Origin of the sequence: Bradyrhizobium sp. SRL28 (assembly GCF_018596315.1) — a bacterium.
In the GTDB taxonomy this organism is placed as follows: Bacteria; Pseudomonadota; Alphaproteobacteria; order Rhizobiales; family Xanthobacteraceae; genus Bradyrhizobium.
The window spans coordinates 509,145-566,815 of sequence record NZ_JAHEAG010000002.1 but is presented as its reverse complement, the minus strand read 5'-3'; the positions used below and the strand labels follow the sequence as shown (position 1 = coordinate 566,815).

The following is a 57,671-nucleotide window of genomic DNA, read 5'->3' as shown; positions in this document are numbered from 1 at the left end:
CCACGAGGTGAGCAAATCGGCGGGCCACTGAAAACGGTAGTTCCTGACACGGAATGGTGCGAGCGCCGAAGGCCGCGCCGGGTCGCTCAAGTTGCGTTGTCGCGATTCATCGCGGTCTACCCTGCCCTGTTTCTTGTTTTTTCCTTCTTCGTCGATAGCAAGCTGCGCCGAGCGTTTCAAGCAGCTGACATCGCTCTGCCGCTATGCGTCAGCAACAGTCGCCTCACATCTGCGGCCGGTATCGCGGGGCTGAACAGATAGCCCTGCATCTCGGTGCAGCCGAGGATGTACAGCAGGTTCCTTTGCTGCTCGGTTTCGACACCCTCCGCCGTCGTCGTCATGTCGCTCGCGGCCGCGATGTTCACCACGGCCTGAACGATCGACGAGGACGCGCCGGGACCGGCGATATCCCTGATGAAGGAGCGATCGATCTTGATCTTGTCGAACGGGAAACGCTGCAGATAGCTGAGCGAGGAATAGCCGGTGCCGAAATCGTCCAGCGCGATCCGGACGCCGAGCTTGCGCAACTGGTGCAGCGCGTCCAACGCCGCGTCGTCGCGAATGAGCACGGCCTCCGTGATCTCGAGTTCGAGCCTGCAGGCAGACAGGCCGGAGGCTGCCAGCGCCGCCGCCACGTTCAACGCCAGCGATTGGCTCCTGAACTGGACCGGCGAAACGTTGACCGCGACACGGACATGATCCGGCCAGTTGACGGCCTCTGCGCAGGCCGCGTTGAGTACCCATTGACCGAGTTCATTGATGAGACCGGAATCTTCCGCGATCGGAATGAATTCCACCGGCGAGATCATACCGCGTTCGGAATGCCGCCACCGCAGCAGCGCCTCGCAGGAACTGATCTTGCCGTCCTCGATATTCACCACCGGCTGATAATAGGTCTCGAGGCTGCCGTCGCTGATCGCCTGACGCAGCTCGAGCTCCAGGCTCCGCCGCGCCTTGGCGCGCTGATCCATGCCAGCCTCGAAGAAGCGATATGTCCGCCGTCCGTCGCCCTTGGCGCCGTAGAGGGCGAGGTCCGCATTCCTCAACAACTGGTCGAGGTCCACCCCGTCGCCGGGGGCAAGCGCGATGCCGATGCTGGCATCGGTGGTGATCAGGTGCCCCATGCATTCGAAGGGCTGCCTGATCGCCGAATGGATTTCATCAACGAGCCGAGTAGTTTCCGACCTGTCCTTGATAGCGGTCTGAATGACGGCGAACTCGTCCCCGCCGAGGCGAGCCGCCACGTCGGCGTCTCCGATGCAACCGCGCAGGCGGTCGGCGACGCCCTTGAGCAGCTCATCGCCGATCGGATGGCCGAGCGCATCATTGATGCTCTTGAACTCGTCGATATCGATATAGAGCACCGCCAGTTGCTCGCCCGGCCGGAGCGCTTCGAGCGCCTGTTCCAGCCGCGCGCGGAACAGGATCCGGTTCGGCAGGTCCGTCAATCCGTCGAAATGCGCCAGATGCGCGATCTTCTCGTCGGCGCGCGTGCGCTCGGTGATGTCTTCGATCGTGGCCACCCAGCCGCCGCCCTTCAACGGCCGGTTGATGATCTCGATCGCCCGGCCACCCGGCGCTTCCGTGAGCTGCCGCGTCGCCTTGCCGAGCGACACCGTTTGGATGATCGCGTTGCAGAACGCGTCGACGTCGCCATCGAACGATCCGGTTTCCTTCCGGTGGGCGATCAGCCGCTGCATCGTGCAGCCGGGCTTGGCCACGTCAGGCGACAATCCGAACATGTCGAGATAGGGCTGGTTGCAAATGATGATCCGCGCGGATCCATCATAGAGAACAAGACCTTGCGGGATATTATTCACGGCAATCGAAAGCTGGCGCCGCTCGGCCGCCAGCCGCTGATCAGTCAACTGGTGACGCCGCAGCAGCAGTCCGGCGGCCACGGCCAGAACGGCGACGAGCGCCAGCAGAAGGCGTTCGCGAAGGCTCCATCCCGAGGTCGCGATGTCGCCGACAACCGCCGCCGCGAGCAGCACGCAGCATGCCGCAAACAGTTTGACCGTTCCGCCCCCATGCGCAGAACCGACCGAACCGCCCGATATTTGATGACCGCCCTCGTTGCTCACCCGACATGCCCTGGAATGCGACAAGCGTCCGTACGAATGGAACTCAGACAGCTGATCGCGCGCCCCGCGGTAGTGTTACGCAGCACTGATGGAAGGCGCGTTACAACTTGCGGTTAGCGATCGGTTACCTTGCACACGTGCTGGCTCCAATCCGCGATCCGGCATCGGAGGTTACCGAGACGCGCCCGGCGGCCGGCTGCTCTCGTGCGAGGTGGTAAACGAATGATTAATCCGAAGCTGGCATGGCGCGCGGCCCGAAATGCGAGAAAGCCCTTATTTTCCAGCGTAACTGATGCCCGACGGTGCTGACGGGGCTCCGCCGCAAAAACGAATCCTGACCGAGATGCCGTGGATTTAGCTGATACGAACCTGCACCTGTTTAACCGTTTCGCTAGCCGGGGCTGCTCATAATGGGGATCAGACCCCAATTCATGAGAGCCAGGTTCAACACCGTGACATCCTTTGGACGTGTGATTTCCGTGCGCGGCTCCCTCGCTCGGGTTGGACTTATGGCCGCGAGCCCGATGCCCGTCTCCGAAGCGCGCGCCACCGTCGGCCGCTTCATCAGTATTCGCTGTGGAACGGCCACCACCATCATTGCGATGATCACTGAGGTGTCGTGCGAGAACCAGACGAGCTCCGATGAATACATGGCGACCGCGTCGGTCGACCTGCTTGGCGAGATTTCCGGCGGCGAACGCCCCAAGTTTCAGCGCGGCGTGACCAACTATCCGACCATCGGCGATGCCGTCGACCTCGTCACCGCCCAGGACCTCCGCACCGTCTATGCGCCGAGCGGGTCGGACCAGATCAATGTCGGCACCCTGCAGCAGGACCGCTCCGTCATCGCCTATGTCGATGTCGAGGAGATGCTTTCGAAGCACTTCGCGGTCCTCGGCTCCACCGGCGTCGGCAAATCGACCAGCGTTTCGCTGCTGCTCAACGAGATTCTCAAGGCGCGGCCGAACCTGCGGGTATTCCTGCTCGACGTCCACAACGAGTATGGCCGCTGCTTCGGCGACCGTGCGCTGGTGCTCAACCCGCGTAACCTGAAACTGCCGTTCTGGCTGTTCAATTTCGAAGAGATTGTGGACGTCCTGTTCGGCGGCCGTCCCGGCGTGCCGGAAGAACTCGACGTTCTCGCCGAAGTCATTCCGATGGCGAAGGGCCTCTACACCCAGTACCAGAACTCCGATCGGCTCGGGCTCAAGCGCATGGACCCCAAGACGGGCGGCTATACCGTCGATACGCCTGTGCCCTACCGGCTGACCGATCTGATCTCGCTGATCGACGAACGGATGGGCAAGCTGGAGAACCGCTCCTCGCGCATCATCTATCACAAGCTGATTTCGCGCATCGAGACCGTGCGCAACGATCCGCGCTACACCTTCATGTTCGACAACGCCAATGTCGGCGGCGACACCATGGCAGAAGTGATCAGCCATCTGTTCCGCCTGCCCGCCAATGGCCGGCCGATGACCATCATGCAGCTCGCCGGCTTCCCCGCTGAAGTCGTCGACTCCGTCGTGTCGGTGCTGTGCCGCATGGCGTTCGATTTCGGCCTGTGGAGCGACGGCGTGTCGCCGCTGCTGTTCGTTTGCGAAGAGGCGCACCGCTACGCCTCGGCCGACCGCAACATCGGGTTCGGCCCGACCCGGAAAGCCGTTTCGCGCATCGCCAAGGAGGGCCGCAAATACGGCGTCTTTCTCGGCCTCGTCACCCAGCGTCCGGCAGAACTCGACGCTACCATTATCTCCCAGTGCAACACGCTGTTTGCGATGCGGCTTGCCAACGACCGCGACCAGGCGCTGTTGCGCTCGGCGGTCTCGGACGCCGCCGCGAACCTCCTGTCGTTCGTGCCCTCGCTCGGCACCCGCGAAGTGCTGGCCTTCGGCGAAGGCGTCGCGCTGCCGACGCGCCTGCGCTTCAAGGAGGTTCCGGTCCACCAACTGCCGCGCAGCGAAGCCACCATCGCGTCCGTGCCGTCGGTCACCGCCGGCCATGACATGCATTTCGTCTCGGCCGTGCTGGACCGCTGGCGCGGCGCCACCTCGAACCGCGACGCGCCGAACGACCCCGGCATCGGCGACCGGCCCGCCGCCCGCGTCATGACGCCGGTGGAAGCGCCGATGCTGCAGCCCTCGATGGGGCTGGACCCCGACCGGTTCTCGCTCCTGAAGAAGCCGTTGCGCTGAGGCGGCAAGCGTTCGCGCGAATTCTTCGCGCGGGCCGGTATCCACTTCGCCGCAATACGATATATGGTCCCGGCAACGCCGCCTCGCGGCCCCAGCCGGAACCCTTTCATGAGCAAGCCAGCCAGTCAACGATTTCAGCCGCCCTCTCTCGACAAGTTGCCGGAGGACATCCGCACCCGGATCCTCGCGGTGCAGGAAAAGTCGGGCTTCGTCCCGAACGTCTTCTTGACGCTGGCTTATCGTCCTGACGAGTTTCGCGCCTTCTTTGCCTATCACGACGCGCTGATGGAGAAAGACAGCGGGCTGACCAAGGCCGAGCGCGAGATGATCGTGGTGGCGACGTCCGCCGCCAACCAGTGCCATTACTGCGTGATTGCCCATGGCGCGATCCTGCGCATCCGGGCGAAGAACCCTGTCATCGCCGACCAGATCGCCGTCAACTACCGCAAGGCCGACATCACGCCGCGGCAGCGCGCCATGCTCGACTTCGCCATGAAAGTGAGCCAGGAGGCCAACACGGTTTCGGAGGCGGATTTTGCGGAAGTTGCCGGCCACGGCTTTAGCGATGACGACATCTGGGATATCGCAGCGATCGCGGCCTTCTTTGCGCTGTCGAACCGGCTGGCCAATGTTACCGCGATGCGCCCGAACGACGAGTTCTACATGATGGGGCGGCTGCCGAAATAGCCGGAAGCCCGGAGGTTTGCCGCGTTGCTGGACTGGACCGAAATCATACTGCGTCTCGGCGTCGCCACGTTCGCGGGCGGGCTGATCGGTCTCAATCGCGATCTGCAGGGCAAGCCGATCGGGTTGAAGACGCTGTCGCTGGTCAGCCTTGCGACGGCCATGCTGCTGGTGCTGGTCCATTCCGATGAGGTCAGGATCGTTTCGGATGCCGGCAGCCGGGTGGTTCAGGGAATCCTGACCGGGATCGGCTTTCTCGGCGCCGGTGTCATTGTCCACGCGGGGCGGGATTTCAGGGTTCGCGGGCTCACCAGCGCCGCCTGCACCTGGCTGGCGGCCTGCATCGGAATTGTCTGCGGCCTCGGACAATGGCGACTGGTATTCATCGCACTGGTGATCACCTTCGCGGTCTTGACCGTTGGCGGCCGAATTGAACGCTGGCTGCACAAGAGGCTTGGCGGGAAGGACGAGGCCGGGCAAGATCCGCCGCCCGACTCTTTTTCGGACAAATAACCAACATAGCCGTTGTTTAATCGATGGGTCCGCACCAGCCTGGCAGATAGACCGCGTCCTTGCTCTTGGCACAGCCGAGCGCCTTCTCCATCGCCTTGTCGAAATTCTCCTCCACGCTTTTGCGCGAGATTTTCCGGCGCAGGAAATCCGCCCACAGAAATTCGCTGAACGGGGTGATGTCCTTTGCAAAGCCGCCGACGCGGCGCAATTCCCCTGCGAGGCTGCGGAACGGATCGTCTGCAAGGCCAGTGACCGACTTCGGCAGGTCCTTGAATCGCCGGCGTTCTCCCTTGGCGTCGTAGGGATAGGCCCATCGCTTGTGGTCCATCACGGTCCAGAACGCCTCGCGTTCGACCATGGTGAGATCGCCGATGACCGTGACCAGGACATGCTCGACGCCCTCATCATGCAGTGCACGCGCCAGATGATGATGGTCGACGACGTAATGGTGCTCGTCCGGCCCGAGCACGACCGGGATCATGTGCTCGCCAAGCAGTTCGGCGCGTTTCTTTTCCGACTTGTGCTCCCGCCAGCGCTTGCGCTTCTCCTTTACCTCTCGCAGGCCGACCGTCATCTGGGTCGGACGCAGTGACAGGATCGGAATCGGCTTGAGGATCGGGTCGCGCGTATTGGCCATGGTTTGCCCCTATTGCTCCTGAAGCGGGGTTACTATGCCTTGATGGGTGCGAGCCCTCAAATGACCGCGACCCGAGGTTGGCGGCAGGCATACCAGGATTGTCGGAAGCCGAAAGGCCACAGGCTTCCCATCGACGGCAGCAGGTTCCATCAGACTTTGCGCGGATGGATGGCTGCCCCGCGTCCGGCAAGATTTCATGTTGGAAGTGCTGCCACCGTGCTAAGAATGGTGCAGGATTTTTCGCGGATCTGCGGCAGTGAAAACCCAGCGGCCCATTATTACCGACGATGAGCACGTCGTGCTCAAGTTCCGGCCGCGCACCTCCGCTCACCCGCCGGGCGGACGGGAAGAAACCAGCCAGCCCAACGCATCGCCCGCGGCGAACGACCTGTCCCGCTACGAGCGGCCGCGCGACGAGGGCGACGATTTCCGTCATCGCATGCTCGCCAATGTCGCAGCGCTCGCGTTCACCGTGGCGCTGACCGCCATCGGCATCTGGCTGGCCGTCAGCATCGCCGATCTGCGCAAGACCCAGGACTGCGTGCTGATGGGCCGCCGCGACTGCGCCAGGATTTCGGTGACGCCGCAGGGGTAGCCGGCGCACGCCACTCAATTCAATTGTCAAACAGCCCGGCCACGTAGCCCGGATTTCGCTGCGCTCCATCCGGGCTACGAAGTTCCGCGCTCCACCGTGATTGAGATACACGTTCGCGATCTCGCGGCGCGTTGCGCCCGAGCTTTGCAAGATCCTTTCCCTCAAAAACAGAGGGAGCAGGGAATGCCGGGTGCTTGCTGCACCCGCGGTCTCGTGTGCAATGTGCACGAGGAAGTGCGCACACGAGCATACAGGTACAGCCGGAGCACTCCGGCATTCCCTGCGCAATGGTTTGACGGCTTATGCCGTGCTCTCCCTGGAGACGAATTCGTCTTGCCTCCATCGCCGCCGGCTTGATGGCGCTTCGATCCGGTTGGATCGAATTCGCCACCGGCAGCTTGGCACCAGCAACGGGTGTCAGGACCACACGGTTTTGCCGTACGCATCAGCGCCGTACGTCTTGCGCGTTGTGCTCGCTCACGGATAACCGCCCTGCAAACAACTTTTCGCGCCTGACGCTGCCGCGTCCACCGCATCCCGTCTCGCGTTCGTGACGATCGCGATCCGCCCCTCTTGTCGAGACGGGACGGCGCAGAAAGAGCCACTGATTTGGGTCAGATGAAAAGCGAAATATTTTTGCGCGAGGGACTGGACAGGTTTTTGGTGATTTGCCCGTCAGGTTGATATGTCGCAGGTTGCTGCCTGAGATTGTGCTTGCGCGACAAGCAAATCAGTTCGCAAAGAACGAAATCCTAAATCGTGGGGTGGGCCAAAGCGACTTGTCCGCCGTAGCTCGAAGAGCGAAGGCGGAAGCGTGCCCACCATCTGGAAGCGCGGCCGGTGATAGATGGTGGGCACGGCGCAAGAGCGCCTTTGCCCACCCTACGAACTGAGTGCGCTCGGATGCCATGGCGGCCACAAATTGCTATCGGAAATCGGCTAAGAACGGCTAATCAAGAATTCGCAAGGCCTTCAATCCACTCCAACGTCCGAAGGACGTCGGGATAGCCACTGAAATCACCCTCGCCCGAAGCAATACCGAAAATATGACGGCTGCCTTCATCTCTGATCGCGCGCCTGACGCGTTTTGCGAAAAGAGCAAGTTGCTCGTCTGAAGGCTGTTGGCTTGCCCTGCTGGCCCGCCGATCAATTTGCGATCGGCGGTCGCCCGTCGCTCGCTTTTCCTGTTCTGATCGAGTGTCCACTCCGGACCGTCTGTCAACTCTAACTCTTCTCTCTGCATCAGGTTTCATTTCAATATCGGCCATGACAAATCCCGTCAGCGCTTGAATATAAATCGGATCGAAATCAGGCTACGTCGTACATTCTGCGAGCAGTTTCCGGGCCAGCGCAAAGCAAGCGCCTGCGAATAGCGTCCTCAACCAGCGCCAAGGTCTGTTTTGCCTCGCGCGCTTCTGTCTCAGCTACCTGCGCACGAATTTCCGCGGCTGCCGCCTCGTCTATCGCCGCTGTGATGCGCAGTTCAACCTGCGTCAAGGCTCTGGAGGCGTCAGCGAGCTTGCGATCGGCATCAGCGATAACTTCTCGCAACGAATTCTCGGCAGATTCGGTTCGCTGCTCAGCCAGCTTCAAACGTTCCGCTGCGCTCTTGCACATTGCGTGAGCGCGAGCTTCGATTTCTCGCGCATTATTCTCGATGTCGTTGAAAATTTCGGCGGCCTGATAAACCAGGTCGAGAGCGTCAGCGCCGGGGGTTGGTACCGGGGGACGCACAAAGCTCAACACGTTTTCGCTTCTGCGAACCGCAGGCCTTCCTTCTCGGTGGGCCATGAAAAGAACCTTTGCTGGTATATGCGACATCATGAATACTTATGGTAAAAAGAAGATTAATCACTGGGAAAAACTGGCAAAGCCCGAATAGCCGCGGCCGCCGACCAGTGCGTCTCATCCCCCTGCTTCAACGTTATTGCCGCGTCGGACCAAGCGAGAACGTAGGATGGGCAAAGCGAAGCGTGCCCACCATTTGGAAGCGCGGCCGGTGATAGATGGTGGGCACGGCGCTGACGCGCCTTTGCCCACCCTACGAAACTGCTTCAATCTTATTGCCGCATCGGACCATGCGAGAATTAGCTGCCTCCTCGCTGTGATTTCCGTTACGCTGGATTACGACAAAAACGAAGAGCACGAGGGAGGCTACGTTGAAACTTTCAATCACCGCCGCAGGCTTTTTTCTCGCAACTCTCTTTTCGATTCCCGCGCTGGCACAGACGAGGGCTCTGGTGACTGAAGAGATGATGGTCAAGACGGCCGATCCCGGCATCGAAATCTACGTCCGCAACAAACGGCCGGCGGACATGACCTCGTTCCGGCCGGAGCAGACCGTGCTGTACGTCCACGGCGCGACCTACCCGTCCGAGACGGCGTTTGACCTCAAGCTCGACGGCATGTCCTGGATGGAATACATCGCCGCGCGCGGTTACGATGTGTGGCTTCTGGATCTGCGCGGCTATGGCAAATCCACGCGGCCCAGCGAGATGGCCGACAAGCCCGACGCCAATCCGCCGATCGTGACCGGCCAGACCGCGGTCAAGGACATCGGCACCGCCGTCGATTTCATCCTGCAGCGCCGCAACATTCCTCGTCTCAACCTTCTGGGCTGGTCGTGGGGCACGACGCTGATGGCCACCTACACCACGCAAAACGCCTCGAAGGTCGAACGTCTCGTCCTCTACGCTCCTTCCTGGATCCGGCAAACGGCCTCACTGGTTCAGGCAGGTCCGGGCAAGCTTGGCGCTTACAGAGTGGTCAATCGCGATCAGGCGAAGGAGCGCTGGTACACCGGCGTGCCGGAGGACAAGAAAGCCAATCTCATTCCCGCCGGCTGGTTCGACGCCTGGGCGGATGCGACATTCGCAACCGATCCGGTCGGGGCCCAGATGAATCCCCCGGCGGTCCGTGCTCCCAACGGCGTCGTGCAGGACAGCGCCGAATTCTTTGGCGCCGGCAAATCCTATTACGATCCCGCCAAGATCACGGTGCCAACATTATTGGTCGGCGCCGAATGGGACCGCGACACGCCGCCTTACATGGCACAGACCCTATTTCCGCTGCTGGTGAACTCGCCGGGCAAACGCTACGTCGCGCTGGCCGAGGGAACGCACACCATCATCATGGAAAGGAATCGGCTGAAGCTGTTCGAGGCGGTCCAAGCGTTTCTGGATGAGGCGAAGCGGTCGTGAGAGGCAGTAGTTCGTAGGATGGGTGGAGCGTAGCGATGTCAATCAATTGGCAGCTCGAGACGGCGATGGGTTTCGCTGCGCCCTGCCCATCCTACGTATCAGAGACGAACATGGACAAGATCGATTTCAAAAAGAAGCTTGCAACGCTCTACAGCGCGCCTAACGGCAGTTTTGCTGCCGTCGACGTTCCCGTCATGAAATTCGTCAAGATCGACGGCAAAGGCGACCCCAATCGTGATCCAGCCTACAAGCGTGCCGTCGAGTGGCTGTATTCCGTGAGCTACGCGATGAAATTTGCCAGCAAGACCAAATCGGCAAAAGACTACGTCGTTCCGCCGCTCGAAGGCCTTTGGTGGGCTGACGATCCCGACGATTTTGCCGGGCGCCGGAAGCATCTGTGGCAATGGACGATGATGATCATGGTGCCCGACTTCGTTGGGCGATCCCTGTACGAGGCTGCCCTGGCAAGATCGCGGGACAAGCTCGGGGAGCCTCCGGTCTCGCTGCGCCTTGAGCCATTGGACGAAGGGCGGTGCCTGCAGACGCTGCATATCGGCAGCTATGACGACGAAGGCCCGACGCTCGCCAGGCTTCACAACGAGATTATGCCTGCGCAGGGGGTGACGTTTGCAGGGCCGCATCACGAGATCTATCTGAGCGATCCACGCAAGACGCCACCGGAAAAGCTCAAGACGATCCTGCGGCAACCGGTCAGGAGCGCTGGCTGAAGGCCATGCTCTTTGAACTATGGTAACGCGGCTTGCGACCATCGCTCGCGAATGAATCGGGTTAAGCGCCCAGAGTGGAATAGCGATAGCGTCGCTCGGAGGATGGGTGGAGCGCAGCGATACCCATCAATTGATCTCGGGACCAGAAACCGCCATTTTTGCTCCCAAATCCGTCCCCGCCCGAACGCCCCGCCTCCATTGAACTCAGCGCCCCGCTCCGATATACGGGCTGTCGACTCCGGCCGAGGAAATTGGGCCCTCCGCGGCGCTGCGCCCCGCCTCCTCAAGCCGTTCCGGATTATCTCCAATATATCAAAGGCTTAATGATGTCTTCCACATTCGATCAGATCGCCAACATTATCGCGGAAACCTGCGACATTCCGCGCGACACGATCAAGCCAGAGAGCCACGCCATCGACGATCTGGGAATCGACAGCCTGGACTTCCTCGACATCGCCTTTGCCATCGACAAGGCGTTCGGGATCAAGATGCCGCTCGAAAAATGGACCCAGGAGGTCAACGACGGCAAGGCCACGACCGAGCAGTATTTCGTGCTGCAAAATCTCGCCGATCGCATCGACGAACTGGTCGCCGCCAAGAATGCAGTGCCGGGCGCCTAGTCGCCCGCCATGAACCTTGATTACTTCCAGCTGATCGACCGCATCATCGACCTGAATCTCGACGAGAAGAAAATTACGGTCGAGGCCCAGGTTCCGACCACGCATACGATCTTCGAGGGGCATTTCCCGGGTTTCCCGATCATGCCCGGCGTACTGCTGACCGAAGCGATGGCGCAGAGTTCCGGCTGGCTGATACTCGGCGTCCTGAAGTTCGAGCGCATGCCGTTCCTGGCCATCGTGAAGGAAGCCAAGATGCGGGGTTTCGTCAGTCCCGGTCAGTTGCTGACGATCGAGGCGAAGCTTGAGCACGAAGGTTCCGGTTTTGCCGTCACCAAGGTCAAGGGACGCGTCGGCAAGGACTTGAAGTGCAGCGCTGAACTCACCTTCGGCCTTGCCCCCTTCCCCGACCCGGCCCTGCGCGTGCACATGGACGCGAAGGCCAACGAGATCGGCTTCCCACTGCAGGCGATAACGCATGACTGAGTCTAAATCTCCGGCTGCGAAGGAAGTCTGGATCACTGGCATCGGCATCGTCTCCTCGCTCGGCGAGGGGCTGGATGCGCATTGGGATGCGCTGAACGAGAAGAAGATCAACGTCGACGACAAGCGGTTTGCGCCCTACATCGTGCATCCCCTCGCCCCTGTTACCTTCGACGCGCAAATCCCGAAGAAGGGCGACCAGCGCCAGATGGAAGCGTGGCAGCGCATCGGCACCTATGCCGCGGGGCTGGCGCTGGATTCGGCGGGCGTGAAGGGCGACAAGGAAATTCTCGGCCGGATGGACATGATCGTCGCCGCCGGCGGCGGCGAGCGCGACCTCGCTGTCGACCTCGCCATCATGACCGCCGACGCCAAGGGCAATTCGAGCCCCGCCTTTCTCAACGAACGGCTGATGAACGATCTGCGGCCGACGCTGTTTTTGGCCCAGCTCTCCAACCTTCTCGCCGGCAACATCGCCATCGTCCATGGCGTGTGCGGCACCTCGCGCACCTTCATGGGCGAAGAAGCAGCCTCGATCGACGCGGCGCGGGTTGCGCTGGCGCGGATCGAGGCCGGACAGAGCGACATCGCGCTGGTCGGCGCCGCCCACAATGGCGAACGCTCCGACCTGCTCGTCCTCTATGAATTCGGCGACTTCAACCTCACCGAAAAGTTCGTCCCCGTCTGGCAGCGCGAAGACAAGAGCGGTTTTGCGCTCGGCTCCGCCGGCTGCTTCCTGGTGCTGGAGTCGCGCGAGCATGCCGAAGCCCGCGGCGCCAAGCCATATGCAAAACTGACCAAGGTGGTCGCCGACCTCGCGCAGCGCAAGCAGCCGGGCGCGGTGACCAAATCGCTGGAAGCGCTGTGGCCGAAGCTCGGCGTCGCCGGCGACAGCGGCCATCTGATCACGGGCGCGACCGGCGTCGAGCCGGTGACCTCGGAAGAAAAGGTGTTCTTGCGCCAGCACCCTGGATTCGCGGTGCGCGCCACCGGGACGATGTTCGGCCACACGCTGGAAACCCAGTTTCCGCTGGGCTTGGCGCTGGCCGCGCTCTCGCTCTCCCGCGGCGCGCTGTTTCCGCCCAACGATCCGACCGGGCTCGAGGTTGAAAAGGCTGATGCCCCGGACCAGATTGTGGTGGTGGGGGCTGGTCACTGGCAGGGCGAAGGCATGGCCCTGGTCGAGGCCGTCAAGTAATCGGCGCGGGAGCGTTTTCAGTTACGGCGCAACATCGGGGGAACCATGTCAGCACCATCAGATAAATTTGGCAGGCCGGTCGTCGTCGTCACCGGCATGGGCGTGGTGACGTCGCTTGGCGCCGGCAAGCAGGACAATTGGCGCAAGCTGACCGCGGGCGAGTCCGGCATCCGCACCGTGACGCGCTTCCCGATCGACGGGCTGAAATCGACCATGGCGGGCACGGTGGATTTCGTCACCGTCGATCCCGTTACCTCGACGGGATTGACCGAGCGGCTAGCCGAAATGGCCACCGAAGAAGCGCTCGAACAGGCCGCGATCGGCGCCAAGGCCGATTTTCCCGGTCCGCTGTTCCTGGCGGTCGCGCCGGTCGAGGTCGAATGGCCGCAGCGGCTCGAGCTCGGACGCGCGATCGGAAAGACCGAATTCGGCTATGACGACATGCTGCGCGTCAGCGGCGGCGGCCGGTTCACAGCCTACCATCACCGTTTCATGTTCGGCTCGGTGGCGAGCTATCTGGCTGAAAGCTTCGGCACTAAGGGCTCGCCGATTTCGCTTTCCACGGCCTGCGCCTCCGGCGCGACCGCGATCCAGCTCGGCGTCGAGGCGATCCGACGCGGCGACGCGAACGCTGCGTTGTGCGTGGCGACCGACGGCTCGGTCAATCCGGAAGCGCTGGTGCGGTTCTCGCTGCTGTCGGCGCTGTCGACGCAGAACAATCCGCCGCAGGCTGCCTCAAAACCGTTCTCGAAGAACCGCGACGGTTTCGTCATGGCGGAAGGCGCCGGCGCAATGGTGCTGGAAAGCTATGAGTCGGCAACCGCCCGCGGCGCAAAAATTCTCGGCGTGGTGGCCGGCTGTGGCGAGCTGACCGACTCGTTCCACCGCACCCGCTCCAGCCCGGACGGCAAGCCGATCATCGGCTGCATGCGCAAGACGCTGGCCGATGCCGGTCTCGAACCCGAACAGATCGACCACATCAATGCGCACGGCACCGCGACGCCGGAAAACGACAAGATGGAATACAACACGACAGCGGTCGTGTTCGGCGAGCATCTGCCGAAGATTCCGGTGTCGTCGAACAAATCGATGGTCGGGCATACGATCTCGGCGGCCGGCGCGGTGGAAGCCGTGTTCTCGCTGCTGACGCTGGAGCATCAGCGGATTCCGCCGACCATCAATTACGAGATCCCGGATCCGGCGATCCTGTTCGACGTGGTCGGCAACACCGCGCGCGACGCCAAGGTGACCGCCGTGATGTCGAACTCGTTCGGTTTCGGCGGCCAAAACGCCTCGCTGATCCTGACGCGCGAACCGGTCTAGCCGATAGCTGCTTGTAGACGATGAACCGCCTGCTCCTACGCACCAAGGCGCGCCTGCGCGATGCCGCCAAGCCTGTGGCAGAAGCCGCCGTGGGCGCGCTGACGATCGCGCTGTTGCGCACCACGCGCTATTTCGATCCGGACAAGACCGCCAATTTCTTCGGCCGCGTCACCCACTTCATCGGACGCCGGCTGCGCGAGGACCGTATCGGGCGAGAGAATCTTAAGGCCGCTTTCCCTGAGAAATCGCCGGAGGAGATCGAAACCATTCTGGCCGGCGTCTGGGACAATCTCGGCCGCATCGGCGCCGAGTTCGCCCATCTCGATCACATCTGGGACTACGACGTCGATCATCCGGACAAGCCAAGCCGCGTCGAGTTCGGGGCGCGGACCAAGCAGATTTTCGATTCCCTGCGGGACGACGGCAAGCCGGCGATCATCTTCGCGAGCCATCTCGGCAATTGGGAAATTCCGGCGCTTGGCGCGGTGGCGCATGGGCTGGATTGCGCGATCCTGTTCCGCCGGCCGAACATCGAGTCCGCCGACCGCGCCATCGAACGGATCCGCGCCGTCAAGATGGGCACGCTGGTGCCGGCCGGCCGCGAGGCGCCGCTCAAGCTTGCGGAAGCGCTGCAGAGGGGCCAACACGTCGCGATGCTGGTCGATCAGTACATGGGCAACGGCGTCGAGGTGACGTTCTTCGGCCGCAAGACCAAGGCCAACCCGACGCTGGCGCGGCTCTTGCGCCAGGTCGAATGCCCCGTGCATGGCGTGCGCATCATCCGTTTGCCCAACCACCGCTTCCGCGCCGAGCTGTCCGAAGAGGTCAAGCCGGTGCGCGACGCCTCGGGGCAGATCGATATTCAAGGCACGATGCAGGCGGTCACGGATGTGATCGAGGGCTGGGTGCGGGAGTATCCGGACCAGTGGCTGTGGCTGCATAGAAGGTGGCGGTAGGTCTGCCCCCGTCCCTCCTCGTCATTGCGAGCGAAGCGAAGCAATCCACCTCCCCGCTCGCAGAGGCATGGATTGCTTCGCTTCGCTCGCAATGACGGAAGTGGGCGCAGGCTTTCCCCTACCCGCCGAACAGCAGGCCGAGGCTCCACGCCTTCATCGTGACGGCCGATCCCAGGACGAAGACAATCTGCAGCAGCGTGCGCGTTGAAAAGAACGTGAGGATATTGGTCATGTGATGCTCCCGGAGGGAGCTATAGGTTCTCGCTTCGGTTCCGGCAACAGGAGTTTGTAGGGTGGGCAAAGCGAAGCGTGCCCACCATTCCTGACGGTGATCCCCGAAAGATGGTGGGCACGGCGCTGGCGCGCCTTTGCCCACCCTACGATCTCACCACGTCATTGCGAGCGGAGCGAAGCAATCCATCTCACCGCTTGCTGAGGCATGGATTGCTTCGCTTCGCTCGCAATGACGGCGGAGACACGCTGGTGCGCTGCCATCACTTCCCCGTCTTCACCTTCGTCCACAGCCGGTTGATGATGCGCTGGGTCGCGGGGTCGCGGGCCTGGATGACGAACAGCTTTTTCTGCATCGTCTCGTCCGGATAGATATTCCTGTCGTTGAGGATCTTCGGGTCCACCAGCTTCTGGCTCGCCAGATTGCCATTGGCGTAGGACAGGAAGTCGGAATTCTTTGCCGCGACGTCCGGGCGGTAGAGATAGTTGATCAGCTCATAGGCCTCCGCGACATTCTTGGCATCCGCAGGAATCGCGAGATTGTCGAAGAACATCTGCGCGCCCTCTTTCGGGATGGTGTAGCCGATCTCGATGCCATTCTTTGCTTCCGCCGCGCGGCTGCGCGCCTGCATGACGTCGCCGGACCATCCCACCACGAAGCAGATTTCGCCTGATGCCAGTGCGCCCAGATATTCCGAGGAATGAAACTTCCGGACATTGGGCCTGATCTTGCTGACGAGCTCGGCGGCCTTTTCCAGATCGGCCTGCTTGGTCGAGTTCGGATCGATGCCGAGATAGCTGAGCGCCGCAGGCAAGATGTCGTCGGCGGAATCCAGCATGTGGATGCCGCAGTCTTTGAATTTTGCGAGGTTCTCCGGCTTGAAGACGATGTCCCAACTGTCGATCTTCGCGTCGGGGCCGAGGATTCTTTGCGCGGTCTTGATATTGTAGCCGATGCCCGTGGTGCCCCACATGTAGTTGGCGGCGTAATTGTTGCCGGGATCATAGCTGGCGAGTTGGCCGGTCACGACTGGCCAGGCGTTGGCGAGATTCGGCAGCTTCGACTTGTCGAGCTTGAGGAAGACTTTTGCCGTGATCTGGCGCTGCAGGAAATAGCCTGTCGGCACCACGACGTCGTAGCCCGACTTTCCTGCCAGGAGGCGCGTCTCCAGCGTCTCGTTGGCGTCGAACGTGTCGTAGACCACCTTGATGCCGGTTTCCTTCGTAAAGGCCTCCAGCACCCCCGGGGCCATATAGTTCGACCAGTTGTAGAAGTTCACGGTGCGCTCCTGCGCCTGCGCGGGCGAGAGCGACAGCGCGAGCGTCATCACACCGATCAGGCGAAGCGGGCCTCGGAAGGAATCGCGCATCTGCTACCTCTTGCGGCGGCCGTGCACCGCGTCCGACAGGCGCTCCAGCGCGGTATCCAGCGTTTCGTCCTTCTTGGAAAAACAGAACCGCACCACCGACGTCACCGCGTCCTGCTCGTAGAACGCCGATACCGGGATCGCGGCGACTTTGTAGTCGGTCACGATGCGTTTGCAGAACTCGACGTCGGTCTCATTGAGCCCGAGCGGCGACAGGTCAACCGTGAGAAAATACGTGCCCTGCGATTTCAGCACGGGAAAGCCGATGCTCTCCAGCCCCTTCGTCAAACGGTCCCTGCTCCGCGCCAATTCCTTGCGCATGTCGTAGAAATATTCATCTGGCTTGCCGAGGCCGTAGGCGACCGCGGCCTGCAGGTTCGGCGCGGTGGTGAAGGTTAGAAACTGATGCACTTTTGCCGCCACCCGCAACAGCGGCGGGGCGGCACAGACGAAACCGACCTTCCATCCCGTCAGCGAAAAGATCTTGCCGGCGCTGCCGACCTTGATGGTGCGGTCGCGCATGCCCGGGATCGTGATCAGCGGGATATGCTCGCGGCCGTCGAAGATCACGTGCTCCCAGACCTCGTCGCAGATCGCGATGGTGTCGAACTGCTGGCAGAACCGCGCCAGCAATTCGAGGTCCTCGCGAGGATAAACTACAGCGGCCGGATTGAGCGGATTGTTGAACAACACCGCCTTGGTCTTGTGGTTGAAGACGCTCGCCAGCATCTCTTCCGTCAGCCGCCAACCCGGCGGCTCGAGCCGCAAGAGGCGCGGTATGCCGCCGGCCTGGCGGATGATCGGCAGATAGCTGTCATAGACCGGCTGGAAGCAGACGACCTCGTCGCCGGGCTCGACGACGGCCAGAATGGACGATGTCAGCGCTTCAGTGCCGCCCGAGGTCACCATCACTTCGGTCATCGGATCGAGCGAGAGCTTATGCCAGCGGCCGTAATGGGCCGCGATCGCCTGCCGCAGTTCGGGAATGCCCATCATCGACGGGTATTGGTTGTAGCCGTTCACCGTCGCGTCGGCCGCGGCGCGGCGGATGTCCTCCGGACCGGGATCGTCGGGAAAGCCCTGGCCGAGATTGATGGCGTTGTTGTCGCGGGCGGCCTGCGACATCGCCTCGAAGACGGTGACGGGAAGGTCAGCAAAGACCTTATTCATGGATGTCATGGTAGGGATCAGCCGCCGGTTTTGGTCGGCAAACCCGCTGCCTTCCAGCCGATGATGCCACCGGCAAGATGCTTGTCATAGGGAAGGCCCGCCGCCTGGGCGGCCAGCGAGGCTGTCACCGAGCGCTTGCCCGAACGGCAGGCGAAAACCACCTGCTTTCCCTGCGGGTCCGGAATGGCCGCCGGATCGAAGGTCTGGAGAGGAACGACCACAGCATCCGGATAGGCTTCCACCGCGACCTCGTTGGGTTCGCGAACGTCGACCAGAAGATAGCGCCCTTCCGCCATCCCCCTGGAAACGTCTTCCGGGGTCAAATCGTGCACCTGATGGTCCGCCACGCAATATCCTCCTGACAACCCGCCGCGAGGGCTCAGATCAGCCCGGCCAAGCGGGCGCCAAAGTCGCCCCTCGCGAGGCGAAAATCAAGCGCCGCGAACGGTTTAAACAGCCGCCAAAACCAGGCCGCCGCCCAACGCACTTATTCTCCCCCCGCCGCGGTTTTCAGCCCGGAAGTTCTTTCGCAATGGGCCAGGCGCCTTCCGGCGTTTGAGGACCGGTCACCCGGTAGCCGCGACGAAGGTAGAAACCTCGGGCGTTCAGGCTTGCCTCTGCCTGCACTGACGGGAACCCGCGTTCGCGCATCAGTCCTTCGAGCATACCGAGCAATCCGGCGCCTACGCCCTGCCCGGCAAATTCGGCTGCCACATACAAGCCCTCCAGCGTGTCGCCGCGAATGGCCCCCCATCCGGCGACGACGCCATCGACCTCGGCAACCCACACTTCCAGCTCATGCAGCTTTCGCTCCATCCCGGAGCGCGTAAGCTTCGACGCCCACGCCTGCGCCTCGGCGGCCGGCATCGTTGGAGGCGCGAGTTCAAGGATCGATCGACGTCGAATGACGTAGAGGCGGCTTGCGTCCTCGCGCGTCGCCAGACGGTAAACGGCACGCATCGTCACCTGCCCCGAGTCAAACGGACCTGCCGAGCCAAAGTGGCAATGTCCGCGATTGAGAGATGAGCGGCCGTAGCCAGCGGCCGAGCGGTTGTGCCACCGATCTGATATCCTGCGCCGCGAGTGCTGGCCCATACTCTGACTGAGATACGCGCTAAAGCATATTGATGTGTTGCATGCGCAGCAATTGAATCAAACGATTATCGTTCGTTTTCGCGGGAGGGAACATGAATAAGCGTCTTCTGGCGACGATTCTTGTGGCTCTCGCCGGTACGGTGGCGGCCGCGCAGGCTACCACCAGAGACGCGCTCATCGCCCGCGCGAAATCATTCGAACTCGATACGCCCTACGTACCGCCGCCAGGCGACCCCTTGACGCATCATGCCGCAGGATTTGCGAAGGTCATGTGCTCAGCTGTATTCATGACTGGCCTTGCGCCCGATTTCGCGGCCGAAAATGTTGGGTTTTTCACGGCACCCTACGGACAGCGCGCGAAACTCGGTAAGCCGGTCATCGATCGCGCCAACAAGGCGGTCCACGTCACGCTCCCTAATGGCGTGACCCGGACGGCCAGATATCTCGGGAGTCAGGGTTGCGTCACGTTCCCGGTCGGCCAGAGCGCCATGAATTTCAAGCCGGTCGCCGTCAAGAGCCGATTGCCCGATCCTGCGGCCCAACTGTGGCCCATGGGCGACCTGCTGCCGCAGGAGCCGTTGCCGACAGAGATCGATGCCGGGAAACTCAAAGCTGCCGTGAATGCCGCGTTCCAGCCGGCCGAAGGATTGACCGCGGCGTTCGTTGTGACGTGGAAAGGCCGCCTCATTGCCGAGCGCTACGCGGAAGGTGTTACGGCGCAGACGCCGCTCGAAAGCTGGTCCATGGGCAAGAGCATTACGGCAGCGCTCTTTGGCATTCTGGTCAAAGACGGCGTTTATGATTTGGGCCAGCCGGCACCGATCCCTGAATGGCAAACGCCCGGCGACCCGCGCGCCAAAATACGCATTGCGGATCTCCTTCACATGTCGAGCGGACTTCGGATCAGGGCGCCCCAAGACCCGGATTACGACCCAACGGGGCCTTACCCGGATCACGTCTATCTTTATACCGGCGGCATCAATTCCTTTCACTACGCGGCGACACGGCCATTGCAATGGCCTCCCAACACGGTCGGACGCTATCGCAACACCGATCCGGTCCTGATCAATTATCTGATCCGGCTCGGTGTCGAAAAACGCGGCGACGAATATCTCTCATTTCCGCAGCGGGTGCTGTTCGACAAGCTCGGCATCCGTACCATGGTGATCGAAACTGATCCGTTCGGAAATTTTCTAGGGCAAGGTTATGAGGTGGGCTCCGGGCGCGATTGGGCGCGGCTTGGCAATCTCTTTCTTCAGGGGGGCGTTTGGAACGGTGAGCGCATTCTGCCAGAGGGCTACACCACATTCGTCAGCACGCTTGCGCCTGCCTGGGCCGCGGACAATCGGCCGATCTATGGAGCTTTTTTCTGGCTCAACGGCGATGGGCAATATCCAGTCCCGCGCGATGCCTATTACATGGCGGGCGCTGGCGGGCAGACCACGCTGATCATTCCCTCGCACGATCTCGTCGTCGTGCGTCTCGGGCACTATCGGGGCGAATTGTACGCCGGTTCAGGCTTCAGCAAGGCGCTCGCGCTGTTGATCGAGGCGGTGCCGAAAGCACAAAAATGAGAGGATCTCGCCCGCTTGACCCATTGCCGAAGTCAGCATGGTCTCGCTGGCGATCAAGTGCGGCGCTACCCCTCATGCGCAAAGCGGATCAGAGGTTGTAAAATCCGCCCAGGGTCCACACCCGAGGAGTAACAGCATGACCCCACACATCCCCGAGGAATTTTCAACCGGGTTGATCAACTGGAGTCCCTTCGTGATCATGGGCAACACGATGCCGCCCCGAGATCCTGATGAGGACGAAGAGGATGAGGACGAAGAGGAAGAGAACGATGCCGACGAACCGCCGGTCGTGCGCGAACCGGACGAAGACTAGGGATGGGCTGAGTTTCGGAAGTAGTTGCCCGCGCGCAAAGAGAATCGGGCTCTTTCACGTGACCTGTTGAAAAATGCATTGGTGAAGTTGTGTATCCACGTTGGATCAGCCGGATCGGCGCTCCGCTCATTGCTTTTGTTTTGACCGTTGCGCCGTCGGTTTCGACGGTGCACGCCGTTGAGGATGCTCGCAAGGTGAGCGTCGTGTCCTTCGGCCTTTTCGGCGATCAAGGCGTGTTTAGAAGCGAGGCGACCGGCGCAGCACGGGTCGTAGCGGGCCGTTTCGGAGGCGACCCGATCAACGTGCAATACAATTCGAAAAAAGGCGGACGTGCAACGATCGAAGGCCTGGCCATGTCCTTGCAAGCGGCGGCCAACGGGATGGACGCCAACAACGACATTCTGTTTTTGATTCTCACTTCGCACGGCTCCCGCGCCGGCCTTGCAGTCAAAGCGGGGCGGCTTACGCAAACGCTCACGCCGTCTAATCTCGCCTACATGCTGGCGCGGACCGGCATGCGATACAAGGTGGTGGTCATTTCGGCCTGCTATGCCGGGGTCTTTATTCCTCGGCTCGCGAACCCCGATACGCTGGTAATCACCGCGGCCGACGCCGACCATCCATCGTTCGGCTGCCGGGACAAAGCCAAATGGACCTATTTCGGCAACGCCTTTTTTAATGTAGCACTCCGGCAAGCTGGAAGCCTAAAGGACGCCTTTGTTGTTGCGCGCTCGCTCGTCAAAAAGCGAGAAGTGCGCGAGCGCTTCGAGCCATCGAATCCCCTCATGGAAGGCGGCGAAAACGTGCAGCCGTTGCTCATTTCGCGCCCTTGACCGACCGGGCCGCCTTCGGCGACGCCATCGCCGGCGAAATAAAGCGAAACTGGCTCCAGTTATTGCTCCACCGTTGGTCCTTCTCGGAATCCGCTTTGCGGTTCTTTGCGGACCTCACGATGGGCGACCTGAGTCGGGAAGCGCACCAACGTGGACGTTGGCAGACTACTCTTAGGCGTTTACGCACTGAGTCCAGTCTGTGCCGTTTTGCATTCGGGACAGCTTCGTTGTCGGATCTGTGCAATCCAGACTTCTCGTTTAGTCGTTGAACCTTCGCGAGGTTCCGGTGACCCACGCTAAGGGGCTTTCGGGACCACAGGAGGTTCTGATGACGAGGCATCGAACGATTACCGGGTTCGTGGCTGTCGCTCTGCTCGCTGTTGCCGCAACTGCCGCTACCATGAGGTCGCACTCGCCCGAGGGTATTGTCGTCGCCGCCGGCCCGACTATGTCGAAAAGCCTTCCGGTTGACGCGAACGAGCTCCCGACTGCGAGTTTTGACGAGCGCTGGTCCGCGATATCAGCTTCGCCAACGCACACGCCTGAGCAATAGGCTCGACGCTCGCTAGGTGCCGCCGCAATCGGCTGCTTGGCGAAATTTATAATGGACCCTTAGCAGTTGGGCGACGCTTTCGCGTAACGGGCGCGGATGCGGCTGCGCGCACGACAAGATGAATAGTGAGGTACATTCACACCGCATTGGCAGTCGTCCGAAAATTCAACTTTTCGAAGGAGGCAACGATGAACATGCTGAAATCTGCAATCGTCGGCCTGGCCCTCATTTCAGCCAATACGCCAGTCCATGCGGACGTCATCGGCGACTGGAACAACACCGCAATGGACGTGATGAAGGCGGTCAACGTGGGCGGCAATCCGTGGACGCGCAGCATGGCGCTGGTAAATGTGTCCATGTCTGACGCGATCAACTCGGTGCAGAACCGATATTCGCGTTACATACCGGAGCTTCCGACTGACCCGAACGCCTCAGCCGAGGCCGCTGCAGCGGCGGCTGCCCGCGAAATTCTCATGCGCCAGTATCCCGGCCAGAAGGAACGGATTGACGCAGCCTTCGCGGAGACGACGAAAACCATTCCGGACAACCCCGCACGGGCTGCGGGTATTGATTTAGGCAAGAAAGTTGCGGACGCCGTTTTCACGGAACGGCAGAGCGACGCAACAAACACGCCTGATACATACCGCCCGCTCACCACGCCCGGCGTATGGGTGCCGACCACGCCGCCGCTCTTCCCTCAATATGCGACGGCCAAGCCGTGGGGCTTGGACAGTGCAAGCCAATTCCGCCCGGCTCCGCCCCCGGCCCTCAACAGTGCTCTTTACGCGCGCGATTACAACGAAACCAAGGAAATGGGCGGAGTGAAAAGCACGAAGCGGACCGACGCGCAGTCCGACGCCGTGCGCTTCTGGACACAGGCCAACCTTGGGCCCGCATGGTTCCAGGCGGCCAGGCAGGCTTCCGCTCGTCATAACCAGCCTGTGGCAGAAAGCGCGCGCGTGTTCGCACTGATGTCCATGGCTCTCGCCAATTGCTTCATTGTCGATTGGGACGCCAAATTCCAATACAATTTCTGGCGGCCGATCACCGCGATCCGCAACGGCGACCAGGACGGCAACGATGCGACTGAACGCGACGCGGGCTGGCAGCCTCTGAACGCCACGCCGATGCATCCCGAATACCCGTCTCAGGCGGGGATCAACGCGGGTGCGGCGCGAGCCGTTCTGGAAGCTGTTTTCGGCAGCGGGACGGAAGACTTCGTCGCGACCGATACTTCCGACGCGCGCCTTTCACGCAAATTCACCAGCTTTGCGCAGATGGCCCAGGAGCACAAAGAGGTGCGCATTTGGGGCGGCATTCATTACCGCAATTCGCTGGAAGTCGGAGATGCGATGGGTCGCAAGGTCGCCAACCATCTCCTGGCAAATTACATGAAGCCGGCGCCGTAGGCCGATGTTCGGTGCCATCTCAAGGCGCCTGGTAACCGGCGGTGCGCTGCTGCTTACCGCCTTCCTTGCCGCTGATGCCGCTGACATCGACGACGATCTGCCCGACCTTACCGATCAGATCGCGCGGATGGCCTCCGAGGTCGCACTCGAGTTGCAGCAGGTCTGTCCGCCTGCTTCACCCTCGGACCAGGCAGCCTTCGACCGATGCCGGCGCAGCCTGTTCGGTGACTCCGCGCTGCGGCGCAGCCTTGCGCCGACGCTCCTGTGGGGCCGCCGGAATCAGGACGCCCGGGCAGCGCTCGAGGACACCAATCTCACGCAGTTTGCGCCCGATGTGATTACCGGCCTCTACCTCTCGCTGTTCATGTACAGCGGCGAATACAGCACCGAGTACGTCGAGCGCGAGCGATTGTACCTGATCCGTCTGCAGGCAGGATTCCGCAACCTGTTGCCGCCCGGGCAGTTCCCCTATCCGTTCTGGCACCTGGAGGCGAAGTGGGGTGTTTATCAGGCCGCCAATTCGGTTCTGCTCTGGGTCAATCCAAAGACCGCGAAGATCGTCATCGGGCAATTTACCGAGCGAGGCAGCAACAGCCCTGTTGTCTCCACGCAACCGATATGGCCTAAGTTCGATGGCAAATGGATGTGGATGGACAAGGAGGGACGCATCCAGCCGCGCGTGACGCTCTTCGACGGCCTGTTCCGGAAAGACAATCCCTATCTGGCAGACCTCGACTCGACCTACAGGACGATGGCGCTGCGGATGCGCGACGCGCACTGCGATAACTGTCACGTGCCGAACAACCCCATGCCGATGCGCCGGTTGGTGCTGCTGCACACACCGGCCCACGCGGCAGGCGAGATTGCCCGCTTGATGACGGCAGTGCGTGCGGACAGGATGCCGCTCGACGATGCAGGCAACGAAGCGCCGCTCGAGCCCGCGCTTAAACGTGCGCTGCTCGAAAGCGGCGCAGCTTTCGAACGGTTGGTGAAGGCCGCAAAGGATTGGGAAGCGGCACGCCGGGATTGAATGGCACGCGACTGATCCGGTCGCTGAGCGATACTCTCGTCCGCCTTTGGACTTTCAGACGTAAACAAGCGGCCTGAGGAAGTCCGGTATCGAGGGCAGCACGGAACCCAAAGTTGTGACCAGGATCACATGGAACACTCGACTTCTGGCGCATTGTAGCGGCCTTACCGACATCCGTTGAGGTTCGATGCACTGCACGAATTGCGCAGCCGAAGTGCCGGAGCAAAGGAAATTCTGTGGGCTGTGCGGAGCGGCGGTAGTGCGGCGCTGTGTGGCCTGTGGCGCGGTGAACCCAGCCCTGAACAAGTTTTGCGGCGACTGCGGGACCAAATTGCGCGTGGATTCTCTCGCGGCAGCACCGACAGCACCGGACTCGCGCCCGATCGAGCGCCGCCAGCTTACGGTACTGTTTTGTGACCTGGTCGGATCGACTGCGCTTTCCGCGGGGCTCGATCCCGAAGACTTCGGTGCAATCATCGCCGGCTACCGCCGCTGCATTACTGAGACCGTTGCCTGCTTCGATGGCTTTGTCGCGCGACATCATGGCGACGGCGCGGTGGTATACTTTGGCTATCCTCACGCGCACGAAGACGACCCGGAACGCGCCGTTCAAGCCAGCCTCGCAATAGTGGAGGCAGTCGCCGCCTTGCCCGCGAAAGAGAAATTGAGCGCGCGCATCGGTGTTGCAACTGGCGTAGCGCTTGTCGGCGACATGTCGGACAGCGCGATTTCCGAGGAGCATGGCATCCTCGGCGACACCCCGAATCTTGCCGCCCGACTGCAGTCGCTCGCACAACCCGGCGCCGTTGTTATCTCGGGTCGCACCAAGACGATCGCGGGGCCGCAATTCGAGTATCTCGATCTCGGTAAAGTCGAGATCAAGGGACTCGCAAAGCCGGTCGCCGCCTGGCAAGTCGCTGGCAAGACAGCGGTGACCAGCCGATCGCACGCTCTCCAAAGTAGCGATTTGCTGCCGCTGATCGGTCGTGATGAAGAAATGGAGCTAATTCTGAGCCGATGGAAGCGGGCCAGGAGTGGCGAAGGTCAGGTGGTGCTGCTTTCGGGTGAAGCGGGGATCGGCAAATCACGGCTCGCCGTCGCACTGCTGGAACAGCTTGCGCGTGAGCCGCACATACGCCTGCGTTGCTTCTGCTCGCCGCAGCATACCGACAGCACGCTCTATCCGGTGATCGGCGAGACGCTGCGCGCCGCTCGCTTTGCTCACGATGACAGCCAGCAAGTGAAAATGGACAAGCTTGACGCGCTGCTGGCGCAAAGCTCGACGCCACCCCAGGATGCGGCGCTGTTTGCCGAAATGCTGTCGCTGCCCAACGATGGACGCTACCCGCCGGTTGAAGTAGAGCCGCAGCTCCGTCGTCAGAAAACGCTGAAAGCGCTTGGTTCGCAACTCGAGGCGCTGGCGCGGATCAATCCCGTGCTGGTGATTTTCGAAGATGCGCATTGGGCCGATCCAACCAGCCTCGAATTGTTCGCCCGGGCGGTGGATTTGGCCGTGAGCCACCGGCTCTTGATACTGGTTACTTTCAGGCCGGAATTCAGCCCGTCCTTGACCGGACGGCCGCATGTGACCGAGCTGACCCTTCATCGGCTGGCGCCGTGCGACATCGATTTCCTGATCGAGAGAGTCGTCGGCAACCGATCGTTGCCGGCGGGCGTCCGCCGGGACATCATTGAGCGCACCGACGGCATTCCGCTGTTCGCCGAGGAGATGACGAAGGCGGTGCTGGATGCGGAGGGTGAGAGTGATGCGCAGCGCGCCTTCGCAGCGGGACCAACGCCTGTTGTGGCGGTTCCGGCAAGCCTGCAGGCTTCGCTGATGTCGCGGCTCGATCGGCTCGGGCCGGCAAAGAACGTGGCGCAGGTTGGCGCAGCGATAGGCCGGGCATTTCCCCACATGTTGCTGGCCGCGCTCGTGCGAAAGAAGGAAGAACTCGACTCCGACCTCGACCGGCTCATTGCGGCGGGTCTGTTGTTTCGACACGGCACCCCGCCGCACGCGAGCTACCTGTTCAAGCATGCGCTGGTGCAGGACGTAGCCTACAGTACACTGCTGCGGGAGCCCAGGCGCGCGCTGCATGCGCGCATCGCCGAAATCCTCGAAAGTCAGTTCCCGGAAATCGCCGAGAGCCAGCCCGAGCTGCTGGCGCGCCACTGTACAAAGGCCGACCTCATCGAGAAGTCAGCGCGCCTGTGGGGCAAGGCGGGACAACGGTCACAGGAGCGTTCGGCGCTGGTCGAAGCCGCGGAACAACTCGGCCAGGCTCTGGAGCAAATCGAAACCTTGCCCAGCACGTCCGACCTGCGACGCGAGCAGATCATCTTACAAGTCGCGCTCTTGAACACGCTCATGCATGTCAAGGGATATGGCGCGCCCGAAACGAAGGCTGCCGTAGCTCAGGTGAGAGCATTGATCGAGCAAGCGGAACGGCTCGGAGAACCTCCCGATGATCCTTCGTTGCTGCTCTCAGCCCTCTTTGGCCAGTGGATCGTCAATTTCATAAACTTCAATGGTGACGTTGCGCGAGAGCTCGCAGCGCGGTTTCTTGTGCTTGGTGAGAAGGAGGGAGCGGCGGTACCGCTCATGATCGGACACCGCACCATGGCGAGTACGCTCGCGCTTGTAGGGGACATCGTTGAGGCCCGAGCACACTACAATGAAGCCCTCGCCCTTTACCGCCCCGCCGAGCACCGGCGATTGATGACGCGATTTGGCCAGGACCTCCGGGTAACGTGCTTGGCCTTTCGTTCAATGGCCTCGTGGCTGCTCGGTTACCCTGAGGCTGCGCTCGACGATGCAGACTGCGCGCTGGCGGAAGCGCGCCAGATCGACCATGCTGCCACGTTGATGTTTACGCTGAATTTCCCCATTCTTGTTAATACCTACTGCGGGAATTACGACGCGGCAAACGAGCACCTCGAGGAACTTGTCGTCTTGGCCGAGCAGAAAGGTGCCCCGTTTCGAAAGGCGGAAGGGGTGTTACGGCGGGGCTATATCCTGACCCTCACGGGGGAAGCCACGAAGGCGGTCGAGATCGTCACGTCGGGTATTGATTTATGGCGATCGGCCGGATCGACGATATTTACGCCGGAGCAGGAGTTCATGTTGGCAATCGCCCATGCAGATTCGGGCCAGTTCGATGATGCCTGGCGCTGCATCGACGAGGCAATGACGGCGATGCACGCAACCAAGGAAAGATGGTGCGAGGCTGAGGCTCATCGCGTTGCCGGTGAAATCGCGCTCAAGTCGCCGCAGCGGGACGTGGCAAAGGCGCAAGCCTGTTTCGAACGCTCCCTGATCCTTGCGCGAGCACAGCAGGCAAAGTCGTGGGAATTGCGCGCGGCCATGAGCCTGGCGCGACTCCTAAGCGATCAGGGCAAACGGCAGACGGCACGTGACCTCCTCGCCCCCATCTACGATTGGTTTACCGAAGGTTTTGACACAAGCGACCTTCGAAAGGCCAAGGCGTTGCTTAGCGATCTTCATTGATAAGGCCATCCGGCGACGAAGTTCCGGTTCTGGCTGTTCCTGACGCTATTTCCTTTGCTGCCACTGCATGAACTTTTCAAGCAGGGGTTTTTCGGGTGCTTCTTTAGCCGTTCCAGCCAAGGCGGGGTCGGAAACAGCCGGGTCTTCGCTTCCTTGCGTTCTTTGAAACTGCTTGAATCCTTGAAGCAGTGCTTGGCCGTCTTCGGACGCCACTGGCGCCGGCGTAGCCAATGCCGGAGTCGAAATCGAAACGGCGAGTTCCGACGGATCACTTTTTGATCTTGGAAACGCGTTGAACAAAACGAGCGCCAGGATCACGGTGGCGCCGATCGCTACGGCAATTGCGCCCGCAGTGGCGAGCAGTCCGCGCCGCGGACGGCGTTCGTAAACGAACTGGGACTCCAACGGACGGGTGAATTTGGCGAAGGCTTCCTCGCGCATTTCATCAAAACGAGACAAAGCGGGAATGGGAGGCTCTGATCTCGTCTGCGGTGGCGCGTTAGATCGTGCGTTCGCCCTGCTGCGCTCCGAGCGCGGTGCGTAGTACAGCGGATCGTCCGGGCTATCGGGGTTGGGATGGTCGTTTGCGCCGATGAAACTCATTTGCGCTACTCCTCACAATGTCAGATCATCGCATCGGAATGTTTGCCACTCAAGGCTTCAGCCCAGGCTTCCGAGCACAGTCCCACAGTCCTAACATGAAATGCCGCGGGCATTCGCGCCCCGCGGCCAGCCGGGTAACTTCGATCCGCCGACCCCCGGCTTCAAGAGACTGATCCAAACCGGGATGCGTGTGGAGTCAAGATGTTCTGTTCCACCCAAGAAATAATGAAGCTGTTGCCGTCCTGCGACAAGCGAGGCGGAACTTGTGGGTTTACGCCCCTACCACGCAAAGTAGCCTGTTTCGGCCGGCACCGGTCGTCGGATACCCGTCCCTTTCGACCCCAGATTGTCCTAAGCTGCGGGCAGCTTCCCTCCGTTTGGACGAGTTCAAGTTTCTTAGGTTGGCAACCGAACATAAAGGGAGTCTACTGGTTCCATCACCGCCCCGTCTTCGGCTTCCATCGGTGACTGAGAGTGTTGTGCTCCCGCCCGTTCGGAGAGCCACCATGTCTCGCATCCAGCCCAAAGCACCGTTGCAAGACCGTCTAATGCCGGAGGCCATGCGCCTCAAGGAGGAGGCTAATGAACTCCCGCCGGGTCCGTTGCGCGACGCCAGGATCAGAAAAGCTCGCCAAGCTGTAACCGCTTCCCATGTGAATGAGTGGCTTTCGTCTCCCGGCCTGCAAGCGCCGCAGTAAGGCCCCCTCGGGTGACGGCCTCTTTCGGAGTTCTCTGGTGGCAGACGGGTGTGATCTACCAGATCTACCCGCGCTCCTTTCAAGATACGAACGCCGACGGCATGGGTGACCTCAAGGGGATCGAGCGGCGGCTGGACTATCTAGCCAGCCTTGGCGTCGACGCTATCTGGATCTCACCCATCTACCCCTCGCCGATGGCTGATTTCGGCTATGACGTCGCCGATTATTGCGACGTCGATTCGCGCTTCGGCGGGCTCGCCGATTTTGACAGTCTGCTTGCACAAGCTCATGCGCGCGGGCTCAAGATTTTGCTCGACTTCGTGCCCAACCACACATCCGACCGGCATCCCTGGTTCGTCGAGAGCCGCGCCTCGCGCGACAATCCGAAACGGGACTGGTACATCTGGCGCGATCCCGCGCCGGATGGCGGGCCGCCCAACAACTGGATCAGCGATTTCGGCGGCTCGGCATGGGAGTGGGACAAGACCACCAGCCAATATTACTACCACGCCTTCTTGAAGGAGCAGGCGGACCTCAACTGGCGTAATCCGGCCGTGCAGGCTGCGATGTACGACGTAATGCGTTTCTGGTTCGACCGAGGCGTGGACGGCTTCCGCATCGACGTGCTGTGGCACCTGGTCAAGGCGGCAGACTTCCCCGACAATCCGCCCAACCCTGCCCATCAGCCGGCGTTGGGCGATATGCACCGCGTGCTCCAGCTCCATTCGACCGACCAGCCCGAGGTGCACGAGATCTCCGCCGACATGCGCGCCATCGCCGATAGTTATGGCGCCAGTGGACGGGGCGAACGCGTGCTGATCGGCGAGATCTATCTGCCGGTCGATCGGCTGCTGCGCTACTACGGCCGGGAACGGGCAGAGGTGCACCTGCCCTTCAACTTCCAGCTCATCGATGCATCGTGGGAGGCGCGCTCCCTCGCGACGCTGATCGCCAACTATGAGGCGGCGCTTCCGCCAGGCGCTTGGCCGAATTGGGTGCTCGGCAACCATGACCGGCCGCGCGTCGCGGCTAGGCGTGGGCAGGCGCAGGCCCGCGTCGCAGCGATGCTGCTGCTGACGCTCCGCGGCACCCCTACTCTCTACTACGGAGACGAGTTGGGCTTGAGCGATGTCGCGATCCCGCCGGCCCAGGTTCAGGATCCGCGCGAGCTGCGCGAGCCCGGGCTTGCCTTGGGCCGCGATCCGGTCCGCACGCCGATGCCGTGGGACGGCAGCGAGAATGCCGGCTTCACCACGGCGAAGCCGTGGCTGCCGCTCAATGACGACTGGCCTATTCGCAACGTTGCGCGGATGGCGCTGGAGCCTCATTCGATCCTGGCGCTTTATCGCCGATTGCTGGCGGTCAGGCGCGCACATCCGGCGTTGGCGATCGGCGACTTGACGCTGCTGGACGCGGAGGGCGATGTACTGGCCTATGAGCGTCGGCACGGCGCCGAGCGATTGATCGTAGCACTCAATCTCGGGACACATTCGCATCGCCTGAAGCTGCCGGACTGGGCGAGCGATTGCCGGACGCTCCTGTCCACTGTCGCCGACGCAGCGCTGGCCGGAGGCGGTGCCGTGCTGCTAGGGGCGGACGAAGGCCTGATCCTGCTGGCCGATTAACGAAAGCAACAAAGGACAATCGCGTGCGTATTGCCATGCTAGCTCCGATCTCCTGGCGCACGCCGCCGCGCCATTATGGTCCATGGGAGTTGGTGACGAGCCTGTTGACCGAGGCGCTGGTGGCGCGCGGCATCGACGTCACCTTGTTCGCCACGAAGGATAGCCGGACGGCGGGCAAACTGGCCGGTGTCTGCCCGGCGCCCTATTCCGAGGACCCCACTATCGACGCCAAGGTATGGGAGATGCTCCACGTCGCCCATGTATTCGAGCGCGCCGGTGAGTTCGACCTCATTCACAACCATGCCGATTTCGTGCCGCTCGCATTCTCGCGGCTGGTGGAGACACCGGTGGTGACGACGATCCACGGCTTCTCCTCGGAACGCATCATCCCCGCCTTCAAGGCATACGAGGATCGCGTCCATTATGTCGCGATCAGCGATGCCGATCGCCATCCGGCGCTGCGCTATGCAGCAACAATCCACCACGGTATCCGGCTGGAGGACTTTCCCTTCGACCCGCACGGCAGCGAAGACCTGCTGTTCTTCGGCCGCATCCACCCGGACAAGGGGGCGGCCGAGGCGATTGCGGCGGCAGGGCGAGCGGGTCGGCGGCTGGTCATGGCCGGTATCGTCCAGGATCAGGAGTATCATAACGAACAGGTCGTGCCCGCGCTAAACGAGCGTTCCGTGGTCTATCACGGCCCGGTGGGCGGAGCGGCCCGCACGAACGCCCTGGGCTCCGCGCGCGCGCTGCTCCATCTTATCAATTTCGACGAGCCGTTCGGATTATCGGTCGTGGAGGCGCTCGCCTGCGGCACGCCGGTGATCGCCTGCAACCGCGGATCGATGCCCGAGTTGATCGACGATGGCGTGACTGGCTTCCTGGTCAACAACGTCGATGAAGCCGCAAATGCGATCAGCCGTATCGACGAAATTGATCGCGCCGCATGCCGAGCTGTGGTGTCCGAGCGTTTTACGGTAGACCGGATGGCCGATCGATATCTGGACTTGTACCGATCGCTCCTTGGCTGAGGACCTGCTCGGCTTTCATTGGCCTACGACGATCGGAATTACGGGCTTGCGCAAGCGCTCTCACCGGCGCTCCCGCGCGCCGTGGCCGGAGTGACCGGGTCTTCAGCTAAAGGTTGCCTCTGCCGACTGGCGCTCCACAAAAAAACAACAATCCGGTCAACTAATGGGCGCGCATCGAGGAACGTGTCATGGTGCATTGCACTGACATCACCGGGCGCAGGATGAGGCGGGCGAGTCCTCGCCATGACGGCATATGCCGCCCTGCCCTGAATGGCGCCTTTCTCGAAAACGACTTCCCATTCAGGCGATACGAAGGACTGCCGTCTCCTCGCGACGGCAGTGCCGCCGCTTCATGCCATCGATCTCGAACTCCCGACCCTATGAGGTTCTGACGCCAAAGTATCCTGCAAGGGTCGCGACAAAAATTCGGCCCAACCAACAAACGAAGGGGAGGATACAGATGACTTTCCAGGAACGATATCTCGTCGGCTGCGCCGCGCTGGCGGTGGCTGCCCTAGTCACCGTCTCGCCGACGCGCGCGCAGGACGCGGCGGCCCTGAATGCCGAGGCGGCCCAGAACGACTGGCCGACCTATCACGGCACCTACAAGTCCTACCATTACAGCGGCCTCGACCAGATCAATGCCGGCAACGTCAAGAATCTTGAAATTGCCTGGATGCATTTTCCAGAGCGCGCCACCCGCGGCATTCAGTCGACGCCACTCGCCATCGGCGGCGTGCTGTACTATTCGGGCTCCTACAGCCGTGTCTGGGCACTGGACGGCGCGACCGGCAAGACAATCTGGTCCTACGCGCCGGAACTCGACGAGGAACTGGTCGCCAAGCAAACGCACTCGCCGTACAACCGCGGCATCGCAATCGGACACGGCAATCTCTACGTCGGCACGGTCGATGGGCGCCTGATCGCGCTCGACGTGAAGACCGGGAAGCAGCAGTGGGATACGAAGCTGCTGGATTCCAAGAAGATGACAGTTGGCTTCACCGGCGCGCCGCTGGTGGTGAAGGACATGGTCATCATCGGCGCCCAGGGCGGTGAATGGCCCCATCGCGGACCGATCTTCGGCGTGGACGGCAAGACCGGACAGAAGAAATGGGAGTTCTTCACGGTCGCCGGTACCGAAGAGGCCAAGGCGACCTGGGGCGGTGACTCCTGGCGGACCGGCGGCGGCGGCGGCTGGATGCCGGGAACCTATGACCCGGAAACCAATTCGGTGTGGTGGGGCACCGGAAACCCGGCGCCGCTCTACGACTGGGCGGGCGCGGACTGGAAGAAGAGCGGACCGCGGCCGGGCGACAATCTCTACACGACGTCGGTCATCGCGCTCGATCCCGATACCGGCAAGCTCAAATTCTACCATCAGGAGCTGCCGCACGATGCCTGGGACTTCGACTCTTCCGTGGGCGAGTTCGTCATGATCGACCGTGGCGGCAAGAAGCTCGTCGTGCACGCCAACAAGGGTGGACACATCTTTGTCTATGATCGTTCCAACGCCAAGATCGAGAACGTCTGGCCGCTGGTAAAGAACATCAACTTCGTCAAGAGCATCGATCCGAAGACCGGCGAACTGATCGGTCGCCGAGACCTCCCGGAGGGCAAGGTGGAGCCGCCGTTGTGCCCGGCGATCATGGGCGGCATCAGCTGGAACTCTGGCGCCTACAACCCCAAGAACGGGCTCTTCTACCGGATCGGGCAGGAGTGGTGCATGGAGCTGACCGTCGAGAAGACCACGCCGATCCTGGAGCCGATGGCCCAGCTCAACATCGGCGCCACGTTCAAGCCTGTGGCGCCTCCGGACGGACCGGCCCGTGGTCATCTTAGCGCCCGCGACCCGGTCACCGGCGCCAAGAAGTGGGAGGTGCAATACAAGTACCCGCCGCTCGCCAGCGTTCTGGCCACCGCGGGCAATCTGGTGTTCGTGCCCGATTCCGAAGGCGTTGTGCACGCTTACAATGCGGACACCGGCGAAGAGCTCTGGTCGCGCAACAACGGCATGGGACATAACGCCGGCATCATCAGCTACATGGCCGGCGGCAAGCAGTACATCGCCGTACCGGCGGGCTGGGGCAGCCTGGTGAGCGACGAATTTGTCGCGCTCTTTGGCGAGCCCTTCAAGAGCATGACGAAGAATACCGGTGCGCTGGTTGTCTTCACGCTCAGGCAATGACGATGACGCGGGCGGCAGGGATCGATCTCTCCCTGCCGCTCTTGCGGTCAACACGTCGCGGTGAATGCGGATGCCGGAATGCGAATACCGTTTGTAATTGTTGCTTCCCTGGCCATCATCTGGCCTTGGCTGTCGGCCGCCTCGTTTGCCCAACAGTCCACCTCGGCGGGAGCAGCAAATCCGCTGCCGCAGGCCGAAGCCTCGCCGAACGACATCGAAGGCGGGCAAATGTTCGCAACCACCTGCGGCTTTTGTCACCAGGATGGCGGCCGCCATGCGGGCAAAGGTCCGAAGCTGTCGAAGTCCGAGCGTAGCGACGAATACCTCATCGAGCGCATCAAGAAGGGCAAGGTAGGCGCCATGCCCGCTTACGGTTCGGTATTCACTGACGGCCAGATCATCGCGATCCTGGCTTACATTCGAGGGCTCGATGATTAGAGCGTTTTCCGCGTCTTGGAAACCGCGAGGTCGCCTCGCCCGATACGCGGCGAGCCTCTCGCTGCTGATGCTCTGGAGCACGTCATCGGATGCCCGCTCGTTGGAAACCGTCATCGAGCGCGGCGCCTTGACGCTCTGCGCCAGCCCCAACGCACTCCCGTTTGCAAGCAAGACCGGACCGGTCCCGGGATTTCAGATCGAGCTCGGCGAGAAGATTGCCGAGCAGATCGGGGTCAAGCTGACGCGGGAATGGGTGGTCAGTGCGATCCAGTACCGTCGCGCCGATTGCGACCTCGTGCTCGACGTCATCGCCCGCAAGGATACTCCGCCTGCGGGCGGTGTGCGCGTTTCGCGTCCCTATCATCGCAGCGGCGTCGTGCTCGCGGTGCGGAGCGATTCGCCGGCGTCGTCGCTGGCAAGTCTCGGTTCCGATCAGCGGGTCGGGGTACCGGTCGGCTCGGTGGTCTCCATGACGCTCGGCAAGGGCGGCGCCGCCACCTCGCCGTTCGTATACGAGGACGACATTGTTGCAGCGCTGGCCAATCGCGAGATCGAGGCCGCCGCCGTCACACCGATGACGGTCGGCTGGTTCAACCTGCAGCATGCCGACAAGCCGTTGCGCCTGATTCCGGCGTTCGACAACGATCAGGATTTGAACTGGAATATTGCGGCCGGGCTGCTTCGACCCGACGACAAGCTGCAACAGCGTGTCGATGCGGCGATCGAGGCCCTGCTGGCCGATGGCACCATCGCGCGGATCTACGCCCGCTACGGCATAGAGCTGCGACCTCCGCAGTGACGCTATATTCATCAGGGTAGCGTGCCTCCGCGCGATGATTTCGGCAGCCAGCGTCCACGGCGTATTGGCACGCGCGTAACGTGGGTAGTGCGATGCCGCGGACATCTGAGGGAGAGGCCGATGCCCTTTGATCTTCTCCAGAGGAAGCGAACTCATTTCGTGCTCTGGCGCCCGGGACGCCTGAACCCGCCACCCACCCTTGTCATCGGCACGTTCCTGGAAGGAAATCCTCCGAGCTTTCAGCCGCTGAACAGGTTTGATTTGGCTGCTTCACCGGTCTCGGCCGATCTATGGGAAGTCGCGGGTGCAGCCTGCGGGATGGCGAACAACCGCGTCTATCACTATTGGTTCGAAGTTACCAACGTGAACCCGAAGACCCCGGTGCCGGCGCGCATCCTGTGCACGGACCCGACCGCCTGGACGGTGGACTGGCGGCTGCGCGCACCGGCGCTGCCGCTGCCCTTCACCGACGACGACCGCGGTCCGGCGGCCGTCGTGAAGTGGCGGGAAAACGAGCTGGTGCCCTGCGATCCGGCTGGCGACGAACCGGACTGGCAAAACGACCCTCGGCTCGAAGGGCTTCCCGGCAACAACCATCTCGTCATCTACGAGCTGCCGACGCGGTGGAGCCGGATTGAAACAGAGGGCACCGTCAGCATCGCCGGCGGGACTTTCCGTGACGTCCTTGCGCTGATAGAGCGGACCGCGGCACCGACCAATTTCGCGGGCGTCGCTGCGCTCGCGCCCGGCGAGGCACATCTCGAAGACCTCGGCGTCAACGCGCTTGAGCTCTTGCCGCCGGCTGACAGCTTCGTCAACCGCGAGTGGGGCTACGCGACCAGCAACTATTTCGCTGCCGATTTTGATCTGGGGTTTCCGAGGGGCCATGCCTCGCCGACGGCATCCGCCGATCTTGCGGCGCTTGTGATCGCGTGCCATCGGCATCGCCTCCGGTTCTTTGCCGACGTCGTGATGGCCTTCGCAACACGGTATGCTTATCGGTACATCAATTTTCTGGACTTCCACGTTCACCGTGGGACCGGCGATCCGGAGGAAGACGCCCGGGACGATTTTGGCGGAGACCTCTTCAAGTACAACTTCTTGACCGACGCCTACGACCCGATCGCCGGGGAAACCGGGCGCCTCGTGCCGGCGCGTCGCCTCATGCTGACCTGCCTTGCGCGCTGGATGCTCGACTTTCGGATCGATGGCATCAGGATAGACAGCGTGCCCAACATCATGAACTGGGACTTCGTGCAAGAGTACAAGGATCTTGCCCGTGCCATATGGCGCTCGCGGTGGCTGGCGCAGGGCTTGCTGGAACAGGTTGCCGACGAACGCTTCCTCGTCGTCGGCGAGGATCTGGCGGTACCGATTGAGCTTCTGCATCAGAACCGCCTCGACGGCCTGTGGAACGAAGAGTTCAAGCGGATGGTTCGCTACGCCATCATGGGACAAAATGACCAGAAGGAGCCGAGCTTCGAGTGGACGGTGCGCAAACTGATCGACTGCCGTCTGCTTGGCTTCGCCGATGGGTCTCAAGCGATCAACTACGTGACCTCGCACGATGTCGAGGGCTTCAGGAACGAGCGGCTGTACAATTTTCTCAACAACAATGGTGTTTGGAACACGGAGCGGCGGATCAAGCTCGCCTTCGTCTGCCTGATGACTGCCGTCGGCATCCCCATGATTTTCGCAGGTGAAGAGTTCGCAGACCAGCATGACCTCGCGGTCGTCCATCCGCAAAAGCAGGTCGATCCGGTGAACTTCGATCGCCTGCAGGACCCTTGGCGCCGGCGCGTATTCGAGTATTGCGCCCGCCTCGTCCGTTTTCGCACGAGGTCTGATGCACTTTCGGTCAACGACACGGAGTTCATCCACGTCGATTTCGACGAAGGTAAACGCGTGCTCGCCTGGCGGCGGGGCCGGCCGGGCATCGACCACCCCGTGGTCGTCGTCGCCAATTTTTCGGATTTTGAAACCGCGCTGCCGTTCGCGCCCGCTTCCGAATACCGCGTGCCGAACTGGCCACCTACCCCAAACGGCATGCACTGGCGCGAGATCACGCAGGAACGCGACGTGCCGTCCGAATGGGTCGGCCGGGAGCCGATCTTTCCGTGGGAGGCCAAGGTCTATGCCTTGACCTGAGTGTATCCGCTAGCTGTTCTGTGGACAGCAAGTGAACGGATCATTCTATCATGAGCAGACCGCGTTTCTCAGCGTTTGGCTGAGAGATGAGCCTTGATGACCGAGACCATCCGATCCGAGGGGGTGCCCGGCGGGAAGAACCCGAGATACTTGCCGTCGCGATCCATCAGATAGATGAAACCTGAATGATCGACAGTGTATTCTGCGGCACCTTCGATTGCGACCTTGGCGTAAAAGACCCGATACAAGCGCGCAGCGTGGCGGATCTGCGCAGCATCGCCTGTTAGGCCGAGCAGGCGCGAGTGAAAGAACGGCACGTAGTCGGCGAGATGCGCAGGCGTATCGCGGTCGGGATCGACAGTGACGAACAACGGCTGCACCGCGTCGCCGCCGGGGCCAAGTTTGTCGACGGCCTGCCCGATCGCCATCAGATCGGTCGGGCAGACGTCCGGACAGAAGCTGAACCCGAAATAGACCAGCATCAGCTTGCCACGGAAATCGGCGTCCGTACGAGGCTTTCCGGTGTGATCGACGAGAATGAAGGAGCCGCCGATCGGCTCCTTGCCCCACATCACTGCGTCCATCAGCTCGCCGGCGCTGCGTTCGCTCTGCGCGTGCGCCACGGGCACGGCACTGAGCAGCCCTGCGGCCAGGACGGAGCAGACAAGCGCCCGACTAGTCCTCATGCGCCCATCGTCATACGGACGCCGGTTGTCGAAACCAGAAGCTTGTCCGGCAGCTGCGCGCGCACCGCGCGAGCGAAGTTGTCGCCGCTACAATGCATCGGGATAATCACGTCCGGTTCGAGCTTCTTGATCTCGGCGACGACTTGATTGAGATAGTCCTCGGGTGCCGGCCCGAGATGGAAGCCACCGACGATAGCATGGATCTTCTGCACGCCGGAGACTTCCTGTGCCTGCCGGACCGAATTGACGATGCCGACGTGACCGCAGGAGCTGATCACCACGAGCCCGCGGTCTTTTACATTGAAACAGGTCGCGTGCTCGTGGATGTGCTCGTCCGGAACGATCTTGCCCAGCATCTCCGCCGGCAGGTAGTGGCTCGCGTTGCAGCCGAGACCGTCCTTCACAGCAAATCCGACGTGCGTGTTCGGCAACACTCTTTCGATCCCCGACCTCTTGATCTTACCCGTCGTGAAAGCGTGGTCGGCGACAACCGTCGGGTTTTCCGCCAGAACGACTGAGACCTTGTTCGCAACCAGCTCGCGGCGATCGAGCGCGCCAAATTCGGCAAGTGCACCGGGTGCGCCGCTATAGCGCTGGCAGAAGTTGTCCTCCCCGCCGGCATAGAGTTTCACATCGGCGGGCAACGCGCTGCGGTATTTCTGCAGGAAGCCGACGAGGCCGCCGTAGTGATCGAAGTGGCCATGGCTCACGACCAATGCATTGATCTTGCTGGGATCAGCGCCGGTCAGTTCGATATTGTTGAGCAGAGCTTCCGGCGTATAGCCGAAGTCGAGCATGATAGTGCGCTGCTCATCGCCGCGCTGCGACTGCAGGTACAGAGACAAACCCCATTGATTGTGTAGTGGGCGACGATAGTCCTGCTGCCGTGGCGCCGGCTCGATCGAGACGTTCCCCACCTTACCCGGGCGCTCGAAGATATTCTGGCTTCCATCGATCAGCACCCGGATCGAGAGCTTGTCCACCACGGGAATGTCGATCGCAGCTGCTTTGGCGATCTCGATGCAGGTGAAGCTGCCGGCGGCGACGGCTCCTCCAATGGCCGCACAACCCCTCAGAAAATCGCGGCGTTTGAATTGCTCGACCATCGATCCCTCCCTGCAATGGAGCCAAGCGTTAGCCTTGGCTGGATGACTCCAAAAACTGGCGAAGTATGGCGGGCGCGAAGTCGCGCGCTCAAATCCAATATCAATGAATGCGTAATGCTCGGCCGCCGAAGGCGCTTGCGCTGCGCTTAACTACAGAGCTCCGGCAGGTCCCATTGGCAACTCGTTGAAGAATACACGACTTTCGGCGCAGCCAAAAGAGCAGGTTCGCTTCCGTTTATGGCACTTTTCATGGCGCTATATCCGGCTTGAGTCTGTAATGCGCTTCAAGGCGGACGTCGGCCGACGATCGGAATTTATGGGTCACGCCCCTAGATCGTGACCTGCGTTCCCACTTCCACCACCCGCCCGGTCGGGATCTGGAAATAATCGGTGGCGTCGTTGGCGGAGCGGCTGAGGCGGATGAACAGCAGGTCCTGCCAGCGCGGCATGCCCGAATGTGCGGCGGGCTTGAGCGCGCGGCGGGACAGGAAGAACGACGTCGACATGATGTCGAACTGCCAGCCGAGCTTGCGGGCGATCGCCAGTGTCTTCGGTACGTTGGGCGATTCCATGAAGCCGAACCGCAACGTCACCCGGGAGAAGGTCTCGCTGAGCTGCTCCATACGCACCCGCTCGGCGTCGTCGATCCGCGGCGTCGGCGCGATTTCGATAGTGAGAATGACGTTCTTCTCGTGCAGCACCTTGTAATGCTTCAGGCTGTGCATCAGCGCCGTCGGCGCGCATTCGGGATCCGAGGTCAGGAACACGGCGGTACCCGGCACCCGCTGCGGCGGACGCTTCTCCAGCATCGCCACCAGATCGGCAAGCGGGAATTCCAGCTTGCGCGACTTCTCGAACAGAAGCTTGCTGCCGCGACGCCAAGTGTACATCAACAGCATCACGATGCCGCCGAGCGCCAGTGGCACCCAGCCGCCCTCGAACACCTTCAAGAGGTTCGCGGAGAGAAAAGCGAGATCGAGAAACAGGAATGGTGCGATCAGCGCCGCGGCCGCGACAGCCGACCAATTCCAGACTTTCCAGATGACGACAAAACCCATCATCGCCGTCACCACCATGGTTCCGGTTACCGCGATGCCGTAGGCCGACGCCAAGGCGCTCGATGAACGGAACATCAGAACCAGCAGCATCACGCTGATCAGCAGCAGCATGTTGATGCGCGGGATATAGATCTGGCCGGAATGCGATTCCGAGGTATGGCGGATTTCAAATCGCGGCAATAGCCCGAGCTGTATGGCCTGGCGCGTCAACGAATAGGCGCCGGTGATCACGGCCTGACTGGCAATGACCGTCGCCGCGGCGGCGAGACCAACCATCGGTATCAAGGCCCAATCCGGAAACATCAGAAAGAACGGGTTCTCGATCGCCTTGGGATCGGCGATCAGCAGCGCGCCCTGCCCCAGATAGTTCACGGCCAGCGACGGCAGCACGATGAAGAGCCAGGCCATCTGGATCGGCCGCTTGCCGAAATGCCCGAGGTCGGCATAGAGCGCTTCCGCGCCAGTGACGGCGAGAAACACCGCGCCAAGCGTGATGAAACCGATGATGCCGTGATGGAGCATGAATGAAACCGCGTAGAGCGGGTTGAACGCCGACAGCACTTCGGGATGGCGCACGATCTGCGGCACGGCCGCGATCGCAATGACGGCGAACCAGACGCACATGATCGGGCCGAAGAACGCGGCCACGCTTGCGGTGCCGCGCGACTGAACCGCGAACAGCGCCAGCAGAATGATCACCGTCAGCGGAACGACATAATGTTCGAACGTCACGGTGACGAGCTTGAGGCCTTCGATCGCCGACAGCACCGACAAAGCCGGAGTAAGCACCGCATCGCCGTAAAACAGCGCGCCGCTGATAATGCCGAGCAGCACGATCACGGCGGAGCGCTGGCCGACCGCGCGTTGCGCCAGCGCCATCAGCGCCAGTGTTCCGCCCTCGCCGTTGTTATCGGCGCGCAGCAGGATCAGCACATATTTCAGCGTCACCACCACGATCAGCGCCCACAGGATCAGCGACAGCACGCCCAGCACCGCCTGCGGACTGGCGGTACCTGTGTGCCCGCTGGCCGCGACGATGGCTTCGCGTAGCGCGTAGAGCGGGCTGGTGCCGATGTCGCCGTAGACGACACCGATGCTGCCCAGCATCAGGGCTTTAAAGCCGGCGGTGGAATGCGCTTCGCCATGTCCGTTGGCCGCGGGCGTTTCCGCCGCGGTGACCGCACTTCCAGATGACATTGGGGATTGCCTCGGCTGACTACCGCACTGCACAAATGCAGGATTGCAGGCCTATACTCCCAGCGCGAGCGCAGGGGATCGGCTGAATTCAGGCCTCCGGTATGCACTTCGCGCATGGACCGCAGTCACCGAAAGACAAAATATTGTTTAATTATCAGATAGTTACCTGAGTTCCAACCTCGACGACCCGCCCCGTCGGGATCTGGAAGTAGTCGGTGGCGTCGTTCGCCGACCGGCTCATGGCGATGAACAGATGATCCTGCCATAGCGGCATGCCCGACTGCGCCGACGGCTTGAGCGACCGCCGCGACACGAAAAACGACGTCGCCATGATGTCGAACTGCCAGCCGAGCTTGCGCGCGATCACCAGCGCCTTGGGCACGTTCGGCGATTCCATGAAGCCGAACCGCAGCCGCACCGTGGAAAACTTCTCGCTGATAGTTTCCATCTTGACGCGCTCGGACGGATCGACGCGCGGTGTCTGGGCGGTTTCGATGGTGAGGATCACATTGTGCTCGTGCAGCACCTTGTTGTGCTTGAGATTGTGCATCATCGCGGTCGGCACGAAGCTTGGATCGGAGGTCAGGAACACCGCCGTGCCCTTGACGATATGCGGCGGACGCTTTTCCAGGCTCTTGATCAGGTCCGCGAGCGGAACCTCGATGCGCCGTGTCTTCGCGGTCAGGATCGCTGCTCCCCGGCGCCAGGTCCAGATCATCACCGCCACGGCAACGCCGAACAGCAGCGGCACCCAGGCGCCGTCCAACAGTTTCAGGAGGTTCGCAGCAAAGAAGCTCATGTCGACGACGACGAGGGGCAGGATCACGGCCGCCGCAGTGGCCGCGCGCCAGTTCCACAGCTTCCAGATCACGACAAAGCCCATGATGCCGTCGACCACCATGGTGGTGGAGACGGCTATGCCATAGGCCGACGCAAGGCCGCTCGAGGTGCGGAACAACAGCACCAGCAGCACGACCCCGATCAGCAGCAGCCGGTTGACGCGCGGCAGGTAGATCTGGCCGGCATGTGTCTCCGAGGTGTAGCGCACCTCGAACCGCGGGAGCAGGCCGAGCTGCACCGCCTGGCGAATCAGCGAAAAGGCGCCCGTGATCACCGCCTGGCTCGCGATGACCGTCGCCGCGGTCGCGAGCACCACCATCGGCAACAGCAGCATTTCAGGAACCAACCGGTAGAACGGATTTTGGATCGCTGCCGGATCGGCCAAGACCAGCGCGCCCTGCCCGAAGTAATTGATCAAGAGCGCCGGCATCACGAAATAGAACCAGCCGATCTGGATCGGCTTGCGTCCGAAATGGCCGAGGTCGGCATAAAGCGCCTCGCCGCCGGTCACGGCCAGAAACACCAAACCCATCGTCACCAGCCCGATGGTGCCGTGCGAAAGCATGAACTGGATCGCGTACCAGGGGTTGATCGCGTAGAGCACCGTGGGATCGTCGCTGATGTGGATCAGGCCCAAAGTCGTCAGCGTCGCGAACCAGACCACCATAACTGGCCCGAAAAGCGAGGCGACACGGGCGGTGCCGCTGCTTTGCACCGAGAACAGAACGACCAGAATGAAGATCGTCAGCGGCACCACGTAGTGCTCGAACGCCGGCGTGACGAGCTTGAGGCCTTCGACCGCCGACAGCACCGAAATCGCCGGCGTGATCATGGAATCGCCGATGAACATCGAGGCGCCGACGACGCCAAGCGCGAGCAACACCCAGCTTCGGCGGCCTAGCGCCCGCTGACCCAGCGCCATCAGGGAAAGCGTGCCGCCCTCGCCGTTGTTGTCGGCGCGCAACAGCAGCAGCACATATTTGGCCGTCACGACGATGAACAGCGACCACAGGATCAGCGAGAGCACACCGAGCACGATGATGCGTGATACCGGCTGGCCCTCCGCCGCGTGCGTGACGGCCTCGCGAAACGCATACAGCGGCGAGGTGCCGATATCGCCGAACACGACGCCGATGCTACCCAGTGTCAGGGCCCAAAAGCCAGAGGTGGCCTGCCCCTCATGGGCTTCGGTAGATGTGACGCTGACAGTCATGATGGAGAGGAACGTTCTCGTCGTTGAATTGATCCGGGCGGCTATCGACGCTTCCGCGCTGCCTGTCAAATCATTCGGACAAGCAAGCATAGCACCACATGCGATGCGGAGCTTACGCAAAGCGGATCGAAATTGCGGAGTGGTATTATGGTAGTTCCGTCGTCTTACGGCTTCAGGTTGGGCGGAAGCGGCGGATTTTCGCGCATCAATGTGATGGTGACGCGACGGTTTGCCGGCAACGTCGGATCATCGGGAAACAATGGCTGGCTGTCAGCCCTGCCGCCGACGGCGTAGATGTGGGATGACGGCAGCCCCTCGCGTTCGAGGATCTGGCGCACGACGTTGGCGCGGTCCGCCGACAGATCGAATGCGCCATATTCGCCGCGCGCCGGCACGAAGCCTGCCGACGTGTGGCCGACAATTCTGACCCGCAGCGGCGTCGCCTTCAACGGCACGGCCAGTTTCTGGATCAGCCGGCGGGTGCGGTCGTAGGGCACCTTGGAGCCGTCAGCGAACATCGAGCGGCCATCCTGGTCGACGATTTCGAGATTGAGACCCTCTTTGGTTTCCTCGAACATGATGTGCTTGGACATTTCGGTCAGTTCCGGCATGTCCTGCAGCGCCTGGCGCAATGAGGCCGAGGCGAGCGCGAACTCGCGATCGACCTTAAGTTTGGCACCCCATTCGCGCTGACGGTCCTTGTCGTCGGGCGTCGGGGTATTGGAGGAATCTTCGGGCGAAATATGCTCGACATTCTTCAGTTTCGGCCGCGTCGGCAGGCCGTCGGCTTCGACGATTCCCGAATATCTGGACTCGGTCTGCACGCCGAACGCTTCGCGCATCGAACCGGCGACGATCTTGAGCTTGGCGGAATCCTGGGTGGAGAACGCCACCAGCATCACAAAGAATGACAGCAACAGCGCCATCAGGTCTGCAAACGTCACGAACCAGCCGTGACCGCCATGCGCCTCTTCGCGTTTTTTCTTGGCCATGTTCTATGTCCGCACCTGGATGCCGCCGTCGATCAGGCCGGAGCCAGTTCGCCTTCCTCGTGGCGATGTTTTTCGGGCAGATAGGCCAACAGCATTTCACGCACCAGCGCCGGGCTCTTGGAATCGCGGATCATCAGGATGCCGTCGATGATCAGCGTGCGGTTGGTCTCCTCGTCGATCAGCTTGCCATGCAGCTTGTCGGCGATCGGCAGACAGATCAGGTTGGCCACCAGCGCGCCGTACAGCGTCGCCAGCAGAGCCACGGCCATGAACGGGCCGAGCTTCGACGGGTCCGACATGTTCGAGAACATCTGCACCATGCCGAGCAGCGTGCCGATCATGCCGAACGCCGGCGCACAATCGCCGATGGCGCGATAGATCTTCGAACCCTCGTTCAGGTGCATCAGAAAATTGTCGCGATCGCGCTCCATGTTGTCGCGGATGAATTCGAGATCGTAGCCGTCGGCGACGTAGCGGATTCCCTTGGCGAGAAAGGGCTCGTCGGTCTCGACCTTTTCCAGGCCGACCGGACCCTGCTTGCGGGCGATTTCCGCGATGCGGGCCAGTTCGTCGACCAGATCGCGCGCCGAAAGACGGCTCATCGTGAAGGCGAATTTTGCACCCAGCGGCATGCCGTGCAGGATCGCGCTGAGCGGGAAGCGGATCAGGGTCGCCGCGGTCGAGCCGCCGAAGATGATGATGACGGCATGGATGTCATAGAACATCCGGAAGTCACCGCCCATCAGGATCAGCGTCGACAGGACGATGATGCCGGCGATCAGGCCAACGAGCGTGGTGATATCCATTCTGAACTCCGACGCATACGCGAACCACCGGCCATCCTGACCGGTCGCGCCGCACCATTCGGAGCCGCGCAAGAGGCACCCTACGACCGCGCCATTAAAGACGCGTAAAGGTTAAACCTAAATCGCGGTCGTAGAATTGCGGGGCAACGCGCGCACGATCTCAAGGATTCGCTAACCATAGCGGTTGGCGCTCACTGCGCCTGCACGCCGATCCCGGCGGCCTTGATGATCGGCCACCATTTTTCGATCTCGGCCTTCTGGAAGGCGGCCAGTCCTTCCGGGGTTTGCTGGGCGCGAGGCGCAACATCGAGCCCCAATTCGGTAAACCGCTTCTGGATCGCGGGGTCGGCCAGCGCCTCCACCGTCGCGGCATTGAGTTTTGCGATGACATCCCTCGGCGTGCCCTTTGGCGCCCAGAAGCCGAACCAGCCGGACATATAGAGGCCGGGCACACCGGTCTCGTCCGCGGTCGGAATATCCGGCATCGAGGCCGAGCGCGTGGCCGAGAGATTGGCGAGCGCCTTGATCTTGCCGGCGCGGATTTGCGGCAGCGCCACTGCGCCCTGCACGACCAGCAGATCCACCGTGCCCGAGACGAGATCGGTCATCGCCGGCCCCGCCCCGCGATAGGGAATGAACTGCACCTTCTGCTTGGTCAGGTTCTCGAACAGCACGCCGGTGACATTCGCCGCCGCGTTCTGGTTGACGAAATTGATCTTGCCGGGATTTTCCTTCATCCAGGCAACCAGCTCGGCAGGCGTGTTCGCCGGCAGGTCAATCTTTGCGACCATGAGTTGGGGATTGTTTGAAATAAGCGCGATCGGCTCGAAGTCTTTCTCGAGGTCGTAGTCGAGCTTGTAGATGATGCTGCCGACGTGGGTGTCCCACTGGCCGATGTCGAAGGTGTAACCATCGGGCGCGGCGCGGGCGACGCGCCCGACACCAATGCTGCCGCCGGCGCCGCCGACATTTTCGATGACGACGGATTGCCCAAGCGGAGCACGCATCCGCTCAGCCATGATCCGGGCGGCAGCATCGGTCGATCCGCCCGGCGGGAACGGCACGACCAGCGTGATCGGGCGGGAGGGATAGGTTTGCGCCTGTACGCCTGCGATACCAATCAGGATCGATAGTGAAAGCGCCGCCAGAAGCCTCTTCATGACTTTCCCCCTCTATGTCGAAGGCTCGGCACCCGCATCCGTCGCGGGCTATTTCAAATCAACCTTCGGAATGTTCGCTTGCATCAGCCGCTCCATGCGAGGAAGGCTGTACAATTCGGAGATGGTTTGCTGGTTCTTCTGATACAGCACTAGAACCTTATCATCTGCAATTTGCTGAACGGAGTAGAGCTGCTCAATGCCCTCAATCAATTTCCTGTAGTTGGCGCCGTCAACTGCGCTCGTTGCCAGCGAGACGGCATCCTTTTCAGTCAATCGATTGTCGCCATTCGAATCTCGCTCAACAACGACATGAAAAACTCCCACGCCTGTCTGTGGCTCATCCGGCGAGCTCTTCAGCTTGCTGAACAACACGCGGCTATCAACAATTAACTGGCCCGCGCGTTCAAATAGCCACCTGCTTTCGTTCGTGGATATGTTCAAGAACAGGTAGTTGACGGCGTTTTGCTCGCTGCGCTTTGAATAGTACGATGCGCTATAGGACTGCCCGCGGTAAAGAGGAATCCGGACGTAGGGTGTACCCGCGATGGTGGTGGGGCTCCCTAGCGCAAATTCCTCTGATACGTTGTCCTTCTCGCCAACATTGACCACGTTGGTGACTCGGCGCGATCGCGTTTCCTCCTTGAAAATTGTCGCTGCCGCGTAGAGGCCCAACAGAATACAAACGACTGCAGCTCCCGCAATTGCCAGCGCGTTGAACCGCCAGACATATTTGAAGAAGCCGCTTTCGCTGGGTTTCACAACTGTATCCATTTGGCGGGTATGCGCGAACCGGCTCGCTTAATGGATCTCGGACGAACGCTTCAGCGCCTCTTTCAGTTTTTCGAGTGTAAAGTCGGGGCTGCGGGCGATCTCCAGGATCGGCGTTTCGCGCCGGCCACAGAGTTCGGCGGCTTCCGGAATCTTCGCCGCGATGTCGACCGGGATCACGATGGCGCCGTGCTGGTCGGCGTGGATGAGGTCGTCGGAATGCACCGTCATGCCGGCGACGCGCACTTCGCCGCCCCAGTTTTCGGCATGAACCCAGGCGTGCGACGGCCCGATCGAGCCGGCCAGCGCCTGAAAGTCCGGCGCCCATTGCGGGATGTCGCGGATCGAGCCGTCAGTGATGACACCGAGGCAGCCGAGCGCCTTGTGCACGTTGCTCTGCACCTCGCCCCAGAACGCGCCGTAGCCGGCATCGGCGCCGTCGATATCCTGGATCACGGTGATACGCGGGCCAAAGCCAGTGCCGACATATTCGTAATAGGCGATGCGGCGCTTCGCCTGCTCGTTGGCCGGAAGGGTAGATTTGAGCACCGAGCGGATCGTCACGGTGCGGGCATAGCCGACCATGGGCGGCAAATCAGGAAACGGGCAGACCAGCGGCTTGGTGGTGTAGCCGATCAGGCGGCGTTCGGGCGCGACGATTTCCATCGCATTGCAGATCGTCGGCGTGTCATAGCGCGCCAGCGCCTCGAGGACGGAAGCAGGCAGCGGGGCGGTAACGGCTTTGTTCACGGCGTTCTCTCCTGATTGTTCTTGGCCGGCTGCTTTTGAAAGCCGTGCGTCGACATGCGTATAGCCGAGATTGGCGTCGAACCCAACTCGGCGGCCGCTCATGGCAGCTATATCGGAAGTGACGCGGAGCGCTCAGTTCAGCCGCGCCGGTCGCTCGCCCTCGGCATCATCAGGGGCAGGCGAAAACGTCGTCGCCGGAGTCGACGGCGCAGCCGCCTCGCCCGTCACGTTCGGTTGCACTGTGGCGGCCGCCTTGCGCTCATGGTCGCGATAGGACTTCCACCCCCAGGGCAGGCTCAGCAGGTAGAGCACCGAGCCGATCGACAGGATGTGCCAGGGATAGCCGATCAGCAGGGCGACGAAGAACACCACGGAGACGAAAACCGGCAGCACCATTTCCGGCGGCACCCGCATCCGCACCGTCTTGCCGGAAAAGACCGGCAGGCGCGACACCATCAGGAATCCGATCAGCAGCGTGTAGGCCGCAGTCAGCATGACCGGCGGCTTCGAGACGCCCAGAAACGCCAGATAGAACGGCAGCATCGCAAGGATGGCGCCGGCGGGCGCCGGCACGCCGGTGAAATAATTCGCCGCAAAGGCAGGTTTGTTCGGATCGTCGATGCTGGCATTGAAGCGCGCCAGCCGCAGGCCACCGGCGATCGCAAACACCATCGCCGCGATCCAGCCGCCATTGTTCAGCTCGTGGAGCTGCCAGAAGTACAGCATCAGAGCGGGCGCAACGCCGAAATTGACGAAATCCGCAAGGCTGTCGAGTTCGGCACCGAATTTCGACTGGCCCTTGATCATGCGCGCGACACGGCCGTCGACCCCGTCCAGCACGGCTGCGAATACAATGGCGGCAACCGCAAGCTCCATCCGCCCTTCGATCGACAGGCGGATCGCCGTCAGCCCGGCGCAGATCGCGAGCAAGGTGATGACGTTGGGCACCAGCATCCGCACCGGGATCGGGCGGAACCGGCGGCGGCGCAGTTCAGGGTATTTGGGACCGGGGGTCAGCATGCCTGCCACTATATAGCAAGCGCCGGCCCGGTCACCATTGGCGGCGGCCTAGCTATTTAGGCGGCCGGGGGGTGGTTAATCGGCCCGAAACGTCCGCCCCTGCTCGCTCGACCCGAAATCGGCCAAAATCGTCTCGCCGGCAACCGCGGTCTGGCCCTCGGAAACCAGCGCTTTGCTGCCCTCGGGCAAATAAACGTCCAGACGAGAGCCGAAACGGATCAGTCCGAACCGCTCGCCGGCACCGATCGACTGGCCTTCCCGCACGAATGAGACAATCCGCCGCGCCACCAGTCCGGCGATCTGAACCACGCCGATCCGCCCGTTCGTGGTCGAGATGACAAGCGAATTGCGCTCATTGTCTTCGCTGGCCTTGTCGAGCTCGGCGTTGATGAAGGTGCCGGGCCGGTAGGCGATCCGGTCGATGCGGCCCGCGACCGGGCTGCGGTTCACGTGGCAGTTGAACACGCTCATGAAGATCGAAACGCGCGGCAGCGGCCGGTCGCCAAGACCGAGTTCGGCCGGCGGCAGCACCTGCGCGATCATGGAGACGCGGCCATCGGCCGGCGACACCACGATGCCGTCGCGGACCGGCGTGACGCGGACGGGGTCGCGGAAGAACAGCGCGCACCAGACGGTCAGGCCCGTGCCGATCCAGCCCAGCGGCGTCCAGAGAAAGAACAGGACGAGGCTAACCGCCGCAAAGATGCCGATGAAGGGATAACCCTCGGGATGGATCGGCGGGATCTGCGCGCGGATGGAATTCGCAATCGACATCGAGGCTCACTGTTATCTGGCCGACTTCCGGCTCGGAAGTAGCGCCGTATTTGGATTATTCCGCGGCGGTTGCCAAGGGATCTTTGGGTCCCGCCGGGTCCCGGGGCGGCTCATTGAGCGGATCATCGACCGGTGGCGGGACGCGGTTCGGCGCTTCGTTGCCTTCGTCGATCTGGGCGAGCTTCTCCCGCGCCTCCTCGGCTTCGCGCTGCCTGTTCCACATACTGGCATAGAGCCCGCCGGACGCCAAAAGCCTGACATGGGTGCCGCGTTCAGCGATGCGCCCTTGATCCAGCACGATAATTTCGTCGGCGCCGACGATGGTCGACAGCCGGTGTGCGATCACGAGCGAGGTGCGGCCACGCGAGACGCGCTCCAGCGCTTCCTGGATTTCATGCTCGGTGTGGCTGTCGAGCGCGGACGTCGCCTCATCCAGCACCAGGATCGGCGGCGCTTTCAGCACCGTGCGCGCAATCGCCACGCGCTGCTTCTCGCCGCCGGACAATTTCAGGCCGCGTTCGCCGACCTGGGTTTCATATCCCTTCGGCGACATCCGGATGAAGCTGTCGATCTGCGCCAGTTGCGCCGCCTGCTCCACCTCGGCATCGCCGGCATCCCAGCGGCCGTAGCGGATGTTGTAGCGGATGGTGTCGTTGAACAGCACGGTGTCCTGCGGCACCATGCCGATCGAGGCGCGCAGGCTCGCCTGCGTGACGTTCCGGATGTCCTGGCCGTCGATCAGGATTTTTCCGCTGGAGACGTCGTAAAGACGGAACAGCAGCCGCGAAATCGTCGACTTGCCCGCACCCGAGGGACCGACGATCGCAACCGTCTTGCCGGCGGGCACTTCGAAACTGAGGCCTTTGAGGATCGGCCGCTCCGGATCATAGGCAAAGCGCACGTCGTCGAAGCGCACATTGCCCGAGCTCACGATCAGTGGCGCAGCGCCCGGGATGTCCTTGATCTCGGGATTGCGCTGCAGCACGTTGAACATCTTCTCGATGTCGATGATCGCCTGCTTGATCTCGCGATAGACCATGCCCATGAAATTCAGCGGCTGGTAGAGCTGGATCATCATGGCGTTGACCATGACGAAATCGCCGACCGTATGGGTGCCGTTGCGGACACCGAGCGCACACATCAGCATGGTCGCGGTGAGGCCGATGGTGAAGATGACCGCCTGCCCGGTATTGAGTACCGCCAGCGAGGTATATGTCTTCACGCTGTGGCGCTCGTAGCGCTCCATCGAACGGTCGTAGCGTTCGGCCTCGCGCTGCTCCGCGCTGAAATACTTCACCGTCTCGTAATTGAGCAGCGAGTCGATCGCCTTGGTGTTCGCCTCGGTGTCGGAATCGTTCATCTCGCGGCGGATTTCGATCCGCCATTCGGTCGCGATATAGGTGTAGTACATGTAGATCACGACCGTGATCGCGGTGACCAGCACGTAGCGCCAGTCGAACTGCCACAGCAGCACCGCCATCAGCAGCGACACCTCGACGATGGTCGGGATCAACTGCAGGATCACCATCCGCACGATCACCTCGATGCCGGTGCGGCCGCGCTCCAGCACGCGCGTCAGGCCGCCGGTCTTGCGCTCCAGATGGAAGCGCAGCGACAATTCATGCATGTGGACGAAGGTGATGTAGGCGAGCTTGCGCACGGCGTGCATGGCGACGCGGGCGAAGATGCCGTCGCGAAACTGCGTCAATACCGCCATCAGCACCCGCACGGCGCCGTAGCTCGCAGTCATCAGCAAGGGCGAGGCGATCAGCCACAGCATCCAGTTCGACGCTTCGACTGGCGCGGTGCCCGTGCCGTTGAGCGCATCGATCGCCCATTTGAAGGTGAACGGCACCGTCAGCGTCGCGAGCTTCGCGACCAGCAGCAGCACCATCGACCAGACCACGCGCATCTTCAGGTCCGCGCGGTCGCCAGGCCAGATATAGGGCCACAGATGCACCAGCGTCCCGATCAGGGTCGCTTTTTCGGGAGAGTTGCTGGCCGGAGGTTCCGCGGTACGGTCAAGCGAATCAGAATCAGCCATCGCTGCCGCGCCCAACGCAAGATGGCGCACCGGCCGCCGTCAGATGGTTTCTGATGATCTGCATATGCCCGTCATATAGAGCGTTTAACTCTCCCGTACAGCCTTGAAAGATAAATCTTTCCCCCGTTTGGTTTGATTTCGGGCCTATTTCTGCGGCATCAGCGAAGTCAACCAGACTTGAGCTTTCCAGGGTGCGGTGCCACATGATCTGCATGGATCAAATCAAAACCGAACAAATCAAAACCGTTTGTGTCTATTGCGGCTCCGGCCCTGGCTCCAGCCCCCGCTTTGTCGAAGCTGCCCACGCTCTGGGAAAGGCTTTTGCCGAGAACAATATCCGGCTTGTCTACGGCGGCGGATCGGTCGGGCTGATGGGCGCGGTCGCCAAGTCCACGCTGGATCATGGCGGCCTGGTCACCGGGATCATTCCGGATTTTTTACGATCCCGCGAAAATATGCTGACGCGCGTTCAGGAAATGATCGTCACGCCCGACATGCACGAGCGCAAGCGGCTGATGTTCGAACATTCCGATGCGTTCGTCGCCCTGCCTGGCGGCGTCGGCACGCTGGAAGAACTGGTCGAGCAGATGACCTGGCAGCAGCTCGGCCGCCACTCCAAGCCGGTGCTGCTCGCTAACATCGACGGCTTCTGGGAGCCGCTGATCGCGCTGTTGGCGCATATGCGCGAAACCGAGTTCATCCGCCCGGCGCTGGATATCGACATCCTCAAGGCTGAACGGGTCGAGGACATCGTGCCGCGCCTGCGCGCCGCCGCCGCCCGTGCTCCCGAAGGCACCAAGGAAATGGCGCCGGAATTGGCACGGAAGCTGTAGGCTTCACTCGCTGGGAAACGTCACCGCCTCGATGCGGTTGCCGTCGGGGTCGAGGACGAAGGCGGCGTAGTACTTCACGCGGTCATGCGGACGCAAGCCCGGCGCGCCGTCGGAACGGCCGCCGGACTTCAGCGCCGCCGCGTGAAACGCATCGACATCGCCGGTTGCTTTGGCGCGAAGGCAGATGTGGGTGCCGCTCTCGGGCGGGACCGGCGCCATGCCGGCGCGCAGGTTGATCCAGAATTCAGGGTAGGTCTTGCCGAAGCCGATGGTGGCTGGACGGGTGACGAGCCGTGAGAGGCCGAGGGCTGCAAGCGTTGCTTCATAGAAACGCGCGGAGCGTTCGAGGTCGCTGACGCCGACGGAGATGTGGTCGATCATGGGATGGCCCCTGCTCTCTCCGTCATTGCAATCACCCGTAGCCCGGATGGAGCGCAGCGCAATCCGGGGTCACTCAAGCCACGCGCGAGAATCCCGGATTGCGCTGCGCTCCATCCGGGCTACGTCTTCACATCACACCGGCGCGCCTGATTTGACCAGCTTGTAGACCACCGAATCCATCAGCGCCTGGAACGAGGCATCGATGATATTGGGCGACACGCCGACCGTGATCCAGCTATCGCCGTTTTCATCCTCGCTCTCGATCAAGACCCGCGTCACCGCTTCCGTGCCGCCATTGAGGATACGCACGCGGTAATCGATCAGCTTGAGGCCCTCGATGTATTTCTGATACTTGCCGAGATCCTTGCGCAAGGCCACGTCGAGCGCGTTGACCGGGCCGTTGCCTTCCGCCGCCGAGATCAGCCGCTCGCCTGCGACATCGACCTTCACCACGGCCAGCGCCACCGTGACGCGCTGGCCGTTGGCGTTGTAGCGCTGCTCGACATTGACGTCGAACTGCTCGACCTTGAAATACTCCGGCACGCGGCCGAGCGTGCGCCGCGCCAGCAGGTCGAACGAGGCGTTGGCGGACTCATAGGCGTAGCCCGCCGCTTCTCGCTCCTTCAATTCCTCGACCAGGCGCGCCAGCTTCGGGTCGTTCTTCTCGTAAGGGATTCCAGCACGGTCGAGTTCGGCCATCACGTTGGAGCGGCCGGCCTGGTCGGAGACCAGCACCTTGCGGTGATTGCCGACGGACTCAGGCAACACGTGCTCATAGGTCTGCGGATCCTTCATGACCGCGGAAGCATGAATGCCGGTCTTGGTCACAAAGGCACTTTCGCCGACGTACGGCGCATGGCGGTTCGGCGCGCGGTTGAGCATGTCGTCGAGCGTCCGCGACACCTTCATCAGCGTCGTCATCTTCTCGTCTGTAACCCCGATCTCGAACGCGTCGGAGAATTCGCTCTTCAGGCGCAGCGTCGGAATCAGCGAACAGAGATTGGCGTTGCCGCAGCGCTCGCCCAGCCCATTCAGTGTGCCCTGGATCTGCCGCGCGCCGGCGCGCACGGCGGCCAGCGAATTGGCGACCGCCTGCTCGGTGTCGTTATGGGCGTGGATGCCGACATGGCTGCCCGGAATATGTTTTGTCACGTGGCCTACGATGGTTTCGATCTCGTGCGGCATGGTGCCGCCATTGGTGTCGCACAGCACCACCCAGCGCGCGCCGGAATCATAGGCGGCCTTGGCGCAGGCCAGCGCGAAATCGGCGTTTTCCTTGTAGCCGTCGAAGAAATGCTCGCAATCGACCATCACCTCGCGACCGGCGGCCTTCGCAGCAACGACGCTGTCGCGGATCGAGGCGAGGTTTTCCTCGTTGGTGGTCTCCAGCGCCACCCGCACCTGATACGCGCTGGATTTGGCGACGAAGCAGATCGCATCGGCCTTGGCCTCGATCAGCGCCGCAAGCCCCGGATCGTTGGAGGCCGAACGGCCCGGACGGCGCGTCATGCCGAACGCCGTGAATTTGGCGCTCTCGAACTTTGGCTTGTCCGAAAAGAATTCGGTGTCGGTCGGATTGGCGCCGGGGTAGCCGCCCTCGACATAGTCGATACCGAGATCGTCCAGCATCTGCGCGATGATCTGCTTGTCATGCAGCGTGAAATCGACGCCGTTGGTCTGCGCGCCGTCGCGCAGCGTGGTGTCGAAGAGATAGAGGCGTTCGCGGCTCATGACGGAACTCCCGGCGCGGCATTGTCAGCCAGCGTCTTCTGCATCGTGGTGTTGGCGAGCCATTCGCCATTGAGGGTAACGGTGTTGCGCTGTTTGGCGACATAGCCGCGCTTCTTGAACAGCGGCTCCGCGGTGTCGCTGGCGTCGACCGTCAAAGTTTTCGCCCCGCGCGCGCCCGCCAGCTTCTCCAATGCATCGACTAGCATCGAGGCAATCCCCTGCCCCGCGACGCTTGGATGAACGAAGAGCATGTCGATGTGGTCGGCGCCCTTCAGCGAGGCGAATCCAACAGGCGCGTTCTGGATGGTTGCGATCAGCGTCAATTGTCCGGCGAGCTTCGTGCCGAACGCTTCTTCGTCTTCGGCAGCCTGAGCCCAGGCTTCCTGCTGTGCCTCGCTGTAATCGTCGCCGGTCAACTCCTCGATGCTCGCAACGAAGATCGCCGCCAGCATCGGAACATCCGCCGGCAAAAACGGCCGCAAGCCAGGTTTGGGCAATGCCTGTCCCATTGCGTCAAAATACTCCGAACAGTCGCAAGGCCAGCGCGACCGCGGCAACGATCAGCGCCCATTTGATGAAGATGTAATAGCGCCAGTGTTTCGGGAATGGCGTATCGGGCTTGTCCATCACGCAATCTCCCATGTGGTCACGGGTTTTCCGTCGGCATCCTTGCCGTCCTTGATGGCGACGCCTATCGCGGCGAGTTCATCGCGGATACGGTCGGACTCCTTGAAGTCCTTTCGCGCGCGCGCCGCTGCGCGCTCCGCGATCAGGCGATCGACCTGTTGCGCGTCAATGCCGCTTGCCTGCTGCTTGCGTCCCTTCCATGCGGCAGCACTCATCGAAAGGAAGCCGAGCAGCCGAAGCGAGGCCGCGAACTCACCGCGTTCGCGCTTCCCCCCGGACGCCGCGGCATTGCGCAGGCCGTGCAGGACAGCCATGGCCTGCGCGGTGTTGAGGTCGTCATAGAGCGCTTCGACCATCGCCGGCGACGGTTGACTGTCCTCGGCGTCGGCCGCGACCGCGTACCAGTCGTCGAGCGTCTTCGCGCTCTCTTCCGCACCCTTCAGGGTCCAGTCGAGCGGCGAGCGGTAATGCGTCTTGAGCATGCCCAGACGCAGCACTTCGCCCGGCCAATCGGCCAGCAGATCCCTGATCGTGAAGAAGTTGCCGAGCGACTTCGACATCTTCTCGCTTTCGAGCTGCAGGAAGCCGTTGTGCATCCAGACATTCGCCATGCGGTCGGCATGAAAGGCGCAGCAGGTCTGCGCGAGTTCGTTCTCATGGTGCGGGAACACCAGGTCGATGCCGCCACCATGAATGTCGAATTTTTCGCCGAGATGCTTCCAGGCCATCGCCGAGCACTCGATGTGCCAGCCGGGGCGGCCTTCCGCCTTGATACCAGACGGCGACGGCCACGACGGCTCGCCCGGCTTCGACGGCTTCCACAGCACGAAGTCGGTATTGTCGCGCTTGTAGGGGGCGACGTCGACGCGGGCGCCCGCGATCATTTCGTCGAGCGAGCGTTTCGAGAGAGCGCCATAGCGCGGCATCACGGAATTGGCTTCGTTCATCGCCTGCGGCGAGAACAGCACGTGGTCTTCGGCGACATAGGCAAAGCCGCCGGCCACGAGCTTCTCGATGATCGCCCGCATCTCCGGAATATGTTCGGTCGCGCGCGGCTGCACCGTCGGGGCCAGGCAGCCGAGCGCGGTGACGTCGTCCTGATATTGCTGATAGGTCTCTTCGGTGACCTTGCGGATCGCCTCGTTCAGCGGCACGCCGGGATAGTCGCGCGCGGCGCGCACGTTGATCTTGTCGTCGACGTCGGTGATGTTGCGGACGTACTTCACGTGATCGACGCCGTAGCGATGACGCAGCACGCGGAACAGCACGTCGAACACGATCGCCGCGCGGCCGTTGCCGATATGGGCGAAGTCGTAGACCGTCGGTCCGCAGGCATACATGCGGACGTTATCGGCATCGAGCGGCACAAACGGCCGCTTCTCCTTCGTCAACGTATCGTAGAGGCGCAGTTCCATGGAAAACCCATCCCAGTGCCGAAGGCGATTTGAAGTTCCTGCAGTGGTAGCAGCGAGATCAACCAGGAACTTCAAATCGCAGGCGGCACTAAACTTTTAGTTTCTTGCAGCGCACCGGCTCTCGCATTCGCAACCCCATTCGCCGCAAGAACATGCGAATGCGAGAGCCGGTGCGCTGCCGGCCGGGCGTCCAGTGATCTCATTTTTGAGAAAAGACGGCCTCAGCCAGCGAATCGCTAGCTAATAATCTCGCGGCAAATGCTGCAGATGGCGAGGAGACCGTTCATGGTTCCACCATTGCGGTATCAGGCGGACGTCGTCAAGGCCTTGCTTGTGCCCGATTTGGAGCCGATCAGGCCGCTGAACTCCCGCCATTCGCTGCCGCCCCGCGGGCTCATGGTTAATCATTATTAACCCTTTGGGCCTATCTGTGTGGGGCGATCCCTT

51 protein-coding genes (1 of these 51 only partly in view) are annotated in these 57,671 nt (G+C 61.9%); 24 read left to right on the top strand and 27 right to left on the bottom strand.

What is annotated here, in order from left to right; all coding sequences use genetic code 11:
- Positions 1-90: the beginning of an MFS transporter gene (locus KIP88_RS07065; protein ID WP_214487126.1), read on the bottom strand. 1,170 nt of this gene lie to the left of the window's left edge; only the first 90 of its 1,260 coding nucleotides appear in the window; it begins with the start codon at positions 88-90; its stop codon lies off the left edge, out of view.
- 86 nt (positions 91-176) lie between these two features.
- Positions 177-2,084, bottom strand: coding sequence for a putative bifunctional diguanylate cyclase/phosphodiesterase (locus KIP88_RS07060; protein ID WP_374226429.1), 1,908 nt, complete (start codon positions 2,082-2,084; stop codon positions 177-179).
- A 431-nt stretch (positions 2,085-2,515) separates the two neighbouring features.
- On the opposite strand from KIP88_RS07060, the gene KIP88_RS07055 reads away from it, so the two are divergent.
- The 3 genes from KIP88_RS07055 (at position 2,516) to KIP88_RS07045 (ending at position 5,476) form a co-directional block, all read left to right on the top strand.
- The gene (locus KIP88_RS07055; protein WP_214487125.1) at positions 2,516-4,279 is read left to right on the top strand and encodes an ATP-binding protein; all 1,764 of its coding nucleotides are present in this window, start codon (positions 2,516-2,518) and stop codon (positions 4,277-4,279) included.
- A 108-nt stretch (positions 4,280-4,387) separates the two neighbouring features.
- Positions 4,388-4,966: a peroxidase-related enzyme gene (locus KIP88_RS07050; RefSeq protein WP_214487124.1), complete on the top strand. Its 579-nt coding sequence runs from the start codon at positions 4,388-4,390 to the stop codon at positions 4,964-4,966.
- Positions 4,967-4,990: 24 nt separating this feature from the next.
- Positions 4,991-5,476, top strand: coding sequence for an MgtC/SapB family protein (locus tag KIP88_RS07045; RefSeq protein ID WP_214487123.1), 486 nt, complete (start codon positions 4,991-4,993; stop codon positions 5,474-5,476).
- Between the two features lie 16 nt (positions 5,477-5,492).
- Here the strand turns inward: KIP88_RS07045 and KIP88_RS07040 are convergent, their stop codons facing one another.
- The gene (locus KIP88_RS07040; RefSeq protein WP_214487122.1) at positions 5,493-6,113 is read right to left on the bottom strand and encodes a ParB-like protein; all 621 of its coding nucleotides are present in this window, start codon (positions 6,111-6,113) and stop codon (positions 5,493-5,495) included.
- 256 nt (positions 6,114-6,369) lie between these two features.
- Here KIP88_RS07040 and KIP88_RS07035 point away from each other — a divergent pair, with 256 nt between their 5' ends.
- On the top strand, positions 6,370-6,708 hold the full coding sequence (locus tag KIP88_RS07035; protein WP_214487121.1) for a hypothetical protein: 339 nt from the start codon (positions 6,370-6,372) through the stop codon (positions 6,706-6,708).
- 953 nt (positions 6,709-7,661) lie between these two features.
- Here the strand turns inward: KIP88_RS07035 and KIP88_RS07030 are convergent.
- Complete coding sequence (locus tag KIP88_RS07030) at positions 7,662-7,976, bottom strand: hypothetical protein (protein WP_214487120.1); 315 nt, start codon at positions 7,974-7,976, stop codon at positions 7,662-7,664.
- Positions 7,977-8,016: 40 nt separating this feature from the next.
- Positions 8,017-8,454, bottom strand: coding sequence for a hypothetical protein (locus KIP88_RS07025; RefSeq protein ID WP_308163279.1), 438 nt, complete (start codon positions 8,452-8,454; stop codon positions 8,017-8,019).
- A 413-nt stretch (positions 8,455-8,867) separates the two neighbouring features.
- Between KIP88_RS07025 and KIP88_RS07020 the strand changes: the two genes are divergently transcribed.
- From KIP88_RS07020 to KIP88_RS06990, 7 genes are all read left to right on the top strand, one after another.
- Complete coding sequence (locus KIP88_RS07020; RefSeq protein WP_249790563.1) at positions 8,868-9,908, top strand: alpha/beta hydrolase; 1,041 nt, start codon at positions 8,868-8,870, stop codon at positions 9,906-9,908.
- Between the two features lie 35 nt (positions 9,909-9,943).
- Positions 9,944-10,636 carry a GyrI-like domain-containing protein gene (locus KIP88_RS07015; protein ID WP_249790562.1) on the top strand — a complete coding sequence of 231 codons (693 nt, stop codon included), beginning with the start codon at positions 9,944-9,946 and terminating at the stop codon, positions 10,634-10,636.
- A 326-nt stretch (positions 10,637-10,962) separates the two neighbouring features.
- Entirely contained in the window at positions 10,963-11,256 is a 294-nt protein-coding gene (locus KIP88_RS07010; RefSeq protein WP_214487119.1) for an acyl carrier protein, read from the top strand.
- A 9-nt stretch (positions 11,257-11,265) separates the two neighbouring features.
- A complete protein-coding gene (locus tag KIP88_RS07005; RefSeq protein WP_214487118.1) occupies positions 11,266-11,739 on the top strand; it encodes a 3-hydroxyacyl-ACP dehydratase FabZ family protein in 474 nt (157 codons plus the stop codon).
- Complete coding sequence (locus KIP88_RS07000) at positions 11,732-12,934, top strand: beta-ketoacyl-ACP synthase (RefSeq protein ID WP_214487117.1); 1,203 nt, start codon at positions 11,732-11,734, stop codon at positions 12,932-12,934. Before KIP88_RS07005 ends, KIP88_RS07000 begins: the two co-directional genes overlap by 8 nt.
- Before the next feature lie 45 nt (positions 12,935-12,979).
- Positions 12,980-14,257 (top strand): beta-ketoacyl-ACP synthase, encoded by a 1,278-nt coding sequence (locus tag KIP88_RS06995; protein WP_214487116.1) that lies wholly within the window; start codon positions 12,980-12,982, stop codon positions 14,255-14,257.
- A gap of 20 nt (positions 14,258-14,277) precedes the next feature.
- Entirely contained in the window at positions 14,278-15,213 is a 936-nt protein-coding gene (locus KIP88_RS06990) for a lipid A biosynthesis lauroyl acyltransferase (protein ID WP_214487115.1), read from the top strand.
- Positions 15,214-15,707: 494 nt separating this feature from the next.
- Here the strand turns inward: KIP88_RS06990 and KIP88_RS06985 are convergent, their stop codons facing one another.
- The 4 genes from KIP88_RS06985 to KIP88_RS06970 form a co-directional block, all read right to left on the bottom strand.
- On the bottom strand, positions 15,708-16,772 hold the full coding sequence (locus KIP88_RS06985) for a polyamine ABC transporter substrate-binding protein (protein WP_249790609.1): 1,065 nt from the start codon (positions 16,770-16,772) through the stop codon (positions 15,708-15,710).
- Positions 16,773-16,817: 45 nt separating this feature from the next.
- Positions 16,818-17,990 (bottom strand): aminotransferase, encoded by a 1,173-nt coding sequence (locus tag KIP88_RS06980; RefSeq protein WP_214487113.1) that lies wholly within the window; start codon positions 17,988-17,990, stop codon positions 16,818-16,820.
- An 8-nt stretch (positions 17,991-17,998) separates the two neighbouring features.
- On the bottom strand, positions 17,999-18,277 hold the full coding sequence (locus KIP88_RS06975; protein ID WP_249790608.1) for a rhodanese-like domain-containing protein: 279 nt from the start codon (positions 18,275-18,277) through the stop codon (positions 17,999-18,001).
- A gap of 214 nt (positions 18,278-18,491) precedes the next feature.
- Positions 18,492-18,941, bottom strand: coding sequence for a GNAT family N-acetyltransferase (locus KIP88_RS06970; protein WP_214487111.1), 450 nt, complete (start codon positions 18,939-18,941; stop codon positions 18,492-18,494).
- Positions 18,942-19,168: 227 nt separating this feature from the next.
- On the opposite strand from KIP88_RS06970, the gene KIP88_RS06965 reads away from it, so the two are divergent.
- From KIP88_RS06965 to KIP88_RS06940, 6 genes are all read left to right on the top strand, one after another.
- Positions 19,169-20,650, top strand: a complete 1,482-nt coding sequence (locus KIP88_RS06965) for a serine hydrolase (protein ID WP_214487110.1) — start codon at positions 19,169-19,171, stop codon at positions 20,648-20,650.
- A gap of 136 nt (positions 20,651-20,786) precedes the next feature.
- Entirely contained in the window at positions 20,787-20,963 is a 177-nt protein-coding gene (locus tag KIP88_RS06960) for a hypothetical protein (protein WP_214487109.1), read from the top strand.
- Between the two features lie 89 nt (positions 20,964-21,052).
- Positions 21,053-21,796: a C13 family peptidase gene (locus KIP88_RS06955; RefSeq protein WP_308163278.1), complete on the top strand. Its 744-nt coding sequence runs from the start codon at positions 21,053-21,055 to the stop codon at positions 21,794-21,796.
- Between the two features lie 741 nt (positions 21,797-22,537).
- Complete coding sequence (locus KIP88_RS06950) at positions 22,538-23,758, top strand: vanadium-dependent haloperoxidase (protein WP_214487108.1); 1,221 nt, start codon at positions 22,538-22,540, stop codon at positions 23,756-23,758.
- A 4-nt stretch (positions 23,759-23,762) separates the two neighbouring features.
- Positions 23,763-24,788, top strand: coding sequence for a hypothetical protein (locus KIP88_RS06945; protein WP_214487107.1), 1,026 nt, complete (start codon positions 23,763-23,765; stop codon positions 24,786-24,788).
- 187 nt (positions 24,789-24,975) lie between these two features.
- The gene (locus KIP88_RS06940) at positions 24,976-28,296 is read left to right on the top strand and encodes an adenylate/guanylate cyclase domain-containing protein (RefSeq protein WP_214487106.1); all 3,321 of its coding nucleotides are present in this window, start codon (positions 24,976-24,978) and stop codon (positions 28,294-28,296) included.
- A 45-nt stretch (positions 28,297-28,341) separates the two neighbouring features.
- Here KIP88_RS06940 and KIP88_RS06935 read toward each other — a convergent pair whose 3' ends face one another.
- On the bottom strand, positions 28,342-28,899 hold the full coding sequence (locus KIP88_RS06935; RefSeq protein WP_214487105.1) for a hypothetical protein: 558 nt from the start codon (positions 28,897-28,899) through the stop codon (positions 28,342-28,344).
- Positions 28,900-29,608: 709 nt separating this feature from the next.
- On the opposite strand from KIP88_RS06935, the gene KIP88_RS06930 reads away from it, so the two are divergent.
- From KIP88_RS06930 to KIP88_RS06905, 6 genes are all read left to right on the top strand, one after another.
- A complete protein-coding gene (locus tag KIP88_RS06930; RefSeq protein ID WP_308163277.1) occupies positions 29,609-31,222 on the top strand; it encodes an alpha-amylase family glycosyl hydrolase in 1,614 nt (537 codons plus the stop codon).
- A 104-nt stretch (positions 31,223-31,326) separates the two neighbouring features.
- Positions 31,327-32,253, top strand: a complete 927-nt coding sequence (locus KIP88_RS06925; RefSeq protein WP_214487104.1) for a glycosyltransferase family 4 protein — start codon at positions 31,327-31,329, stop codon at positions 32,251-32,253.
- Positions 32,254-32,713: 460 nt separating this feature from the next.
- Positions 32,714-34,438, top strand: coding sequence for a PQQ-binding-like beta-propeller repeat protein (locus tag KIP88_RS06920; protein WP_214487103.1), 1,725 nt, complete (start codon positions 32,714-32,716; stop codon positions 34,436-34,438).
- A gap of 78 nt (positions 34,439-34,516) precedes the next feature.
- Positions 34,517-34,876 carry a cytochrome c gene (locus tag KIP88_RS06915; RefSeq protein WP_214487102.1) on the top strand — a complete coding sequence of 120 codons (360 nt, stop codon included), beginning with the start codon at positions 34,517-34,519 and terminating at the stop codon, positions 34,874-34,876.
- A 100-nt stretch (positions 34,877-34,976) separates the two neighbouring features.
- On the top strand, positions 34,977-35,675 hold the full coding sequence (locus tag KIP88_RS06910; protein ID WP_214487101.1) for an ABC transporter substrate-binding protein: 699 nt from the start codon (positions 34,977-34,979) through the stop codon (positions 35,673-35,675).
- A 120-nt stretch (positions 35,676-35,795) separates the two neighbouring features.
- On the top strand, positions 35,796-37,823 hold the full coding sequence (locus KIP88_RS06905; RefSeq protein WP_214487100.1) for an alpha-amylase family glycosyl hydrolase: 2,028 nt from the start codon (positions 35,796-35,798) through the stop codon (positions 37,821-37,823).
- Positions 37,824-37,891: 68 nt separating this feature from the next.
- Here the strand turns inward: KIP88_RS06905 and KIP88_RS06900 are convergent, their stop codons facing one another.
- The 13 genes from KIP88_RS06900 to KIP88_RS06840 form a co-directional block, all read right to left on the bottom strand.
- Positions 37,892-38,509, bottom strand: a complete 618-nt coding sequence (locus KIP88_RS06900) for an SCO family protein (RefSeq protein WP_214487099.1) — start codon at positions 38,507-38,509, stop codon at positions 37,892-37,894.
- The gene (locus KIP88_RS06895) at positions 38,506-39,615 is read right to left on the bottom strand and encodes an MBL fold metallo-hydrolase (protein WP_214487098.1); all 1,110 of its coding nucleotides are present in this window, start codon (positions 39,613-39,615) and stop codon (positions 38,506-38,508) included. The genes KIP88_RS06900 and KIP88_RS06895 overlap by 4 nt, the downstream gene beginning before the upstream one ends.
- A gap of 329 nt (positions 39,616-39,944) precedes the next feature.
- Entirely contained in the window at positions 39,945-41,870 is a 1,926-nt protein-coding gene (locus KIP88_RS06890) for a potassium transporter Kup (RefSeq protein WP_214487097.1), read from the bottom strand.
- A 154-nt stretch (positions 41,871-42,024) separates the two neighbouring features.
- Positions 42,025-43,923, bottom strand: a complete 1,899-nt coding sequence (locus KIP88_RS06885) for a potassium transporter Kup (protein ID WP_214487096.1) — start codon at positions 43,921-43,923, stop codon at positions 42,025-42,027.
- 164 nt (positions 43,924-44,087) lie between these two features.
- Positions 44,088-44,915, bottom strand: a complete 828-nt coding sequence (locus tag KIP88_RS06880) for a flagellar motor protein MotB (protein WP_214487095.1) — start codon at positions 44,913-44,915, stop codon at positions 44,088-44,090.
- 32 nt (positions 44,916-44,947) lie between these two features.
- The gene (locus tag KIP88_RS06875; protein WP_214487094.1) at positions 44,948-45,721 is read right to left on the bottom strand and encodes a motility protein A; all 774 of its coding nucleotides are present in this window, start codon (positions 45,719-45,721) and stop codon (positions 44,948-44,950) included.
- A 191-nt stretch (positions 45,722-45,912) separates the two neighbouring features.
- Positions 45,913-46,881: a tripartite tricarboxylate transporter substrate binding protein gene (locus KIP88_RS06870; RefSeq protein WP_214487093.1), complete on the bottom strand. Its 969-nt coding sequence runs from the start codon at positions 46,879-46,881 to the stop codon at positions 45,913-45,915.
- Between the two features lie 48 nt (positions 46,882-46,929).
- Entirely contained in the window at positions 46,930-47,640 is a 711-nt protein-coding gene (locus tag KIP88_RS06865) for a hypothetical protein (RefSeq protein WP_214487092.1), read from the bottom strand.
- 39 nt (positions 47,641-47,679) lie between these two features.
- Entirely contained in the window at positions 47,680-48,399 is a 720-nt protein-coding gene (locus tag KIP88_RS06860; RefSeq protein ID WP_214487091.1) for an RraA family protein, read from the bottom strand.
- Between the two features lie 132 nt (positions 48,400-48,531).
- Positions 48,532-49,419, bottom strand: a complete 888-nt coding sequence (gene pssA, locus KIP88_RS06855; protein WP_214487090.1) for a CDP-diacylglycerol--serine O-phosphatidyltransferase — start codon at positions 49,417-49,419, stop codon at positions 48,532-48,534.
- A 75-nt stretch (positions 49,420-49,494) separates the two neighbouring features.
- Positions 49,495-50,193, bottom strand: a complete 699-nt coding sequence (locus tag KIP88_RS06850) for a phosphatidylserine decarboxylase (RefSeq protein WP_214487089.1) — start codon at positions 50,191-50,193, stop codon at positions 49,495-49,497.
- Positions 50,194-50,248: 55 nt separating this feature from the next.
- Positions 50,249-52,237: an ABC transporter ATP-binding protein/permease gene (locus KIP88_RS06845; RefSeq protein ID WP_214487088.1), complete on the bottom strand. Its 1,989-nt coding sequence runs from the start codon at positions 52,235-52,237 to the stop codon at positions 50,249-50,251.
- Positions 52,230-52,451, bottom strand: coding sequence for a hypothetical protein (locus KIP88_RS06840; RefSeq protein ID WP_214487087.1), 222 nt, complete (start codon positions 52,449-52,451; stop codon positions 52,230-52,232). The genes KIP88_RS06845 and KIP88_RS06840 overlap by 8 nt, the downstream gene beginning before the upstream one ends.
- Between KIP88_RS06840 and KIP88_RS06835 the strand changes: the two genes are divergently transcribed.
- The gene (locus KIP88_RS06835) at positions 52,450-53,070 is read left to right on the top strand and encodes a TIGR00730 family Rossman fold protein (RefSeq protein WP_214487086.1); all 621 of its coding nucleotides are present in this window, start codon (positions 52,450-52,452) and stop codon (positions 53,068-53,070) included. The genes KIP88_RS06840 and KIP88_RS06835 overlap by 2 nt on opposite strands.
- A gap of 3 nt (positions 53,071-53,073) precedes the next feature.
- Here the strand turns inward: KIP88_RS06835 and KIP88_RS06830 are convergent, their stop codons facing one another.
- The 4 genes from KIP88_RS06830 to cysS all read right to left on the bottom strand — a co-directional run bounded on the left by KIP88_RS06830 (position 53,074) and on the right by cysS (position 57,224).
- A complete protein-coding gene (locus KIP88_RS06830) occupies positions 53,074-53,451 on the bottom strand; it encodes a VOC family protein (protein ID WP_214487085.1) in 378 nt (125 codons plus the stop codon).
- Positions 53,452-53,583: 132 nt separating this feature from the next.
- Positions 53,584-55,182 carry a citramalate synthase gene (gene cimA, locus KIP88_RS06825; RefSeq protein WP_214487084.1) on the bottom strand — a complete coding sequence of 533 codons (1,599 nt, stop codon included), beginning with the start codon at positions 55,180-55,182 and terminating at the stop codon, positions 53,584-53,586.
- Positions 55,179-55,691, bottom strand: coding sequence for a GNAT family N-acetyltransferase (locus tag KIP88_RS06820; RefSeq protein WP_214487083.1), 513 nt, complete (start codon positions 55,689-55,691; stop codon positions 55,179-55,181). The genes cimA and KIP88_RS06820 overlap by 4 nt, the downstream gene beginning before the upstream one ends.
- A 117-nt stretch (positions 55,692-55,808) precedes the next feature.
- Positions 55,809-57,224, bottom strand: a complete 1,416-nt coding sequence (gene cysS, locus KIP88_RS06815) for a cysteine--tRNA ligase (protein WP_214487082.1) — start codon at positions 57,222-57,224, stop codon at positions 55,809-55,811.
- Positions 57,225-57,671: the final 447 nt, after the last annotated feature.

Excerpts from the sequence above, each read along its gene's own strand:
- KIP88_RS07050 (WP_214487124.1), top strand. The coding sequence starts at position 4,388 with ATGAGCAAGCCAGCCAGTCAACGATTTCAGCCGCCCTCTCTCGACAAG.
- KIP88_RS06895 (WP_214487098.1), bottom strand. The coding sequence starts at position 39,615 with ATGGTCGAGCAATTCAAACGCCGCGATTTTCTGAGGGGTTGTGCGGCC.
- KIP88_RS06950 (WP_214487108.1), top strand. The coding sequence starts at position 22,538 with ATGAACATGCTGAAATCTGCAATCGTCGGCCTGGCCCTCATTTCAGCC.
- KIP88_RS07015 (WP_249790562.1), top strand. The coding sequence starts at position 9,944 with ATGTCAATCAATTGGCAGCTCGAGACGGCGATGGGTTTCGCTGCGCCC.
- KIP88_RS06875 (WP_214487094.1), bottom strand. The coding sequence starts at position 45,721 with ATGGATATCACCACGCTCGTTGGCCTGATCGCCGGCATCATCGTCCTG.
- KIP88_RS06845 (WP_214487088.1), bottom strand. The coding sequence starts at position 52,237 with ATGGCTGATTCTGATTCGCTTGACCGTACCGCGGAACCTCCGGCCAGC.
- KIP88_RS06945 (WP_214487107.1), top strand. The coding sequence starts at position 23,763 with ATGTTCGGTGCCATCTCAAGGCGCCTGGTAACCGGCGGTGCGCTGCTG.
- KIP88_RS06995 (WP_214487116.1), top strand. The coding sequence starts at position 12,980 with ATGTCAGCACCATCAGATAAATTTGGCAGGCCGGTCGTCGTCGTCACC.
- KIP88_RS06920 (WP_214487103.1), top strand. The coding sequence starts at position 32,714 with ATGACTTTCCAGGAACGATATCTCGTCGGCTGCGCCGCGCTGGCGGTG.
- KIP88_RS06830 (WP_214487085.1), bottom strand. The coding sequence starts at position 53,451 with ATGATCGACCACATCTCCGTCGGCGTCAGCGACCTCGAACGCTCCGCG.
- KIP88_RS06935 (WP_214487105.1), bottom strand. The coding sequence starts at position 28,899 with ATGAGTTTCATCGGCGCAAACGACCATCCCAACCCCGATAGCCCGGAC.
- KIP88_RS06970 (WP_214487111.1), bottom strand. The coding sequence starts at position 18,941 with ATGCGTGCCGTTTACCGTCTGGCGACGCGCGAGGACGCAAGCCGCCTC.
- KIP88_RS06850 (WP_214487089.1), bottom strand. The coding sequence starts at position 50,193 with ATGTCGATTGCGAATTCCATCCGCGCGCAGATCCCGCCGATCCATCCC.
- cysS (WP_214487082.1), bottom strand. The coding sequence starts at position 57,224 with ATGGAACTGCGCCTCTACGATACGTTGACGAAGGAGAAGCGGCCGTTT.
- pssA (WP_214487090.1), bottom strand. The coding sequence starts at position 49,419 with ATGCTGACCCCCGGTCCCAAATACCCTGAACTGCGCCGCCGCCGGTTC.
- KIP88_RS07000 (WP_214487117.1), top strand. The coding sequence starts at position 11,732 with ATGACTGAGTCTAAATCTCCGGCTGCGAAGGAAGTCTGGATCACTGGC.
- KIP88_RS06885 (WP_214487096.1), bottom strand. The coding sequence starts at position 43,923 with ATGACTGTCAGCGTCACATCTACCGAAGCCCATGAGGGGCAGGCCACC.
- KIP88_RS06820 (WP_214487083.1), bottom strand. The coding sequence starts at position 55,691 with ATGGGACAGGCATTGCCCAAACCTGGCTTGCGGCCGTTTTTGCCGGCG.
- KIP88_RS06900 (WP_214487099.1), bottom strand. The coding sequence starts at position 38,509 with ATGAGGACTAGTCGGGCGCTTGTCTGCTCCGTCCTGGCCGCAGGGCTG.
- KIP88_RS07055 (WP_214487125.1), top strand. The coding sequence starts at position 2,516 with ATGAGAGCCAGGTTCAACACCGTGACATCCTTTGGACGTGTGATTTCC.
- KIP88_RS06960 (WP_214487109.1), top strand. The coding sequence starts at position 20,787 with ATGACCCCACACATCCCCGAGGAATTTTCAACCGGGTTGATCAACTGG.
- KIP88_RS06965 (WP_214487110.1), top strand. The coding sequence starts at position 19,169 with ATGAATAAGCGTCTTCTGGCGACGATTCTTGTGGCTCTCGCCGGTACG.
- KIP88_RS06890 (WP_214487097.1), bottom strand. The coding sequence starts at position 41,870 with ATGTCATCTGGAAGTGCGGTCACCGCGGCGGAAACGCCCGCGGCCAAC.
- KIP88_RS06870 (WP_214487093.1), bottom strand. The coding sequence starts at position 46,881 with ATGAAGAGGCTTCTGGCGGCGCTTTCACTATCGATCCTGATTGGTATC.
- KIP88_RS06835 (WP_214487086.1), top strand. The coding sequence starts at position 52,450 with ATGGATCAAATCAAAACCGAACAAATCAAAACCGTTTGTGTCTATTGC.
- KIP88_RS06915 (WP_214487102.1), top strand. The coding sequence starts at position 34,517 with ATGCGAATACCGTTTGTAATTGTTGCTTCCCTGGCCATCATCTGGCCT.
- KIP88_RS06975 (WP_249790608.1), bottom strand. The coding sequence starts at position 18,277 with ATGGCGGAAGGGCGCTATCTTCTGGTCGACGTTCGCGAACCCAACGAG.
- KIP88_RS06990 (WP_214487115.1), top strand. The coding sequence starts at position 14,278 with ATGAACCGCCTGCTCCTACGCACCAAGGCGCGCCTGCGCGATGCCGCC.
- KIP88_RS06940 (WP_214487106.1), top strand. The coding sequence starts at position 24,976 with ATGCACTGCACGAATTGCGCAGCCGAAGTGCCGGAGCAAAGGAAATTC.
- KIP88_RS06905 (WP_214487100.1), top strand. The coding sequence starts at position 35,796 with ATGCCCTTTGATCTTCTCCAGAGGAAGCGAACTCATTTCGTGCTCTGG.
- KIP88_RS06985 (WP_249790609.1), bottom strand. The coding sequence starts at position 16,772 with ATGACGCTCGCGCTGTCGCTCTCGCCCGCGCAGGCGCAGGAGCGCACC.
- KIP88_RS06840 (WP_214487087.1), bottom strand. The coding sequence starts at position 52,451 with ATGCAGATCATGTGGCACCGCACCCTGGAAAGCTCAAGTCTGGTTGAC.
- KIP88_RS06880 (WP_214487095.1), bottom strand. The coding sequence starts at position 44,915 with ATGGCCAAGAAAAAACGCGAAGAGGCGCATGGCGGTCACGGCTGGTTC.
- KIP88_RS07005 (WP_214487118.1), top strand. The coding sequence starts at position 11,266 with ATGAACCTTGATTACTTCCAGCTGATCGACCGCATCATCGACCTGAAT.
- KIP88_RS07040 (WP_214487122.1), bottom strand. The coding sequence starts at position 6,113 with ATGGCCAATACGCGCGACCCGATCCTCAAGCCGATTCCGATCCTGTCA.
- KIP88_RS07030 (WP_214487120.1), bottom strand. The coding sequence starts at position 7,976 with ATGGCCGATATTGAAATGAAACCTGATGCAGAGAGAAGAGTTAGAGTT.
- cimA (WP_214487084.1), bottom strand. The coding sequence starts at position 55,182 with ATGAGCCGCGAACGCCTCTATCTCTTCGACACCACGCTGCGCGACGGC.
- KIP88_RS06980 (WP_214487113.1), bottom strand. The coding sequence starts at position 17,990 with ATGACATCCATGAATAAGGTCTTTGCTGACCTTCCCGTCACCGTCTTC.
- KIP88_RS07010 (WP_214487119.1), top strand. The coding sequence starts at position 10,963 with ATGTCTTCCACATTCGATCAGATCGCCAACATTATCGCGGAAACCTGC.